The sequence below is a fragment of the Hymenobacter puniceus genome (genome assembly GCF_014333525.1).
In the GTDB taxonomy this organism is placed as follows: Bacteria; Bacteroidota; Bacteroidia; order Cytophagales; family Hymenobacteraceae; genus Hymenobacter.
On sequence record NZ_JACSCX010000004.1, the window covers coordinates 1 to 57,671 of the forward strand.

Annotated in this window: 41 protein-coding genes and 3 tRNA genes (1 of these 44 running past the window's edge); 25 read left to right on the forward strand and 19 right to left on the reverse strand. The window is 59.6% G+C overall.

Annotated elements, in window-relative coordinates:
• On the reverse strand, positions 1-1,082 hold a 1,082-nt coding region (locus H8B14_RS12350; RefSeq protein ID WP_261990001.1), incomplete at its 3' end, for a HAMP domain-containing protein.
• Between the two features lie 347 nt (positions 1,083-1,429).
• On the opposite strand from H8B14_RS12350, the gene topA reads away from it, so the two are divergent.
• From topA to H8B14_RS12375, 5 genes are all read left to right on the forward strand, one after another.
• On the forward strand, positions 1,430-3,916 hold the full coding sequence (gene topA / locus H8B14_RS12355; protein WP_187315964.1) for a type I DNA topoisomerase: 2,487 nt from the start codon (positions 1,430-1,432) through the stop codon (positions 3,914-3,916).
• A 240-nt stretch (positions 3,917-4,156) separates the two neighbouring features.
• Positions 4,157-4,942: a DUF4846 domain-containing protein gene (locus tag H8B14_RS12360; protein WP_187315965.1), complete on the forward strand. Its 786-nt coding sequence runs from the start codon at positions 4,157-4,159 to the stop codon at positions 4,940-4,942.
• An 82-nt stretch (positions 4,943-5,024) separates the two neighbouring features.
• The gene (locus H8B14_RS12365) at positions 5,025-5,717 is read left to right on the forward strand and encodes an SIR2 family NAD-dependent protein deacylase (protein WP_187315966.1); all 693 of its coding nucleotides are present in this window, start codon (positions 5,025-5,027) and stop codon (positions 5,715-5,717) included.
• A 115-nt stretch (positions 5,718-5,832) separates the two neighbouring features.
• Positions 5,833-6,399 carry a metal-dependent hydrolase gene (locus H8B14_RS12370; protein ID WP_187315967.1) on the forward strand — a complete coding sequence of 189 codons (567 nt, stop codon included), beginning with the start codon at positions 5,833-5,835 and terminating at the stop codon, positions 6,397-6,399.
• A gap of 66 nt (positions 6,400-6,465) precedes the next feature.
• The gene (locus tag H8B14_RS12375; RefSeq protein ID WP_187315968.1) at positions 6,466-10,194 is read left to right on the forward strand and encodes a BamA/TamA family outer membrane protein; all 3,729 of its coding nucleotides are present in this window, start codon (positions 6,466-6,468) and stop codon (positions 10,192-10,194) included.
• Here the strand turns inward: H8B14_RS12375 and H8B14_RS12380 are convergent.
• On the reverse strand, positions 10,100-10,963 hold the full coding sequence (locus H8B14_RS12380; protein WP_187315969.1) for a hypothetical protein: 864 nt from the start codon (positions 10,961-10,963) through the stop codon (positions 10,100-10,102). The two genes, H8B14_RS12375 and H8B14_RS12380, sit on opposite strands and share 95 nt — an antisense overlap.
• A gap of 141 nt (positions 10,964-11,104) precedes the next feature.
• Between H8B14_RS12380 and H8B14_RS12385 the strand changes: the two genes are divergently transcribed.
• A complete protein-coding gene (locus H8B14_RS12385; RefSeq protein ID WP_315984825.1) occupies positions 11,105-12,103 on the forward strand; it encodes a Ppx/GppA phosphatase family protein in 999 nt (332 codons plus the stop codon).
• Between the two features lie 172 nt (positions 12,104-12,275).
• Here the strand turns inward: H8B14_RS12385 and ppk1 are convergent, their stop codons facing one another.
• The 6 genes from ppk1 to H8B14_RS12415 form a co-directional block, all read right to left on the reverse strand.
• On the reverse strand, positions 12,276-14,579 hold the full coding sequence (gene ppk1 / locus H8B14_RS12390; RefSeq protein WP_261990002.1) for a polyphosphate kinase 1: 2,304 nt from the start codon (positions 14,577-14,579) through the stop codon (positions 12,276-12,278).
• Between the two features lie 163 nt (positions 14,580-14,742).
• Positions 14,743-16,725, reverse strand: a complete 1,983-nt coding sequence (gene gyrB / locus H8B14_RS12395; RefSeq protein ID WP_187315970.1) for a DNA topoisomerase (ATP-hydrolyzing) subunit B — start codon at positions 16,723-16,725, stop codon at positions 14,743-14,745.
• A gap of 192 nt (positions 16,726-16,917) precedes the next feature.
• Positions 16,918-18,252, reverse strand: coding sequence for a T9SS type A sorting domain-containing protein (locus H8B14_RS12400; protein WP_187315971.1), 1,335 nt, complete (start codon positions 18,250-18,252; stop codon positions 16,918-16,920).
• 142 nt (positions 18,253-18,394) lie between these two features.
• Positions 18,395-19,732, reverse strand: a complete 1,338-nt coding sequence (locus tag H8B14_RS12405) for a T9SS type A sorting domain-containing protein (protein WP_187315972.1) — start codon at positions 19,730-19,732, stop codon at positions 18,395-18,397.
• 138 nt (positions 19,733-19,870) lie between these two features.
• Positions 19,871-21,298, reverse strand: a complete 1,428-nt coding sequence (locus tag H8B14_RS12410; RefSeq protein WP_187315973.1) for a T9SS type A sorting domain-containing protein — start codon at positions 21,296-21,298, stop codon at positions 19,871-19,873.
• Between the two features lie 340 nt (positions 21,299-21,638).
• Positions 21,639-22,730, reverse strand: coding sequence for a prenyltransferase/squalene oxidase repeat-containing protein (locus tag H8B14_RS12415; protein ID WP_187315974.1), 1,092 nt, complete (start codon positions 22,728-22,730; stop codon positions 21,639-21,641).
• 484 nt (positions 22,731-23,214) lie between these two features.
• Here H8B14_RS12415 and H8B14_RS12420 point away from each other — a divergent pair, with 484 nt between their 5' ends.
• Entirely contained in the window at positions 23,215-24,165 is a 951-nt protein-coding gene (locus H8B14_RS12420) for a UbiA family prenyltransferase (protein ID WP_187315975.1), read from the forward strand.
• Between the two features lie 2 nt (positions 24,166-24,167).
• Here the strand turns inward: H8B14_RS12420 and H8B14_RS12425 are convergent, their stop codons facing one another.
• The 4 genes from H8B14_RS12425 to H8B14_RS12440 form a co-directional block, all read right to left on the reverse strand.
• The gene (locus H8B14_RS12425; protein ID WP_187315976.1) at positions 24,168-25,040 is read right to left on the reverse strand and encodes a glycosyltransferase; all 873 of its coding nucleotides are present in this window, start codon (positions 25,038-25,040) and stop codon (positions 24,168-24,170) included.
• 1,117 nt (positions 25,041-26,157) lie between these two features.
• Positions 26,158-26,231, reverse strand: a tRNA-Arg gene (locus tag H8B14_RS12430).
• Positions 26,232-26,281: 50 nt separating this feature from the next.
• Positions 26,282-26,355: transfer RNA gene (locus H8B14_RS12435), tRNA-Pro, on the reverse strand.
• Positions 26,356-26,444: 89 nt separating this feature from the next.
• A tRNA-Ser gene (locus H8B14_RS12440) sits at positions 26,445-26,532 on the reverse strand.
• 201 nt (positions 26,533-26,733) lie between these two features.
• Here H8B14_RS12440 and H8B14_RS12445 point away from each other — a divergent pair.
• The 4 genes from H8B14_RS12445 (at position 26,734) to H8B14_RS12460 (ending at position 31,628) form a co-directional block, all read left to right on the forward strand.
• Positions 26,734-27,702 carry a vWA domain-containing protein gene (locus tag H8B14_RS12445; protein ID WP_187315977.1) on the forward strand — a complete coding sequence of 323 codons (969 nt, stop codon included), beginning with the start codon at positions 26,734-26,736 and terminating at the stop codon, positions 27,700-27,702.
• Positions 27,699-28,691 (forward strand): tetratricopeptide repeat protein, encoded by a 993-nt coding sequence (locus H8B14_RS12450; RefSeq protein WP_187315978.1) that lies wholly within the window; start codon positions 27,699-27,701, stop codon positions 28,689-28,691. The genes H8B14_RS12445 and H8B14_RS12450 overlap by 4 nt, the downstream gene beginning before the upstream one ends.
• A 77-nt stretch (positions 28,692-28,768) precedes the next feature.
• Positions 28,769-29,950 carry an acetyl-CoA C-acyltransferase gene (locus H8B14_RS12455; RefSeq protein WP_187315979.1) on the forward strand — a complete coding sequence of 394 codons (1,182 nt, stop codon included), beginning with the start codon at positions 28,769-28,771 and terminating at the stop codon, positions 29,948-29,950.
• A gap of 214 nt (positions 29,951-30,164) precedes the next feature.
• Positions 30,165-31,628, forward strand: a complete 1,464-nt coding sequence (locus tag H8B14_RS12460; protein WP_187315980.1) for a toxin-antitoxin system YwqK family antitoxin — start codon at positions 30,165-30,167, stop codon at positions 31,626-31,628.
• Positions 31,629-31,720: 92 nt separating this feature from the next.
• Here H8B14_RS12460 and H8B14_RS12465 read toward each other — a convergent pair whose 3' ends face one another.
• The 7 genes from H8B14_RS12465 to H8B14_RS12495 form a co-directional block, all read right to left on the reverse strand.
• Positions 31,721-33,019, reverse strand: a complete 1,299-nt coding sequence (locus H8B14_RS12465) for a sensor histidine kinase (RefSeq protein ID WP_187315981.1) — start codon at positions 33,017-33,019, stop codon at positions 31,721-31,723.
• 187 nt (positions 33,020-33,206) lie between these two features.
• The gene (locus H8B14_RS12470; RefSeq protein ID WP_187315982.1) at positions 33,207-34,583 is read right to left on the reverse strand and encodes a sigma-54-dependent transcriptional regulator; all 1,377 of its coding nucleotides are present in this window, start codon (positions 34,581-34,583) and stop codon (positions 33,207-33,209) included.
• 51 nt (positions 34,584-34,634) lie between these two features.
• Positions 34,635-35,834 carry an ABC transporter permease gene (locus tag H8B14_RS12475; RefSeq protein WP_187315983.1) on the reverse strand — a complete coding sequence of 400 codons (1,200 nt, stop codon included), beginning with the start codon at positions 35,832-35,834 and terminating at the stop codon, positions 34,635-34,637.
• A 93-nt stretch (positions 35,835-35,927) separates the two neighbouring features.
• Entirely contained in the window at positions 35,928-37,208 is a 1,281-nt protein-coding gene (locus H8B14_RS12480; protein WP_187315984.1) for an ABC transporter permease, read from the reverse strand.
• Between the two features lie 182 nt (positions 37,209-37,390).
• Entirely contained in the window at positions 37,391-38,059 is a 669-nt protein-coding gene (locus H8B14_RS12485; protein ID WP_315984831.1) for an ABC transporter ATP-binding protein, read from the reverse strand.
• 290 nt (positions 38,060-38,349) lie between these two features.
• On the reverse strand, positions 38,350-39,759 hold the full coding sequence (locus tag H8B14_RS12490) for a TolC family protein (RefSeq protein ID WP_187315986.1): 1,410 nt from the start codon (positions 39,757-39,759) through the stop codon (positions 38,350-38,352).
• A 155-nt stretch (positions 39,760-39,914) separates the two neighbouring features.
• Positions 39,915-41,162, reverse strand: coding sequence for an efflux RND transporter periplasmic adaptor subunit (locus H8B14_RS12495; RefSeq protein WP_187315987.1), 1,248 nt, complete (start codon positions 41,160-41,162; stop codon positions 39,915-39,917).
• A gap of 1,086 nt (positions 41,163-42,248) precedes the next feature.
• Between H8B14_RS12495 and H8B14_RS12500 the strand changes: the two genes are divergently transcribed.
• The 14 genes from H8B14_RS12500 to H8B14_RS12565 form a co-directional block, all read left to right on the forward strand.
• Entirely contained in the window at positions 42,249-44,684 is a 2,436-nt protein-coding gene (locus H8B14_RS12500; protein ID WP_187315988.1) for an outer membrane beta-barrel protein, read from the forward strand.
• A gap of 331 nt (positions 44,685-45,015) precedes the next feature.
• Positions 45,016-45,462, forward strand: coding sequence for a carboxypeptidase regulatory-like domain-containing protein (locus H8B14_RS12505; protein WP_187315989.1), 447 nt, complete (start codon positions 45,016-45,018; stop codon positions 45,460-45,462).
• Between the two features lie 192 nt (positions 45,463-45,654).
• Entirely contained in the window at positions 45,655-46,302 is a 648-nt protein-coding gene (locus H8B14_RS12510; RefSeq protein WP_187315990.1) for a DUF2459 domain-containing protein, read from the forward strand.
• A gap of 61 nt (positions 46,303-46,363) precedes the next feature.
• Entirely contained in the window at positions 46,364-47,767 is a 1,404-nt protein-coding gene (gene hisS, locus H8B14_RS12515) for a histidine--tRNA ligase (protein WP_187315991.1), read from the forward strand.
• Positions 47,768-47,944: 177 nt separating this feature from the next.
• Positions 47,945-49,441: a histidine ammonia-lyase gene (hutH, locus tag H8B14_RS12520; RefSeq protein ID WP_187315992.1), complete on the forward strand. Its 1,497-nt coding sequence runs from the start codon at positions 47,945-47,947 to the stop codon at positions 49,439-49,441.
• 96 nt (positions 49,442-49,537) lie between these two features.
• Positions 49,538-51,496 (forward strand): T9SS type B sorting domain-containing protein, encoded by a 1,959-nt coding sequence (locus H8B14_RS12525; RefSeq protein WP_187315993.1) that lies wholly within the window; start codon positions 49,538-49,540, stop codon positions 51,494-51,496.
• Between the two features lie 166 nt (positions 51,497-51,662).
• On the forward strand, positions 51,663-52,574 hold the full coding sequence (locus H8B14_RS12530; RefSeq protein ID WP_187315994.1) for a bestrophin family protein: 912 nt from the start codon (positions 51,663-51,665) through the stop codon (positions 52,572-52,574).
• A gap of 219 nt (positions 52,575-52,793) precedes the next feature.
• Entirely contained in the window at positions 52,794-53,120 is a 327-nt protein-coding gene (locus tag H8B14_RS12535) for an ArsR/SmtB family transcription factor (RefSeq protein WP_261990003.1), read from the forward strand.
• Between the two features lie 66 nt (positions 53,121-53,186).
• A complete protein-coding gene (locus H8B14_RS12540) occupies positions 53,187-54,011 on the forward strand; it encodes a sulfite exporter TauE/SafE family protein (protein ID WP_187315995.1) in 825 nt (274 codons plus the stop codon).
• Positions 54,012-54,120: 109 nt separating this feature from the next.
• Positions 54,121-55,476 carry an MBL fold metallo-hydrolase gene (locus H8B14_RS12545; protein ID WP_187315996.1) on the forward strand — a complete coding sequence of 452 codons (1,356 nt, stop codon included), beginning with the start codon at positions 54,121-54,123 and terminating at the stop codon, positions 55,474-55,476.
• 44 nt (positions 55,477-55,520) lie between these two features.
• Positions 55,521-56,162 (forward strand): class I SAM-dependent methyltransferase, encoded by a 642-nt coding sequence (locus tag H8B14_RS12550; protein WP_187315997.1) that lies wholly within the window; start codon positions 55,521-55,523, stop codon positions 56,160-56,162.
• Positions 56,163-56,183: 21 nt separating this feature from the next.
• Complete coding sequence (locus H8B14_RS12555) at positions 56,184-56,744, forward strand: YeeE/YedE family protein (RefSeq protein ID WP_187315998.1); 561 nt, start codon at positions 56,184-56,186, stop codon at positions 56,742-56,744.
• A 75-nt stretch (positions 56,745-56,819) separates the two neighbouring features.
• Entirely contained in the window at positions 56,820-57,230 is a 411-nt protein-coding gene (locus H8B14_RS12560; RefSeq protein ID WP_187315999.1) for a DUF6691 family protein, read from the forward strand.
• 284 nt (positions 57,231-57,514) lie between these two features.
• Positions 57,515-57,671, forward strand: the start of a protein-coding gene (locus tag H8B14_RS12565) for a YbaB/EbfC family nucleoid-associated protein (RefSeq protein ID WP_044017950.1). 173 nt of this gene lie beyond the right edge of the window; the window shows 157 of its 330 coding nt (coding positions 1-157); it begins with the start codon at positions 57,515-57,517; its stop codon lies off the right edge, out of view.

The window sequence follows — 57,671 nt, forward strand, 5'->3', positions numbered from 1 at the left end:
GCTACGGCCGTGGCTACGTTGGCAATGTCTCGTACCTGCAGAGTCAGGTTCGAGGCCATGTTGTTTACGTTGTCGGTCAGGTCTTTCCACACGCCGCTCACGTTGGGCACAATGGCCTGGCCGCCGAGCTTGCCTTCGGTACCTACTTCCTGCGCCACGCGGGTAACTTCGCCGGCAAACAGGTTGAGCGAGTCCACCATCTGGTTCAGGTTCTGCTTCAACTGCAGCAGCTCGCCCTTTACATCGACGGTGATTTTCTGGGTGAGGTCACCTTTGGCTACGGCCGTGGCTACGTTGGCAATGTCCCGCACCTGAGAGGTCAGGTTCGAGGCCATATAGTTTACGTTGTCGGTCAAATCTTTCCAGATGCCGCCCACGTTTGGTACCGACGCCTGGCCGCCGAGCTTGCCCTCGGTGCCTACTTCCTGCGCCACGCGGGTTACCTCGCCGGCAAACAGGTTCAGGTTGTCGATGGTCTTGTTGATGGTTTCGGCCATCACCTTGAAGTCGCCGGAAACCGGAATCTGGAAGGTTTCATCAAGGTTGCCCTTGCTGATGTTCTTGAGCACTTTGCCCACTTCCAGTACCGGCACCGCAATGCTGTCCACCAGACCGTTGATGTTGTTGATCATGTCGCGCCAGAAACCGGCGGCATTCTCTGCGGATGCGCGGGCCTTCAGGTTGCCTTCCACCCCGGCAACCTTGGAAATGCGCGACACCTCGCCACCTACCCCGCCAATCATTTCCACCATGGAATTGTAGGCCTCAGCTATTTCAGCGAAGATGTCGTCGTTTTGCTTGGTCAGGCGTACCGACACGTCACCTTTCTTAAAGGCATCGAGAGCATAAAGCACCCGGTTGAGCTGCTCGTTGACGTAATCGGTGTTTTCCAGGGTGCCTGTTCCGCGCAAGTTGGAGCCTTTGGCACTACCGCTACGGCGCGTAACGTCGCCATTGGAAGGAAGCTTGCCATTAGCTGGATTGGCAACCGTAACGGCGGTGTCGGCCGAAGCCAGGGTATCTTCAGCCGGGGCGGAAACGGCGGAGCGGCGGGCGGGAGAGGATGTCTTACCTGATGCCATATAGCAAGGAGTATCGGGGGCTGCGGAGGGCGACTGTGCAAGGCGTACTGCACGCCCGGCTGCTTTAGCCCATACTGGCAAAGGTAGCGAATACGCCTGTTTCTGCGAGCAGGAATTCGCACCTAGTTATTATAAGACCAGAACTTACTTGCAATGAACCAGTTGAATCATTCTGATTGTTGCCTGCTCACGGCTATTGCCTTGCTAAACCGGCTCTACTATACAGGTTGGCAATGGCGGGCCGGAATATTCCGACATCTTTGCGGCAAAATTCAACTTCTTATCCGCTACCCCGTTTTCTATTGAAAAGCGCGCTAGCTTGCTCCCCTCCGTCTCCTCATTCCCCCATGGTTAAAAATCTAGTCATCGTCGAATCCCCTGCGAAAGCCAAAACCATTGAAGGCTATCTGGGCAAGGATTTCGTCGTCAAATCGTCTTTCGGGCACGTCCGTGACTTGCCGAAGGATAATAACGCCATTGACGTAGCCAACGGCTTCAAGCCGACCTATGTGGTGTCGGCTGACAAGCGGGAAATTATCAGCCAGCTGAAGAAGCTGGCGAAGGAGGCCGAAACCGTGTGGCTGGCGAGTGACGATGACCGGGAAGGCGAGGCCATTTCCTGGCACCTAGCGGAAACCCTGAACCTGACCGGCAGCCCCAAGACGCGCCGGATTGTATTTCGCGAAATCACCAAGAATGCTATTCTGAATGCCATTGAAAACCCGCGGGAAATCGACCTGAACCTGGTGAATGCCCAGCAGGCCCGCCGCGTGCTCGACCGGCTGGTGGGGTTCGAGCTGAGTCCGGTACTCTGGAAAAAGGTAAAGACGGGCCTTTCAGCCGGCCGCGTGCAAAGCGTGGCAGTACGCTTTGTGGTGGAGCGCGAACGGGAAATCAACCAGTTCAACGTGTCGTCGGCGTACCGGATTACGGCCCGTCTGGATGCTGGCAAAGGCGCTGTGCTGGAAGCCGACCTGCCGACGCGCTACAAAACCCGGGAGGAAGCGGAGGCTTTTCTGGCCCGGTGCGCCGGTGCCGAGTACCGCATCGAGAATCTGGAGAAAAAGCCCGGTAAACGCAGCCCGGCGCCACCCTTCACTACGTCTACGCTGCAGCAGGAAGCCTCGCGCAAGCTGGGCTTCTCGGTAGCGCAGACGATGAGCGTGGCGCAAAAGCTCTACGAAGCCGGCAAAATCTCCTACATGCGTACCGACTCGGTGAACCTCTCGCAGGATGCCCTGGCGGCCGCGCAGGCGGAAATCAGCCGCACCTACGGCGCGGAGTACGCTCAAACCCGCCTCTATAAGACCAAATCGGCTTCGGCGCAGGAGGCCCACGAAGCCATCCGTCCTACCGATTTTGCGCTGTTGAAAGCCGGCTCTGACTCGCAGGAACAGCGCCTCTACGACCTAATTCGCAAGCGGGCCATGGCCTCGCAGATGGCTGACGCCCAGATTGAGCGCACGGTAGCTACCATCGGCATCAGCACCCAGCCCGGTGTTACGCTCACGGCCAGCGGGGAGGTAATTACCTTTGAGGGCTTCCTGAAAGCATATAGTGAGTCGAAAGACGAAGAAGAGCAGGACGAAGCCACCACCGAATCGTCGTTTTCGCGCGGCTTGCCGCCCCTGACCGTGGGCCAGCTAATGCCGCTGCTGCAGCTACGCGGGGTGGAGCGCTACGCTTCTCCGGCGGCCCGCTACACCGAGGCTTCTTTGGTAAAAAAACTAGAGGAAATGGGCATCGGCCGGCCTTCGACGTATGCGCCAACTATCAGCACGATCCAGAAACGCGGCTACGTGGAAAAAGACTCGCGTGAGGGCAAGGAGCGCAAGTTTCATGTGCTGACGCTGGAAGGCAACGCAGTGAAAACGGAGGTGAAAACCGAAACCTATGGTGCCGATAAAGCCAAGCTGTTTCCTACAGATACGGCCATGGTGGTGAACGACTTCCTGGTGGAGCACTTTCCGGTGATTGTGGACTTTCAGTTCACGGCTAAAGTGGAGGGCGAGTTTGACCGGATTGCCGACGGCGAAGAACAGTGGACCGACATGCTGGCCGGCTTCTACAGCACTTTCCACGAGACCGTGGAGCGCGGCAAAGACATCGAGCGTAACACGCTGGGCAGCAACCGAGAAATCGGGCTGCACCCCGAAACCGGCCAGAAGCTGACCGCCCGCCTCGGCCGCTTTGGCCCCTACGTGCAGATCGAGCCTAAGGAAGGCGCGCCCGAAGATGAAAAAGCGGTGTACGCCAGCTTGCGCAAAGGCCAGTTCATCGAGAACATCACCCTGGAAGAAGCGCTGGATTTGTTTAAGCTACCCCGCGTGGTTGGTGAGTTCGAGGAGAAGTCGATGACGGCGGCGTTGGGTCGTTTCGGCCCTTACATCCGCCACGACAGCAAGTTTTATTCGCTGACCAAGGAGCAGGACCCACATACCATCACGGCCCCTGAGGCGGTGGAGCTGATTGAGAACAAGCGCAAAACCGACGCCGAACGCCTCATCAAGACCTTTGAAGGCCGCGAAGATGTTCAGGTGCTGAATGGCCGTTTCGGCCCCTACATTGTAGTAGGCAAAAAGAATGTGAAGATTCCGAAAGGTGAAGAACCAACCGACCTCACGCTGGAACGCTGCCTGGAGCTGGGCGAACTGACGCCGGATAAGCCCGCAAAAGGTGGCCGCTTCGCCAAGAAAGCTCCCGTAGCTGACAAGGCTGATACCGTTGATAAGCCAGCCAAAAAACCAGCTACGAAGAAGCCCGCCGCCAAAAAGCCAGCTGCAAAGAAAGCCACTGGTACCACGGCAAAAAAACCGGCCGCTAAGGCCAAATAGCTCAATTCGCTATTCTTTACTGGAATCCCCGGCTGGAAATGGCCGGGGATTTTTTTGTACTGTTACCCTTGAAATACCGCACGCTCCATATCGTTATGCGGCTATACTACTTCGCGCTAGTTATTCGCTGATATGCTGCAAATCCCGATTTCCGTTCTGCTTCTTGGCTGTGTTGCTTTTGCAGGCGCTTTTTCCGCAGGTGAGGACCATCTTCCCGCTTCCCGTGCGGTTGCAACTTCATTGGCTGCTGGCCCCTATGCGTGGCTGCCGGCGGGCACCTACGATACGCGCCGGAGCCTGGCGGCCCAGTTTGCGCCGCCGCGCGGCTGCGTGCGGATGCCGGTGGCGCCGGGCTCGTTCGGGCAATGGTTGCGTGGGCTGCCGCTGCTGCCGGCCGGTGCGCCCGTGAAGCTTTACAACGGCCAGCTGAAAGACCCTCAAAATGTGCACGCCGCGGTAGTGAATATCGACGTGGGCACGCGCGACCTGCAGCAGTGCGCCGATGCCGTTATCCGGCTGCGGGGCGAATATCAGTTCGCGCAAAACCCGGCACAGGTGCATTTCCACCTTACCAGCGGCCATGATATCCGGTTTGCCGACTGGTACAGTGGCAAAGGCTTCCGGGTAAGCGGCGACGATGTGCTGCCAGCCAACCGCCCGGTGGAGGCACCCAGCCATGCTACCTTCCGCCGCTACCTCGACCAGATTTTCACCTATGCCGGTACCCTTTCCCTGGACCGGGAGCTGACGCCCGTGCCGCTGGCGGCGGTGCAGCCCGGCGACGTACTCATTCGGGGCGGCTCACCGGGCCACGCCGTGCTGGTGCTGGACGTGGCCGAGCAGTTGAGCAGCGGGCGGCGCTACGTGCTGCTGGCTCAAAGCTACATGCCAGCCCAGCAGATTCATGTGCTGCGCAACCCCTGGGGCGACCCGGCCCTGGGTGCCTGGTTTGCTATTGACCCAAGTCAACCTAAATTCAGCACACCAGAATGGACGTTCCGGCGGGAAGAATTAAAGCGGTTCTGACAGTTGTGCGGCCAAATCTTATTTTACAAATCCTGGTAGAACGCCCCAGCTTCCTAAGCCGCCAACTTGCTACATTTCGCATATGAGAAAGAAGATTGTTGCCCTTACCGGCGCGGGCATCAGCGCAGAAAGCGGCCTGGCCACCTTCCGAGGCTCCGACGGGCTGTGGGAAGGCCACCGCATCGAGGAGGTGGCAACGCCGGAAGGCTGGGCTGCCAATCCGGCGCTGGTACTGGAGTTCTACAACCAACGGCGCGCCGCAGCCCGCGCTGCCCAGCCCAATGCGGGCCACTTGGCGCTGGCGGCGCTGGAGAAGGAATTTGAGGTAGTAGTGGTGACGCAGAACGTTGACGACCTGCACGAGCGGGCCGGCTCCAGCCGCGTCATTCACCTGCACGGCAAGCTGCTCGAGGCACGCAGCTCCTACTTCGAGCAACTGGTGTACCCGATGGCTACCGACCGGATTGAGTTGGGTGACCTATGCGAGCAGGGCCATCAGCTGCGGCCCAATATTGTGTGGTTTGGCGAAGCTGTGCCTCTCATGGAGCAGGCTATGGAAGAAACCGCCACCGCCGATATTTTCCTGGTAATAGGCACTTCGCTGCAGGTATACCCGGCGGCCGGCCTCGTCAGCTATGCCCCACCCGGCTGCCCCATTTACATCATCGACCCTAGCCGGCCACCGGTTTCAGCGCGGCGCAATCTGCATTTCATTACCGAGCCGGCCAGCATCGGCGTACCCCAACTGGCCGCCGAACTGCTGGGTCGGCAGTAGCGCGAACTTTGTAGTTCGTGCCCCGGCGCTATTCCGACGGATGCAACGGCGCGAGGGCGCTAACTGCAAAGTTTGCGCTACTATCTGTCCTTTGCCACCTGACTACCTCTCCCTTTTGGCTTCCATCTTCGGACACTGCGCTTTGGGCGCTACATTAGGCAAGCTGCTGCTGCCCAGCCGCCGCCATTGGCGCTACTGGCTGCTGGCGGCCGCCTGCGCCTTCCTGCCCGATGCCGACGTTATTGGCTTCAAGTTTCACGTGCCGTACGCCAGTTTGTGGGGACATCGAGGCCTGACGCACTCCATTCTGGCCGCTGTGGTGGTTGCCTCGGTGCTGGCTGGGCTGGTACGGATGCTCCGCCCACCCGGCGCGCCCGCAATCGGACGGCTGTGGCTGCTGCTATTTCTGGCTACTGCCTCGCACGGCGTCCTCGATGCCCTGACAACGGGCGGCGAAGGTGTGGCTTTTCTCAGTCCGTTCGAGCAGCAACGCTACTTTTTCCCGTGGCGCCCTTTGCAGGTTTCGCCAATTGGGGTGAAGAAATTTGTGGGTGAATGGGCTGCTCGGGTGCTTAAGAGTGAGTTTACATGGGTAGGCCTGCCCTGCCTGCTGGCGCTGGCTGCAAGCCAACTGCTGGCACAATTTCGCAAACCAGCAGCTGAGTGGAAGTTCAGATGGTAGGCTACGTTAAATTTAGGTTAAATCGTATTGTTCAGTTTTCCGTATAGGCGTATCTACCTCCCTCCTATGCATCTACTCTACCGTCGTCTTCTGCTGGCCTCTTTGGGGCTGGCTATGGCGCAGCCCCTGGTGGGCCAGACCGTTTCTTCGCCTGCGCATACAGTATATCTGCTTGGCAACACCGCTACTGCCGACCTGCCAACTGCCCGCCTTCAGGCATTGCGCCGCACGCTGGAGCAGCAGTCTGGCTCATTCACCGTGGTGCACCTCGGCGACATTGTGGGCCATGATGGCTTGGGCACCAAAACCGACTCCAGTCGCGCCGGCGAAACTGCCCGCGCCGATGCGCTGATTGCGCTGGTGCAGGGTTTGCCGAATGGCAAAATATACTTCGTGCCCGGCGACCGGGACTGGGCCAACTCCGGCCCCGACGGCCTGAAGCGCGTGCGCCGCCTTGAAGACTACATTGAAAAGCGCCTGCCCGGCCAGAATGCTTTTGCACCCACCGGCGGCTGCCCCGGCCCCGAGGTGATTGATGTGGCGCCCAACGTGCGCGTGGTGGCCATCAACTCGCCTTGGTTTACGCACCCCTTCGACCGGCCCGAAGCCCCCGACACCGACTGTAAAACCCTTACCCAGCAGGAATTCCGAGAGCAGCTGCAGGATTTACTGGACGACACCAAGGGTAAAAATGTACTGCTCGTGGGCCACCAGCCCGTCATCAGCAATGGCGTGTACGGTGGCAAGCAGCCGCTTAGCCGCCACCTGCTGCCCCCGGTGCTGGGCTCGGTGTACGCAGCCTACCGCCAGAACGTAGGCACCCCGCGCGACCTGGCCAATCCGCAGTATCAAGGGTTCCGCAAGGAGTTGCTGGGCACGCTTAAAGACCACCCCGGCGCCGTATACGCCGCCGCTCACGACTATAGCCTGCAGCTCACGCGTTTCGAAGACAACTACCACCTGATATCGGGCTCGTTTGCTAAAAAAGAGCACGTCGGGGCCGATGGCGGCGCGCAGTTCAACCGCTCCGAGGAAGGATTTTCCAAGCTCGAATATTTCGCCGACGGCACCGTAAAGGGATTTTTCTACGCTTTCGGGCCTGCTGATGCGGCAGTAAATGAAACCTACAACGCCGTGCTGTTTCAGTCGGCGTGCCAGGAGCCGCGCCTGCCCAACGTGCCGGTCAACAGCTTTATTCCGGAGTGCCCATCGGCCCCGAAAGGCGTGGCCGATGTGAAGCCGGATGCGCCGTTTCAGCCTATCCAGACGCTGGCCGCCGGCAAGCAATACGCTGGTACGGGCTCTTCCAAGTTTTTCCTGGGCGAAGGCTACCGCACGTCCTGGACTCAGCCGGTGCAGGTGCGTACACTGGATCTGGCCACCGAAAAAGGCGGTTTGCGCGTGTTTGGGCGCGGCGGCGGGCGCCAGACTACCTCCCTCAAGCTGATTGCGGCCGACTCGTCGGAGTACGTGTTCCGGTCCGTGGACAAGGATGTGACCAAGATTCTGCCGCCGGAGCTGCGCACCTCGGTGGCGGCCGATGTGCTGCGGGGCATCACGCCTACGGCCCACCCCTACTCGGCGCTGGTTATCACGTCGTTGCTCGATAAAACCGACATTCTGCACGCTCGGCCGCGCCTGTTCGTGCTACCCGACAACAACCAGCTAGGGGCCTACCGCCAGGAATACGCCGGCCTGCTGGGCACTCTGGAAGACCGCCCCGGCGACCCTAAACCCAACCTGCCCGGTTTCGGTGGTGCCAATGATGTGCGCCGCTCGTTCAGCTTCTTCCGCCAGCTCTACAAAGACCACGACAACCGCATCGACGCCGAAGCGTTTGCCCAAGCCCGCGCCTTCGATATGCTGGTGGCCGACTTTGGCAAGCACGAAGACAACTGGAAATGGGCTGGCTACACACAAGGCAAAAAAACAGTTTACAAGCCGATTCCGCGCGACCGGGACCAGTCGTTCACGCTTTGGAACGGGCTATTGACGTATCTGGCGAACCGCGAATGGGCCGTAGGCAGCATCGAGGATTTCCAGGGTGAGTTCCACGACCTCAAAAGCCTGAACTGGCCCGCTAGGGACTTAGACCGGTTTCTTTTGCAAGGCCTCACGCGGCAGCAATGGCAGCAGGTGGGCCAGTATATGCAGGCCCGCATCACGCCGGCCGCCATCGACGAAGCCACGGCCCAGCTGCCACCGGAACTGATGCCGCTTTCCGGCAACGACCTGAACCGAAAGCTCAAGCAGCGCATCCAGGAATTGCCCAAGGTGCTCGACGATTACTACCTGATGCTGGCCAAGCGCGTGGACGTGGTGGGCTCAAACAAGGCCGAAGTGTTCCAGGTGGACCGCCAGGCCGACGGCAACATGCGTGTACGGATGTTCGACAAAGGCAAAGACGGCGAGGCCCCGGCCGGCGAGCCACTTTTCGACCGTACTTTCTCGCCGAAAGAAACCCAGGAAGTAAGCTTGTACGGCCTCGATGGCAAAGATGTATTTACGGTGACGGGCACTGCCAAAAACAGCGTGCTGCTGCGCATCATCGGTGGCGACGGCAAAGACCGGATTGCCGACGACTCACGAGTGAGCGGCCTGCGTGCTCTCACTAAGGTGTACGACGTACCCGACACTGACCTGAAGCTGGGGCCGGAGTCCGACAACCGCACCTCCACCGCGCCCGACGTGAATCTGTACGAGCGGGAGTCGTTTCAGTACAACGGCTACAAGCCGAGCGCCACGCTCATCTACAACAGCTCCGACGGGCTCGGGGCCGGCGTGGGCATCGATTTCTTGCGGCAGGGCTTCCGTAAGCCGGGTTACAAGAACCTTTATAGCTTCGACATTCAGGGCACCGCCAACGGTAACTTTCAAACGAGTCTGGCTTCGCGGCACCGCCACGCTATTGGCCTTTGGGATATCGGGGCCCGCGCTGAATACGGCAACTTTTTCCAGTTCTACAACTTCTTTGGGCTGGGCAATAACACTACCAAGGACGACGGCCTCTACGACAACAACTTTTACAAGGCCCGCTACAAAGGCTACACGGCCAGCCTGTTTACAGAGCGCGTCTTCTTCCAGCGCAGCCTGATCCGGCTGGGCGGCGGCTACGAGCAGTACAACACCAACTTTGCCAGCTCCAGCTACCTGGGCCGCCTGGAGCAGGACCCCACCTCCAGCGACCTGCGCCCCAATACCGGCTTCCAGCGCTTAGTAGGTCTGAACGGGTTGTTTGACCTGGATCTGCGTGACCGGCCCCGCTTCGCGCGCCGCGGCGTGCGTCTGCGCGCCCAGCACGACACCTATTTCCAGCTCAACCGCGACAAAAGTAACTTCGGCCTCTCGCAGGGCTTTGCCGAATACTACGGCACGGCACGCCTGGGCATTCCGGTGACGCTGGTAGTGAAAGGCGGCGGCGCCAAAACCTATGGCCCCAACGACGAAATTCCGTTCTACAAGTTTGCCTATCTCGGGCAGCGCGAAAACCTGCGCGGCTACGTACGCAACCGTTTCACCGGCGACGCCAGCCTTTACCTGAATACCGAGCTGCGGCTGGCGCTGGGCCAGGTGAAAAACAACTTCCTGCCCTTTTCCTACGGCGTGTTTGGGTTCTTCGACCGGGGCCGCGTATACTACCAGGGCAGCTCACCCGGCGGCTGGCACGATGGCTACGGTGCCGGCTTCTACCTGGCCCCCGTCACCGACCAGCTAGCCCTGTCGGTTTCCTATCAGATTTCGCCCGAAGAAAGCGGCCTAATCCAGTTCGGCCTCGGCTTCCGGATCGACCAGTAAACCACGGCTCCAGGTGCCACTCGCTCGCCTTGCTACTAGTTTGTAGCGGGGCGGTTTTGTTGGCCGTGGCTAGTAGCTGCCGGAGAGCGGCTATGTGCGAAAACAGGACCAGCGGCACAATAAAGGTGGGCAGCCACACAAAAGGCCAGTGCAGCACCGCCACGTTGGGCTGCGAAAAACCCAGCTGCTGCCAAGGAGTAGGTACGCTTCCGGCGGCCAATACCACCACATTCAGCAGCGACACTAAACTGCCGCTGTGCCACACCAGCAGCAGGCGACGGCTCATTAGCCGGGTTCGAAACCAGTAGGCGGCTAGCGGCGCCGTAAGGCCGGCGGCCAAGTCGAGGTTGCGGTCGGCAAAGGTGATGAGGTCGGGCACCAAGTGGTGCAAAGCCAGCCCATAGAGACACAGCTCCACCGGTATGCGGACAATGCTAAGCCGGGTGAGGTCCACTAAGTCGAAACGGGCCAGCAGGTTCCGGCCCGACTGGCTAAGCACCAGACCAGCCAGCGCCAGGAGCGGCGGCCCCACACCCAGCACCAGCAGCCGGGGCGGCAGAGAATACAGGTTGGTATAAAAGCCCATGAGCACCAGAACGCTTTGCAGCAGCAACCACCACGCCAGCAGTATCGCCGGCGGCAGCAGCCACAAATTGGCACGGTAGCACAGATGCAGCAGCAAACCGATGGCCAGCAATACAGTACTTAAAAACACCCCTACCAGCCAGAAAGGAGCCGGGGCATCCAGGTATGTCAGGTCGGAAAGCATGAGAGCGGGCGTTGATTTATTTATAAGTTACTATATATAAACGAAATAGTGTAGTTTAACTTGATTTCCGACCAGCAGGCAACGGGCCGTTTTGCCCAAACGGCTATCTTTGCGCCCTCTCCTAAGCCAACCCTGCTGCCCGTGCAATATCCTCTGCTGAAGCTTGCCGCCATTGATATCGGTTCCAACGCTGTTCGTTGTCAGATTTCAGCAGTCCTCCATTACGGCGACCGATACCGGCTCAAGCGGGTAGAATATGTCCGCTACCCATTGCGGCTGGGCGAAGATGTATTTGCCACCGGCACCATATCCGAGAAGAAACAGGAGAAATTCATCAAGTTTCTGCACGCATTGCGGCTGCTGATGGAAGTGCACGATGTAGCCCCCAACCATTATCTGGTATGTGCCACTTCTGCTATGCGCACAGCTACTAATGGCACTGCAGTAGCAGCCCGCATTCAGCAGGAACTCGGCATGACGGTGCAGGTGATTGACGGCCAGGCCGAAGCTGCTTACATCAACCGCGTAATTGAGCATTTGCTGGAAGACAAAAAGCACTACCTGCACATTGATGTAGGTGGCGGCAGCACCGAATTCAACATCTACCACGACCGCCGCAAAGTAGCGTCGCAGTCGTTTGAGATTGGCTCCATCCGGCGCATGCAGCAGGAAGAAAGCGGCCTGGCTTCTACGGTAGCCCAAAACGACCTGTGGCAGCGCATGGAAGACTGGGTAAAGGAAAACGCGCGCCGCTACCATGTTACGCGCGCGATTGGCACGGGCGGCAATATCAACAAGCTCTACAGCATGGCGCAGCCGCAGCAGCTCGACAAGTCCGTGACGCGCCGCCGTATTGCAGCCGTACTCAACAACCTCACCAGCATGAGCATGGACGAGCGGGTGAACGTAGCCATGCTTAACCCCGACCGCGCCGATGTTATCGTTCCGGCCGGCCACATCTATCTGTCGGCAATGGAGTGGGCCAATATCAATCAGATGATTGTGCCCGACATTGGTTTGAAAGACGGTATGCTCCAGACCTTATTCGAGGAGCATTTCGACGAAATCCGGGCCCGCGACGACTACTCCAACAGTACGCCCATCCCAAGCATGCAAAGCCGTCCTACGGAAGTGGAATAGGTAGCTACCAGTATAGAGAGGTTGCGTACCGTAACTCAACCACCCAAAATAGTTGCTAGTACTACACGAAAAGCCCTCCGGCGTCAGGCAATGAGCCTAGTGCCGGAGGGCTTTGCATTCAGTTGCGCTGCATGCGCCTCACGGGAGGCTACTGCTGCAGGCCAGCTGGCAGTTAGGCATTCGTCCGCTCAGCTTCCTCTTTGTCCTCGGCTTCCGCTACAACTACATACTCCACGGTTTCTGTTTCCAGCTCATCGGCTGGTGTCTCCTCCTCGGGGCCACACGCTTCCACTGCTTCTTCGGCGGCAGCCAGGGCAGTAGCGGCGGCATCTTTGGCGGCCGTCAGCAGCACCAGCATGCCGTCGGGGGTGGCATTGGCCAGGCGCTCTTCGTCGCGGCGGTAGAAGTCCTTGTGTACGTTCACAATCACCTCGTAGGGCTGCGGCTGGCGCCGGATGTAGGCGCCGTCCTCGCGCATCACATAGCTATTCTGGTTATCGAGCAGGTTCAGCATCAGAATGCCGATGGCCTCGCGCTTGAGCTGCGGATTCACAATCAGGAATAGCGCCTCAATACGCCGGTCGAAGGAGCGCACCATCACGTCAGCGGAGCCGGCATAGAGGCGCGGCTGGCCGGCCTGATGGAAATAGAACAGGCGCGAGTGTTCCAGCAAGTCGCCTACCACGCTGCGCACTTCAATATTTTCGCTTAGGTTGGGGCGGCCCGGCCGCAGGCAGCAGATGCCGCGCACAATCAGCCGGATGGGCACGCCTGCTTTCGAGGCCTTGTATAGCTCGTCAATTACCTCCTTGTCCTCTAGGGAGTTAATCTTGATGACAATGCCGCTGGGCAGGCCTTTCTTGGCGTTGCGGGCTTCCTCCCGGATCAGGTGCACCAGTTGCTGGCGCATGTCTTTGGGCGCCGTAATCAGGTATTCATAGTCGTCGGGCTGCGAGTGGCCGGTGATGACGTTGAAGAACTCCGATACGTCGTGGCCATACACGTCGTTGGTGGTGAGCAGGCTCACGTCGGTGTAGAGCTTGCTGGTTTGCTCGTTGTAGTTGCCGGACCCAATGTGCACGTAGCGCGTCACCTTCTCGCCTTCCTTGCGGATGACCATCAGCATCTTGGTGTGCGTCTTGTACTTGCTTACGCCATAAATCACGAAGCAGCCGGCCTTTTCCAGCCGTGCCCCTTCCCGGATGTTGCGCTCCTCATCAAAGCGGGCCTTGATTTCAAACAGCACCGACACGTGCTTGCCATTTTCGGCTGCCTTCAGCAGCGCGGCCGTTACCCGGGAGTCGTCGGCGAGGCGGTAGATGGTTTGCTTGATACCCAGCACCTGCGGGTCTTCGGCGGCCTGCTCCAGCAGCCGCACCATCGGCTCGATGCTGTTGTAGGGATGGTGGAGCAGCACGTCGTGGTGCTTGAGGTATTCGAACAGGTTTTCGTCGGCTCCGTCGGGCAAGCTGAGCGGCGCAATCGGGGCCGGCTGGCGTGAAGTTTTGCCCCGAAAGTTGGGGTGCTTTAAAATCTGCAGCAGTCCTTTCAGGTCAATTAATGAATTGATAACAAATACATTTCCATTATCAATCTTCCAGCGTTCCTTTAATACCGCCATCAGCAGCGCCGACGCATTAGGCTCCACTTCCAGCCGTACCACGCGGCCCCGCTTACGCGTCTTCAGGCCCTGCTGCAGTTCCTTAATAAAGTCGGTATCAATGTCCTCGGATTCTTCCAGCGTAAAGTCGCCGTTGCGCGTAATGCGGAACAGGTCGGCAGACTCGATTTCCACATTGCGGAACAGCTTGGGCAGATTGGCCCGTACGATTTCCTCAATCGGCACGAACAGCACCTTCTCCTTGCGCGTGAGCTCAAAGAAGCGTGTTAGGTTCTGCGGTATCTGCACGAAGGTGAGCCGCTCCTGCCCTTTCTCGGTTTCCAGGTCGCCGGTACCGGTGCGCGTCACCACGCCCAGAATCAGCATCTGGTTCATCATCAGTGGAAAGCCGTGGTACGAGTCGTACACCATCGGCGTAAGCAGAGGGAAGATGGTATTTTTGAAATAACCGTCGGCCTTTTTCAGCTCCAGCTCGGTCAGCTCATCCATCTTCATGATGTTGAAGCCGTTCTTCTCAAACTGCGGCTTCAGCTCGTTTAGGTACGTCATCGACTGGTCGTTGACGAAGCGGTGCGCGAAGTCGAGCAGCTTGCGCCGGAACGGCAGCTCCCGCAGCCCCGAGTAGTCCACCCGCTCCTTGCCGTAGTCGAGGTAGTTGTAGAGGGAGCCCACCCGAATCATAAAGAACTCATCCAGATTCGACGACGTGATGCTCAGAAACCGCAGCCGGTCAAACAGCGGCCGGTTGGCGTCTTTGGCCTGGTCGAGCACACGGTAATTGAAGCGCAGCCAACTCAGGTCGCGGCTGATGTATTTGCTTTTGCGGATAAGGTCGGCGGACTTGAAGAGTTTCATATCGGAAGAAAGGCATCCAGAGGGCAGTACGGCAAGATACACGCTCGTAGCGGACCTTCTATTGCGCTTTTAAGTAAATGTAGCTGCTTGTACGTGGTTTGCCGGTGGGTTGGCAGCAATAAAAAAGCCCGCTTATTCAGCGGGCTTTTTTATTTTCAGGTGGTTACACGTCCAGCTTGGCGTACTTGGCGTTTTTCTCGATGAAGTCGCGGCGGGGGGCCACTTCGTCGCCCATCAGCATGGAGAAAAGGTGGTCAGCTTCCACGCCGGAGTCCACATCTACGCGCTTCAGGGAGCGGGTGGCGGGCTGCATGGTGGTGGTCCAGAGCTGCTCGGCATTCATTTCGCCGAGGCCTTTGTAGCGCTGTACACCCACCGTTTCCGGCTTGCCGCGGCCCAGCTCTTCCTGGGCAGTGGCACGTTCCTCTTCCGTCCAGCAGTAGCGCTCCTCTTTACCCCGCTTCACCAGATACAGCGGTGGCAGCGCAATATAGATGTAGCCTTTCTCGATCAGTTCCGGCATGTAGCGGAAAAAGAACGTCAGAATCAGCGTCCGGATGTGCGAGCCATCAATATCAGCATCAGTCATGATGATAATTTTGTGGTAGCGCAGCTTATCGAGGTTCAGCGAGCGGCTGCTGCTGCCGTCATCTTCGTCGGTCTTCTTTTCAAAGCTCACGCCGAGGGCCGTAATCATATTCCGGATTTCCTCGTTTTCGTAGATGCGGTGCTCCTGGGCCTTCTCTACGTTCAGAATCTTACCCCGCAGCGGCAGAATGGCCTGGAAAGCGCGGTTGCGGCCCTGCTTGGCGGTGCCGCCAGCGGAGTCGCCTTCTACCAGATACAACTCGCAGATAGCGGGGTCTGATTCCGAGCAGTCGGCCAGTTTACCGGGCAGCGAGTTGGAGCCCAGCACCGACTTGCGCTGCACCATCTCGCGGGCCTTCTTAGCGGCTACGCGGGCTTTGGCGGCCAGAATCACTTTTTCCACGATAACGCGGGCTTCCTTGGGGTTCTCTTCCAGGTACTGGTTGAGAATCTCGCCTACAACTTGGTTCACAGCGCCACTCACTTCGGAGTTGCCGAGCTTGCCTTTGGTCTGGCCCTCAAACTTAGGCTCGGCCACCTTCACCGAAATAACGGCAGTGAGGCCTTCGCGGAAGTCGTCGCCCTGGATTTCAATCTTGGCCTTGGCTACCTCCCCCGATTTCTCGGCGTAGGCTTTCAGCACCCGCGTGATGGCCGAGCGGAAGCCTGCTACGTGCGTGCCGCCCTCGTGGGTGTTGATGTTGTTGACGTAGGAGAAGATGTGCTCCTGGTACGAGTCGTTGTACTGGAACGCCACTTCCACCGGAATACCGCGCTCCGTAGCCACGTACACGGGCTTGGTCATAAGCACGGCGCGGCTGCTGTCGAGGTACTGTACGTATTCGGCCACGCCGCCCTCCGAGTAGAACTCGGTGCGCAGGGGCTGGCCTTCGGCGTCGGCGGCCTGCTCGCGCAGGTCAACGAGAATGATGCGGATACCACGGTTGAGGTAAGCCAGCTCCCGCAAACGCGTGGAAATCCGCTCGTAGGAATACTCCAGCGTCTCATCGAAGATGGTGCCGTCGGGCTGGAACCACACGTAGGTGCCGCGGCCATCAGCCGGCCCGATTTCACGCACGTCATACTGGGGCACTCCAATGGTGTATTCCTGCTCGTACATGCGCCCCTCGCGCTGCACCTTCACGTGAGTATGGGTGCTGAGTGCATTCACGCAGCTCACGCCCACGCCGTGCAAACCGCCGGAGGTCTTGTAGCTGTTCTTGTCAAACTTGCCACCGGCGTGCAGCACAGTCAGGGCAATTTCGAGGGCAGATTTACCAAATTTCTGATTGATGCCGACAGGAATTCCCCGGCCATTGTCTTGTACTGAAATGGCATTGCCAGGGTGAATGCTCACCTCGATTCGGTCGCACTGGCCGGCTAGTGCCTCATCAATGGAGTTATCGACTACTTCCCATACGAGGTGGTGAAGGCCTTTAGCGCCAGTATCACCGATGTACATGGAAGGACGCTTGCGTACCGCTTCGAGCCCTTCGAGTACCTGAATGCTATCCGCGGAGTAGTCCGAGGCACCGATTATCTCTTGTGTTTCGCTCATGTTTCGGGCGTAAGTTCAGCTATGATGCTATCCTACAAAAGTACCGAAAATATCCCGTTTTTGCTAGCGCCAGCCCCGAATAAGCCCGCCTAACAGTGGCAAGAAAGGCCGCCGGAGCATAGGCAAAAAAAGGCCTGCTCCGGGCAGGGAACAGGCCTTCGAATAATCCGATATTCCTGACGCTTCGGCCGCTTAGCGCACCACCAGCTTCTGGCGCACGAGCCCTTCGGGGGTGCGCAGCTCCAGCACATACACGCCCACCGGCTGCTGGCTTAGGTCCAGCGAAAGCGGGGCCAGCGCGGGCGAGGTCCAGGTTTCGGTGCGCACGGTGCGGCCCAGCCCATCGAGCACGCGCGCCGGGGTGGCGGCTTTCAGGCCACTGGCCCGCACCACAAAGCGGCCATCGGGTGCGGGGTTGGGGAAGGCACTGATCCCCAGACGAGCCGCCAGGGCAGCATTGGTGGCCAGCGTGATGCCGGTGTACTTGTTCATGCCATTGCCGCCTGCCACCTCGCCGTCGGCATCTACCAGCAGGCCTCCCGACCAGCCCACGCTCGGGCTGACGAAATCCACCAACGCGTGGTTGATGGTTGATTCGAGGGTTATCCAGGTCTGGCCGTCGTCGGTGGAATACGACGAACCGGGGCCATAGGCGCCAAACCCCGTTGCCACGTAGGTGCGGGTACCGGGTACGTTGTCGAGCCCAACGCGGCGCACCGCGCCGGTGGGGTTGAGGGCTGCCCAGGTGGCGCCACCGTCGGTAGTGCGCACGTAGCTGCCATCTTCGTCTAGGGCCAGGCCGTTGAGCGCGTCGCGGAAGGCCACGTTGGCCGGGTACTCCAGGCCGGTGGCAGACACAGCCCAGGTCAGGCCCCGGTCGGTAGAGCGTAGCATTCGGCCCTCGTCAGTGGCCACCCAGATGCTGTTGCCGGCCTGTGTCACCACCGGCACGCCGGTCACCAGGTCTTCCAGCCCCTGAGACTGAGGTGCGTTGGCAGCCGGAATGGCCGTCCAGGTTTCGCCGGCGTTGCTGGTGGTGTAGATTTCAAAGCGTCCGTTGTTGGGGTTGCCCAGCACCACGCCGTTCACCGCATCAAAGAAACGTACCACGGTCGGGAAGCTATTGGCCCCGGCAAACTGGTTGGCCGTGGTTTGGGTGACCCAGCTAGCCCCGCCGTCGGTGGTGCGCAGGATGCGGCCGGGCCCTACAAAATCGGCAGCCACTGTTACCCAGGCAGTGGTGGCGTTCCGGGCGTAGATGCTGGTCACGAGGTCGTTGGGCGTCAGGCCCGGAATGGCCAGCGTGGTCCAGGTGGCGCCGCCGTTGGTGGTGCGGCTGAACAGCTGGGTGAAGAAATCCTCACTGCCCACCACGGTGGTCCAGGCCACGTTGGCATCTACGGCGGAGATGAGCAGGTTGAATTGGTCGGGCGTGGGGTTGTTCACGGGCTGGTTGACCCATTGGGCCTGAACTCGGGCCGAACCAAACGCCAGCAGAAAGCCCAGCATGCATAATTGTTTGCGCATAATAGATGGAAAAGGATGGAAGTTGACTGCTAAAGTACAGAGCACTGCAAATGGTTGGCTGACGGCGGGCACGAATCCATAAAAAAGCTTCCGTTCTTCTCAAACGGAGGCTTTTCCGCCAGTCGGCGTATGGAGCAGCAGCCTATTTCACCACCAGCTTCTGGTGGGCAGTGCCGGCGGCCGAGCTGATTTCGAGCGTATAGACCCCGGCCCGATACTGGCTCAGGTCGAGCGTGACAGGAGCCGTGCCATTGCCCGTCCAGGGACGGCGCACTACCTCCCGGCCCAGCGCGTCGGATACGCGCAGCATCGTGCCGGTGCGGGCTTCCTGGGCGCGTACTTCAAAGTGGCCATCGGCGCTTGGGTTGGGAAACACGCTGTAGCCTAATTGCGCAGCAGTGGCTTGCTTGCTGCCCAGCACGGAGCTGGTGAAGCGCCGCATTCCCAGGCCAGCCCCGGTAGTGGGGTTGATGGCTCCCGTCCAGCCTGCTGTGGGGCTGATAAAATCAACAAATAGATTGTTGCTGGTGCTTTCCAGCGTCACCCAGGTCTGGCCGTTGTCGCGCGAGTAAGCAGTGCCCCGGATACCATCCCCCAAGTCGAGGCCAGTGCTTATATATTGATTACTCCCCGGTACGTTGTCGAGGCCAAAACCAGGGATGATGCCCGTGTAGCTGACGCGGGCCCAAGTAGCGCCCCCGTCTGTAGTGCGTTCCAACTGCCGCACTCCGGTGTCTTCATCCAGATAAGTGGCAAGTCCATTTTGGGCATCTCTGAAGGCTAGATTGCGGATGGCAGCCATGCTGGTTGAAGCAGCAGTCCAGGTGAGGCCTTTATCTGTACTACGCAGCACCCGGCCTTGCAGAGTACCACACCAAATTGTGTTGCCGGCCACTGCGTAGGCATCATCGGCAGCATCTTCGCGGGCGTTGGAAACGGGCGGTGTCGTTGCTGCCGTCCAGGTAGTCCCCCCATTGGAGGTTACATACACTTCAAATGGCCCGCCATCAACGGGCGGGTCGCCGATAGCCACTCCGTCGTTGGCATTGAAGAAGTGTACAACCGTGGGGTAGCTGTTGGTAGCCCCGAACTGCGCAGCAGTGGTTTGCCGTACCCACGTCAGGCCCCCATCGGTTGTTTTCATTATCCGGCCGTCTGCTCTGGAGCCTACCACTGCCACCCACGCGGTGGTATTGCTGATAGCAGACAGTGACGACACAAATTCCGAAGCGGTATTCACTCCTGTAACGGTGGACGTAGTCCACGAAAGCCCCCCGTTGGTGCTAAGGCCTACCTGGTTGCTGTCATCCCCTCCGACGTAGTCGTAGCCAATGGTCCAGACTACAGTCGGGCTTACCGCTTCAATCAAGGCAGGTGCCGCCGTAGGATTGGCAAATCCTATAGGCTGAGTGGCCCATTGTGCCTGCGCGGTGGCTCCAACGGCCAGAAATGCGGATACTAATAGTAATTGTTTGTGCATGATGAAAAGATGGATGAAGGAATTTGATGATAGGAGTGCAAGTAACCAAGAATGGTTGGTTGGCAATCGGCAACCAGCTAAAAAAAAGTCCCCACTCGTTTGAATGGGGACTTTTTAGTAAAAACTCAGGGCTCGATGTTATTCAATTACCAGCTTCTGCTGAGCTACACCAGCATCGGTGCGCAGCTCCAGCGTATATATGCCCGCTTTTTCGGTGCTCAAATCCACCGTCGTAGACTTGGCGGCCACGGCAGTAGCATTCAACGTCTGGTTGGCTACCTGACGACCTACTACATCAAATACGCGTACCGAAGCACCCGATTTCAGGCCCGAAGCCAGCTGCACCGTAAACACTCCGGACGAGCTAGGATTTGGATAGACAGCCAAGGCCTGCTGCAGTTCGGCGTTGCGGTTGGTTAAGATATTGCTGCCCGTATACTTACCGATGCCTCCACCGCCGGCTGCAGCCGTGAAACCACCAGCCCAGCCCACTGTGCCCGAGGCAAAGCTCACTGACAAGTACTGCGCCCGGTTATCGATTGTCGACCAAGTAGCACCATTGTCGCGGCTGACGGAAGTTCCGATATCTGCGGCAGTCGGAGACGCCACCCGAGCATCAAGGCCGACGGCCACGTACGTGTTGCTACCCGGAATTGCCTTCACATCGGAGTCGCGGAAAGGCGTTGTGTATGTCTGGGTTGCCCACGAGGTACCGCCATTAGACGATACGCTCAGATTCTCGGCATTCCATATGAGGCCATTGGTAGCATTGGCGAATGTTACGCCTGATACCCGGTTAGGAATATTGCTGTTAGAGGAAGTCCAGGTCAGGCCCCGGTCAGTTGACTTAAACACGCGGGCCGGCGAGGTGATAGTTTCCGGATCGTAGAGCGTAGTAAACCAGATGGTGTTGCCAACTACGCTGTACTGATTGGTTACGCCATACTCGCTACCATTGCTGGTTAGGCCAGAAGTGCGGGGCACACGCGTCCAGGTGGTACCGCCGTTGGTGGTCGTGTATACCTCGAAGAATTTGGTAGAGGCGGTTGCTGTACCATTGGGGTCACCCATGCACACGCCGTTGTTGGCATCCCAGAAGTACACCCAGTTGGCAAAGCCATCAGGCGCAGTGAACTGACGCGCACCAGAGGCCGAAGGATCAGTTTGAGCAACCCAAGTAGTGCCACCGTTAGTGGTTTTTGCAATAACACCACCGCCAGCTGGGCCATACATGGCCGTCCAGGCAGTAGTGGCATTCAAAGCAAACAGGTTGCCAGCGCTGTAGCCAGCAAAGTTAGGAACGGCAATTAAGCCTCCCTGCCAGGCGGTGCCACCGTTGGTCGTGCGCAGATACGTGTTGGCGTCGATGCTGGTACCGGCGGCATTCACCGTACCCGATAACCCCCAGGCAGTATTAGCATCAATAGCCTGAATACCTACCACCCGATATTCAGCGGGCAAGTTAGAATTCTGGGCCGTGAAAGAGGTTATGGCCGGTGTGCCCTGGCTATAGCCCTGCAGGCCAAGCCCTAACAGAAAAGAAATGCCGAGTAATGTTTTTTTCATGGTGCGAGGATGTTGGTTTGGAATAAGTGGAAAAACAGAAGTTTTCGCCGCTCAATGTAACAGTTTTCCTGTAACTCAGCCAATTTCACCTCCCCTCGTTACCATTTAGCGCCGTCTTGTTAGGGGCCGTCTCACTCCTCAAGCTACCTGCGCCTTCCTACCCGAAATGGCACTCTCTATTATCTGTCAGCAGCAACCTATGTACTTCACAGGTATTATAAAGTAAGTTAAGTTGCTCTGGCAAGAAGGGAATGCCTAGCTGGCTGCGTCCCTACTGCCGGCGCACAGTGGCCTTCCTCGCCCCTGTTTTTAGCGCACGACGCATATTAGCACTCAGCCCCTATACCTGAGCAGCACCGCTGAGCGCCTGCTGGTAGCGCACCAGGGCTTCCACGCAAAAGCCAGTAGTCATTTCTTCTGAGCCCCAGCCTAGCATGCGCTTGGGGCCGCCATAATAGATAAGCCAGCGGGGCCATGCCCCGTCAGCACACTGGGCCTGCATAATGTAATTTACAGCCGCTGATAATTCGGGTGGGTAACTACGTAAATTGAGCAGACTGCACACCGCCCAGGCTGTATCAACGAGGGTTTCACCCAAGCGCCCATCTGGTTGAGACTGAGCCAGAATCCGGTCGATGATAGGCTGTCGTAGTGGTTCAAGTTGCGTGATGCCGACGTGGTAGCAGCGGGTGAACGAGTAATACACAAAGAAGTGGTCTAGGTACCACAGGTCACAGGTGCCCTCCCGCTTTTCAGCAATGATGCGCAGCAAATAGGCAATAACTGGTTGTGTTTCCGGAATATCTCCCAGGTAGTATAAGGCATTGGCATTGACAACGCCATCCACATCGTTGCGGCCGGCCTCTACACCACGCCAGAAAAGCAGGCTTTTTACAGGATGAAGCAGCTCCCGTGCTGCAACGCGCCAGAAAGTACGGTTAGGCACCCAGCGTAGGCGAAGCAGAAACCAGGAGTAGAATAATCCCTGGCCATTTCGGTTTGCTAAAATCAGGGGCACATTGGTGGGCACCGGACAGGCAATACCCCGCGCCTTTAAGACGGCTGACACACAAGCGGTGTCATCGATGTCAAGTGGGCACAGCTTGCGCAAATGGTGCAGATTAGTGAAGTGGTTCCAGAGCCCGCCATGGTTCATCTGATTGCGCAGAAACTCCGTAGCCCGATCGAGCATCTGACTCACTTCGGGTCTTTCGGCTACAGGCAGCAGGCAATGTGCAACTAATGCAGTAGGAAATACAGCGCTGTCGGCATATTTCCAGCCTTGCATAGGAGCGTCAAGCGCACAATAGGCAACAAACTGGCCATCAACTAATTGGCGTTGCTGTAAGAAAGCAATAGCCCGATTGACAACCGACTTAACGTCGTTTTGCTGATCAGGCCGGGTAGCTAAGCTAGCTGCTGGACATTCCATGAATTTTCAGAAAAATAGCATCAATCTACTGATTACCAATTCAATATCTTACAAACCACCACTTGTGCACGATTGTCGTAGTCCTTACTCAGCTGTGTCTGAAAACTCCAACACGGTCCTGCTGAGCTGGCCGGAGCCTCCGGCTTCCTTTGATTACTTGCACAACTAAGCAGTACAGATGCTTCGATAAGCTCAGCAGAACGGTCTGCAAGTTGCAAACTACTTTTCAGACACTGCCAAACCTGGTCTTAATACGCAGAAATAAAGGGCAAAGAATTGAATAAGCTGGGATATAACTGGAAAGTATGCTCTTCCTTTGTGTAAGGTAAAGCCCGGATAAAGTGGCTACTATACTGGAATGCTGAATTTCTACCATCCGCAGTGAATGTCACGAATACAGACAAATAATACCCCTGCCTTGCGGGGGCCTTTACTGGAAATAGCGCGGGTACAAGACTGGTGGAATTGTAAATTTTCTCCGGTGATGGCCACTTTCTACGCTTCGGCCTGCCTCATTGGGGCGCCCGTGTGGCCCTTGGTGCCCAAACTGCTGCTACTGTTGCTAAGCCTGACAGTGGGGGCCACTTATGTAAGTATTATCAATGATTGGACTGATCAGGCAGATGACCTTATCGGCGGAAAGTACAACCGGGTAGCCAATAAGGCTCCCTGGCTGACGGCTCTGGTGCTGCTACTATGCCTGGCCATCGGGCTTGCAGTGGGCACCTATTTTTGGCGAAGCAGCCCGCTAAGCGGCTTTCTGTACCTGTGTTCCTGGGTAGCATTTTCGGCGTACTCCCTCCCGCCTTTGCGCCTAAAAAAACGCGGTCTGGCAGGTGTAGTAGCTGATGCTTCTGGCTCCCATATGTTTCCCCAGTTGCTCACTGTTTCACTGGTGTCCGCCTGGACCGGCCATCTTTTGCCCGGTATGTGGTACGTTGCCATCGGCACTTGGGCCTTTGCTTGTGGTCTACGCAATATTCTGCTTCATCAACTCAGCGACGTTGAAGCTGATGCCCAAGCAGGTGTCGACACGTGGGTGTTACGCCAAGGACCACAGCGTGTGCAACGGTTTGGGCAGTTGGTCCTTTTTCCTATTGAACTGGTAGCATTCGGTTTATTGCTACTGTTAAGCAAACAGCTCTGGCCCGTGGCATTCCTGATAGTGTACGCCGCCTTGGAAGCCTTTAAATGGCGCATGTGGAATAACCCGCCTCATATTCTTCAACCTAATTCGCGTATTTTATTAGGCGAGTATTACGAGGTATTTTATCCGGTAGCTTTTTTGTTTGCCCTTTACGCACAGCATGCTAGCAACGGATTGGTGCTTGTCTTACATGTACTGCTGTTTGGAGCAATTTACTGGCAACTTCTTTCTCTGCTAGGCTGGGCTGGCTATTTGGTGGTGCGTAAAGCCATAATGCGTCGGAACTAATGTCAACCTTCTTGCGCTATAGCTACTAGTTTGTGTGCCAGCACTTCTGCAGCATCAGCGGGAACCATAGCACGGGCACGCCGGGCCGCTTCTGCACTAATCTGTGGCCAGCTAGCCTGAGCAGCCCAGGCGCGCTCCAACGCTTCGTCTAGCGCCTGGATGGTTGGCGCCGTCGCCAGAAAACCCGTTTCGTTATCAACCAACAGCTCTCCTATACCACCAGCATCGGCAGCAATTGCCAGTCGCCCCGAAAGCATTGCCTCCACCAGTGCCAGTGGCAGGCCCTCGTGGCGGGATGGGAGAATCAGAGCCTGATGCTTCCTCCAGACATGCGTTACATCGGCTACGTGGCCTCCAAAGCTGACATGGCTACCTAGCTTCAGAAAATCAACCATTTCACGCAGAGCAGGCTCGTCAGGCCCGCTTCCATATAAAGTAACATGCAAGGCCCGCTTCCGCCATTTGGATTGGGAAAGCACTTGTAATAGCAAGTCCTGCCCTTTGTCGGCCACGTGCAGGCGGGCTACACAGGCCACATGCACCAGCCTATCGGCTGAAGGAGTTGGCCAAGGCAACTCCCCTTGGAAAGGAACATTAAACGGGTTCCATATAACTTCCGCGCCCGGCAACAGCATACCCAGTTGCAGTTGCGTGATTGTCAGGTTATGACGCGACACAAACAAGCAGCGCTGAGCGGCCCGAAAAGCCTGTTGTACCCGCAGCCGCTCTAAGTAAGGCGGCAGGAAAAAATCGATAGCCTTCTGCGATAACAAGACATAAGGTAAACCTCGAAGGCGGCAAACATCAGCAAAGATAAATCCATCGAAGTTGGACCCCTGTGAGATGATTGTAAGATGCGGTTGCAGAGCGTCCAAGCCCTTTCGCAGAATCTGCTGACCAGTTCTGCGTTGAGTATACTGTCGACGATAGGGAAGCATCCGGTTGACTATACGCCGACGCAACGTAGGTACCGGATCAAGCTCTGTTATCACACATCCGGCAGCAGATAAAGCCCTCAAGCGTGGTTGCCTGCTATCTACATTGGTCTTGAAGGCCTGTATGGTGTGACCAGCGTGCGCTAGAAAGAGTGCAGTACCAGCCCACAATTCTTCACTCCCCCCCCAATCTCCAGTGCAAGAACTGACAAAGGCAATGCGTAAAAGCGGAGTTGTATCAGACGTTGAAATTATTGACCTGGTCACAAACCGGAAAAACTAAAGGTGTAGCGCATACTAGGGCGTACATTAGAAAGAAGCCGACAGTATTTTTGGCACATTAAAAAGTTTCAAATATACTCTTCAAATATAGCAGTAGCTATTCATTCCTTCGACTCATGAATAGATAAATATTAATAGTGGAATTCCTGAAGCATTTCATCCTCTCACTAGCGAACAGTCAACCTCATCCGCTACAAGGGCAGTTGAAAAACAACCTTACCAATGCATCAGACACATTGAGCCACTTAGAGTCATTTGACCACCACCCCACACGTAGCAGTAGGTGGCGCCGAAGCTACATTACCGCTGAACGTGGGCCTACCCAATGGCCCGGCATGAGTGGTATAAATAGGTCACCTGTGCCAAACACTGGTTCTGGCACGGTAACACCCGACAGTTGGAGTATGCTATGTAGGTGTTAAGTTTTCAATTAACCGCTACACAAACTATCTATCAGCATCTGACCAGGCAACTTATCTGTGCATCACGCTTTCTTGAGCCACCACTAACTACTTCCGGGATGCTGTTATCATGTTGCTGCGCAGCTTAGTCATTGCTCAATTCATGCATCGAGGAAACCAACGACTACGGCATGCTCTACTTTATGAGCAGTAAAACGATACGACGTACCTATTTAATACTACTTTAAGAACAGCCAACACATGAATATCTGCTTCCACTAAACAGTTATTCAAGTTCAAATGCAGAATACACGCTGTTGTGTGCATCAATAAAAAACCACTCAGCTAGCAAGCTAAGTGGCTGATTGTAAATGTGGCCCCGATGTGATTCGAACACATGACCGGCTGCTTAGAAGGCAGCTGCTCTATCCAGCTGAGCTACGGGGTCAAAAACAAATAGCCGCCCGCCCCAGAGGTGGGCTGACGGCTATTCGACGGTCGGGGTGGCAGGATTCGAACCTGCGGCCTCCTGCTCCCAAAGCAGGCGCGATACCGGGCTACGCTACACCCCGAAAAAAGAATGAGGAATTGAGAGGTTGAGATACTCATCTCGAAAGCAATTGACATTGCCGCTTCTCAATTCCTCATCTTAAAAGAACTGTGGAGAGGGGGGGATTCGAACCCCCGGTAACCTTTAGAGCTACGGCAGTTTAGCAAACTACTGGTTTAAGCCACTCACCCACCTCTCCAGTGGTGGTCTCTTCCGGCTGAAGAGTGTGCAAATATACTAGGAGAACCGATAAACACCCCTTCATCAAAAAAAATATCTTCAACTTGGTCGAACCAACCCTTACCCATCAGGCTGCGCCAACGGCTATCTTTGCCTGACGCCATTACCTTAGCTGCGTTGCTTTTCGCATGATATTCATTTCGTTGCCTGCTCTTTCATCATGCTAAACTGGGCTTACTCTGTGTCGTGGAAAGAGGCTGCGGCGCTCAGTATTTTTTTTGCGCTTTACCTCGGATTCATCTTTCGTACACGCCGGTTGGCGGCGCCACTCAACCAGAAGGGCTGGCGGCTGAGCTGGAAATTAGCTCTTCGTTTCCTGTACGTGGGCTTACTGGGAGTGGCTCTGCTGGGGCCAGCCTATGGGCTCACCCGGCAGCCAGTGCGCACTACTGGCAAAGATGTATGGCTGCTTGTAGACTTGTCGCGCTCCATGGACGCCCCGGATATAGCGCCTACCCGGCTACAGAAAGCTAAAGCAGAGCTGGCTCAACTAGCAAGCCGCTTCCAGGCTGACCGGATTGGATTGATTGTGTTTGCCGCGGAAGCTTACATACAATGCCCGCTGACGTACGACCAAGGTGCGCTGCAACTGTTTCTGAGTACGCTGCAAACCAACCTAGTGCCTGGCGGTACCACCGACCTCACCCCTCCGCTGGAGCTAGTACTGGCTCGCCTCAACAACTTACCAGCTACGACTCCCCGTGCCACCGCGCTGGTTCTGGTGAGCGACGGCGAGGATTTTGGGGAGAACCTGGAGCCAACGCTCCGGCTGCTGGCCCGCTCCGGCGTGCGCCTGTTTGCTCTTGGGGTGGGCACACTGGATGGCTCCCGGCTGCCGCGCGCGAAAGGCGGCTTCGTGCGCGACGCCCGGGGCCGCGACGCTGTAAGCCGCCTCACTCCTGCCCCGCTACAGCGACTGGCCGAACAAACCGGCGGACGATATTTCGAGCTGTCTGACCGGCGCGACGAGTTTCCGTTGCTGGTGAATGCGCTGAACCGGCTGGAGGGCCAGACGGAGCAAGTACGCACCGTGTCAGTAGCCGACAACCGATACCGCTATCCGCTGGCCCTGGCGCTGGCCCTGATGGCTCTGGACATTCTACTCACTGTTCGCGTAATCAAGCTATGAAGTACGCGGGGCTTCTTCTGGTAACGATTCTGGGAGGTTGGGGCAGTTTAAGCAGCATTCATGACCGCAACGAGGCTGTAGCGCTAGCTCAGCGGGCCTACCGCCGCGCCGATTTTGCGCAGGCTGCTCAACTATATAATAAAGCCGTGCAGCAGCTTGGCGCCACAGACGAAGCTATTCTACTGAACCTTGGCCATGCCAGTACGCGCGCCGGCCAAACTTCTTTGGCCCGGGCTGCTTACGGGCAGCTACTAACCAGCCGCTCCACTGAGGTGCGCAGCGCTGCCCAGCAGCAATTAGCCTTGCTGGCCACCCGCAAAGGTGACTTTGCCCAGGCGCTCGGCCTGCTTCGGCAGGCGCTGCAAACCAATCCAGCCAATGCAGTGGCCCGCTACAACTATGAGGTGGTGAGCGACTACCTGACGCGGCGCCAGCAGGATCCCACTATTCCGCCGCCAGCGCCGGCCGACGCTTCTTCCGGCACCAATAGCCGGCCCGAGCGTGCTGCCGGCCAAAGCTCTGCCCCGCAGCCGCGCGCCGGCCAGGACCAATCGGGCCAGCTTGACGACCCCGAACGGCCCCAGGACCGGCAGAATCCGGCGCAGCCCCAACGCAACCCCAACGGCCAGCGCGACCCAAGCCAGTCCAGCACGCAGCCCGGCAATAGTGCCAGTGGCAATTTCCGGCCAGGCCAAGGCATGCAGCGCAGCGTTGCACAAGGCAGCCAACCCGGCAACACCCGCGGCCTCAGCAGTTCTGCTGAAAACCCAGCCACCGCTGGGGGCACCACCGGCCAGCCCGGCACCGAAACCGCCACCGCCAGCGAGGCACAGCTGCAAACCCAGCGCGCCCGCCTGCAGCAAATGAACCTCAGCAGCGGCCAGGCCCGGCAGATTTTGGAAGCCCTCAGCGCAGCCGAGCAGCAGTACCTGCAGCAATTGCCGCGCCCGGCCACTACCAAGCCCGACCCCAGCAAACCAGCGTGGTAGACTGGTACCGGGCGGCACATCTGCCAATCACTCGTACCTTTACCGGCACATTCCAATCCAACCCCCACCCCCGTTTTATGCAAATCAAAGAAGTAGTAATTGTATCGGCCGTACGCACGCCCATCGGCTCATTTGGTGGCAGCCTGGCTTCGCTGTCGGCTATTGAGCTGGGCGCCATTGCGCTGAAAGGCGCGCTGGACAAAGCGGGTGTTGACGCATCGGAAGTGCAGCAGGTGATTATGGGCAACGTTATTTCGGCCAACCTGGGCCAGGCGCCGGCGCGCCAGGCGTCCAAGAAAGCCGGCTTGCCTGATACTGTGGAGTGCACTACGGTAAATAAAGTGTGTGCGTCAGGCTCGAAGGCCATTATGTTTGCCGCACAAGCCATCATGCTGGGCCAGGCTGATGTGGTGCTAGCCGGTGGCATGGAAAGCATGTCGAACGTGCCCTATTACCTCGACAAAGCGCGTTTTGGGGCTAAATACGGCCACGGCCAGATGATTGACGGCCTGATGAAGGACGGCCTCTGGGACCCGTACCACGACTTCGCCATGGGCGTAGCCGCCGACCGTACTGCCACTCACTACGGTATCAGCCGCGAAGATCAGGACGCCTTTGCCCAGCAGAGCTACGAGCGTAGCGCCGCCGCAGCCCAGGCCGGCAAGAAGAAAGACGAAATCGTGCCCGTAACCATTACGGTGCGCGGCAAGGAAACCGTTATCAGCGACGACGAGGAGTATACCAAGGCTGATTTCAGCAAGTTTGCGGCGTTGAAACCGGCTTTCGGCAAAGAAGGCTCTGTAACGGCGGCCAACGCTTCCACCCTTAACGACGGCGCGGCTGCCGTGCTGCTCATGAGCCGCGAAAAGGCGGAGCAACTCGGTGTGAAGCCGCTGGCTATCGTACGCGGCTTTGCCGATGCCGAGCAGGCCCCTGAGTGGTTCACCACTACACCTTCGCTGGCTATTCCGAAGGCGCTGAAACACGCCGGCCTCGAAGCTTCCGAAGTGGATTTCTACGAAATCAACGAGGCTTTCTCAGTGGTTTCGCTGGCCAACAACAAGCTGCTGAACCTGGAAGGCAAAAACGTGAACGTATATGGCGGTGCTGTGAGCCTGGGCCACCCGCTAGGCGCTTCCGGTGCCCGCATCGTGACGACGCTGCTGAACGTGTTGCAGAATGAAGGCGGCAAAATCGGTGTGACCGGCATCTGCAACGGTGGCGGTGGTGCCAGCAGCATCGTGCTGGAGAAACTCTAATCACGGATTTAACCGGATTATTCGGATTTCACGGATTTTGTAGTCGATTTCCGAAGTAACATAAGGCCCTGCCGCGCTGAAGCGGCAGGGCCTTATGTTTGGCTGGATATTTTTGGAAATCTCAACCACTCTGCGTGCCTTGGTGCCGCCTTAGTGCATCGGCGCAGAAAACCTGCGGCTGCACTATCTCACCCGGACTTTCGTTCTTGCCGCTATGAAAAGAATTGCCATTGCCCTGCTCCTGCTCACGGCCGCTACCACGGCCCAGGCCCAGAAGATGCGGCGCTTCACCACCTATTTCGACTCCACCAACACACGTAAGCGCGAAATTTACTCGGCCGTGGTGGCCGGCGACACGTTGATGGAAGGGCCCTACAAAAGGTTTTACCGCTCCGGCAAGCTGGAAGCTCAGACCCGCTATGCCGGAGGCAAGCGCGACTCAACCTACGTGGAGTTTCACCCCAGCGGGCAGCGCCGGCTGGAAGTCACGTACCAGCAGGGCGTGCGCCAGGGGCCTTTCAAAACTTACTACGACAACGGCAAACCCGCCCAGGAAGGCACCTACGACAACGACCAGCCTACCGGCACGCTGCGCTACTACCACCCCAACGGCGAAGTGAAGTTGGAAACTACGCTGGCCGCCGGCCAGCCCGCCGGCGCCGTGCGCGAGTTGTATCCGTCGGGCAAGCCCAAGGTGGAAATCACCTACCAGAACGGGCAGGCCAATGGTCCGGCCAAAACCTACTACCCCAACGGCCAGCTCCAGAGCGAAGCCACCTACAGCCGCGGCCTGCTGGCCGGCCCCTACAAAACCTATTACGACAACGGCCAGGTGGAAACCGAAGTGCTGGCCGATAAGTCGGGCAAGGGCAGCTACCGCAGCTACTACCGCTCCGGCAAACTCCAGACGGAAGGCAGCTACGTAGCCAGCACCTTCGCGGGCCGCGCCGTGAAAAACCCACTCGGCGACGACCTCACCAAGCAGGCCCGCAGTCTGGCCGGCGGCACCTCCAACCTCGAAGGCCCCGCCAAAGCCTACTACGAAAGCGGCGCCATCAAAAGCAAAATGACCTACCGCCAAGGCGTGCTGACGGGCACGCAGGAGGATTTTTACGAATCGGGGAAGCCGGAGCAGAAGATCGAGCACGCCAACCAGGGCCGTGACCGGAAAGTGACGGCCTATTTCGAGGATGGCACCGTGAAAGCCGAGCAGCAGTTCAAGAACGGGCAGCCGGCCGGGCAGTGGCGCACCTTCCATCCCGGCGGCAAGCAGCCCGCCACCCAGGAAACGTATGCGAATGGGCGCCTGGCCGGTGAAAAGCTGAGCTACTCGCCCACCGGCACGGTGCTCAGCAAGCTGCTCCACGAAAACGGCAAACCCACCGGCCTCGGCCAGGAATTTTATGCATCGGGCAAGCTGAAGGCGGAAACCACCTACGTGAAGGGGCTCAAGACCGGACCTTTCCGCCAGCTCCGCGAAGATGGCACCCCGGAAACCACCGGCTTCTACCGCAATGGCAAAGAATCGGGCGTGTGGACCACTTTCGGTCCTGATGGCAAAACCGTGCAGCAGAAAACCACTTACCGCAACGGCCAAGTGGTACCCGAAGGCACAGCCACTCCGGCCGTACGGCCCATGCCCAGCCGCAAGCCCGCCGCTCCTGTCAAGCGGAAATAGCGGTCAGTAGGGCGAATTTTGCAGTTCGCGTACCTACGCTAATAAGATGAATCACGCTGAACGACGCGAGGACGCGCACTACAAAGTTCGCCCTACAGCCAGATGGTAAACGCCGTGCGGCCGTTGGGCTTCGTTTCAAGACTGAAGCGGCAGTTGTGTTGCAGCAGAATGTCGCGGGTGAGGGTGAGGCCAATGCCCTGGCCGTCGCGCTTGGTGCTGAAGAAGGGCGTGAACAGACGGCGCTGCACCTCGGGCGCCAGGCCGGGACCGTCATTTTCGATGATGAGCTGCGCGGGCTCCTGACGGGTATGCACCCAGATGTTACCGTCTTCCCCGATGGCCTCCTGGGCATTTTTGCAGATGTTGAGCAGGGCCTGTTCCAGCTGCACCGGGTCTACCTCAGCCACTAGCGGCGCGAGTGCCAGCTCCCAGTGCCACCGGATACGGCGGCGCTCGGCCTGCACCTGCAGCAGCCGCGCCGTGGTCCGCAGTAGCTCGTGCATATTGGTGGGCTTGGGCTGCGGGGGCGGCAGGCGCACGAGGGTGGCGAAGTTGGCCATGAAGTTGGCAAGGTGGGTGTTGCGGCCGATGGATACGTCAAGGGCTTCCTGGAAATCGGGCTGGTCCTGGGGCTGCAGCTGGGGGGCGTAGTGGTGGAAGCTCTGCAAGATGGAGTTGATGGCCCCGATAGAGTTGTTGATTTCGTGGGCCATCATTCGGATCAGCTTCTCGTAGGCCTGCTTTTCCTGCCGGATCAACTCCTGAGTCAGCTCCTCCAGCACAATAAACCGCCGCGTGAAGCCCCGATCAATAAACCGCGAACTGTGCGCCCGGTACGTCTGCAGGCCCGAGAGCTGCACCACCTGGGGCTGCGTTTCGCTCAGGGCCGCCAGGGCCGGGCCCCAGTCGCCGGGCAGGTGGGCGGGCAGCTGGCCCAGCAACTGCGCGGCGGGCTGCGCGAGCATCCGCTCGGCGGCGGGGTTTACGCCCTCAATCTGCCCCTCGAAAGACAGCAGCAGCACCCCGGCCGGCGAGGCCCGGATCAGGCTTTCCAGCAAATGGTTTTTCTCGTGCTGCGTGATGCGCTCCTGCCGCAGCGCGTCAAGCATGTGGTTGTATACGTCAATGAGCTGGTCCATGTCGCGCTGGCCCACAGGCAGGAATTTCAGGGAGAAGTCCTGGGCCCGGATGGCTTCGGTGCCGGCCGCAATCAGCTGCAATGGCCGCACAAAGCCTCGGTACAGCCGCCACGACAGCCCCAGACTCACCAGTAGCAGCCCTTCCAACCCTACAAACAGCGCTGCATTCGTGGTCCGCACCTGCGCCGCCAGCACGATGAGCACGCCGTGGAGAATGACAACGAAGAGGATGAATTGCAGGCGCAGGGACATAAGGCATTAGTGTGCGTGGAGAACAAAGAACGTCATGCTTCATCTGGCGTCTGCGCAGCGCAGCGGAGTCGAAGCATCTCTACTGCTTCGTTGCAATTACCTTGATTAGCAAGAGGTAGAGATACTTCGACTCCGCTGCCCTGCGCTCAGCATGACGTTTTGGGGTTGCTACTGGGCCGCCTCGCTCCTACTCCGCGTCGAACGGAATGGCGTATTTCTCCAGCCGGCGGTAGAGCGCGCCGCGGCTTAAGCCTAGGGCTTTGGCCACGCGGCTGATGTTGCCGCCGTAGTGCTCCAGGGTACGGCGGATCATCTGGGCTTCCAGTTCGTCGAGGGTGATGGTGCCGGGCTCGGGCAGCTCGCTGGCGGCAGCTACGCGCGCGGCGGGCTGAAACTGGGCCTGGAAATCCTCGGGGCCCAGCTCGTCCTTGCCCGACACCAGCACGGCCCGCTCTACCAGGTTTTTCAGCTCCCGGATGTTGCCCGGCAGCGGCTGCTCCTGCAGCCAGTGGCGGGCGCGAGTGCCTACCTTCAGGGCCGGGCGGTGGTAGGTGGCGCGCAGCCCGTCCACGAAGTGCTGCACCAGCAGCGGAATATCCTCGGGCCGCTCGCGCAGGGCCGGCAGGCGCACCGTAATCAGATTGATGCGGTAGAACAGATCTTCGCGGAAACGGCCCTGCTGCACCAGCTCGGCCAGGTTGCGGTTGGTGGCGCAAATCACGCGGATATCGAGGCGGCGGGGCTTGCTGTCGCCGAGCACCTCGTAGGTGCGGTCCTGGAGCACGCGCAGCAGCTTCACCTGGCTGCTCAAGTCCAGCTCCCCGATTTCGTCCAGGAAGATGGTGCCGCCGTTGGCCAGCTCGAAGCGGCCCTGGCGGTCGGTTTTGGCATCCGTGAAGGCCCCGCGCCGGTGCCCGAACATCTCACTCTCAAACAACGAAGCCGAAATGCCGCCCAGGTTCACCTTCACGAAGGGCTGCCGACTGCGCCGGCTGTTCTGGTGCACGGCCTCGGCAATCAGCTCCTTGCCCGTCCCCGATTCGCCCTCGATGAGCACCGAGGCATCGGTGGCTGCCACCTGACCCACGCTGCGCAGTACGTGCAGCAGGCGCGCATCCTGGCCCACAATGGCGCGGAAATCATACTGCGCATCAAGCTGGCGGCGGCTAAGGGCAGCGGGGTCGGCCGCGTCGGGGGCGGCCAGGGCCAGCACCGTGCCGATGGTTTGCAGCAGGGCCTCGTTGTTCCAGGGCTTGGTGATGAACTCGGCGGCTCCGGCCTTCATGCCTTCCACGGCCAGCGCAATGCTGCCCCAGCCCGTGATGAGGATGACCGGCAAGGCCGGCCGCAGCCTTTTCACTTGATTTAGCAGTTGCAGGCCGTCCTGGCCGGAGGTATCCAGGGAGTAGTTCATGTCCATGAGCACCAGCTCGGGCGGGGCACTTTCCACCACCCGCAGAGCCTCCTGGGGCGTGGCTACGGCCTCTGAGGCATAGCTGCGCTGCTTGAGCAGCAGCCGCAAAGAGGTGCGCACGGCTATGTCATCGTCGATAATCAGAATCATAAGGCAAGGACGAAGGACGGAAATCGTCAGATAACTCTGTGCTGGCAGGCTTTATTCTTCCCGCAATGCCACCGCCGGATGAATGCCGGCTGCCAGCCGGCTGGGGTAGAACGCGCACAGCGCCGTGATGACGTATACGGCCACACCCGCCACCGCAGTACCAGCCAGGTAAAACTTTGGCTCCAACTCAAACGCCCCCAGCAAGGGAAACTGCACCGCCAGCAAACACCCCAGCACCACGCCCAGCGTACTGACGACCAGCATTTCACCCAGAAACTGCCGGCTGATGGCCGCGCCGGTGGCCCCCATAGCCCGGCGCAGGCCTATTTCGGCCCGGCGCTGGCTGATGTTGTACCACAGCACCCCGAACAACCCCAAGGCCACATTTACAATCAGAAACAGGCTTACCAGCGCCAGCCCCGCTGTCGGCACAATGGTGTAGCGGCGCTTGTGCAGGCGGTCCTCGTCCACCACGCGCACCATGGTGGTCCACTGGCGCGTGACGCCGGCCACGGTGCGGGCTATTTTTTCCTGCAACTCCCCGCCCGCGCCCGGGGCCACGCGCACTACCACGTTGGCCGTTTCCCAGCGCGTCGAGTCAAAAGGCAGCAGGCGTTTCCAGAGGGAGGGTACAGGTGGGCCGAAGTCGTTTTCCATGCGCACGTTTTCCACCACACCCATCACCTGAAACTCGTCTTCGGGCTTGATGTCGGGGCCAGGCTCGGCCCAGTAGAAGATTTTGCCCAAGGCCGGCTCGTTGCCAAACAGGGCTTCGCGCAAATCCTGGCTGATGACCACCGGCCGGTGGTGGCTGCCATCGTCGGCCTTGGCAAACCAGCGGCCTTCGCGCAGCTTCAGCCCCATTACCCGGGCGTACTGGTCGTCGGCGTCGTATATATTCGACTGCTCCGACTTGCGGCCTTTGTAGCTAAACGCGGACGTATTGGTGCGAAAGACAAAGGGCATATTGTCGCTGGCGAGGGCCACCTGCCGGACACCGGGCAGGGCCTGTACCTGACGCAGCACCTCGTCTAGCTCAGTGCGGGGCATGGTTGCGTTCTGGCCGGCCCTGATTTCGAGCCGCCACACCTGCTGGTAGTTGAAGCCGTGGGGGGCCAGAAAGTTGGTACCGAAGGTGATGAGCATGGTGCCCACGGCAAACAGCACGACGAACGAGAAGAAGATTTCCGACACCAGCAGCAGGTTGTTGCGCTTGCGGTTCCAGATAAGTTTAAACAGATGACGAAGCATGAGGCCAAGTGGTGATGTAGTGAACTGGTGGAGTGACTTAGCGGACGTATGGTGAGCGACATTCGCCACGTCACCAGACCACTGTATCACGCTTTATTTCTGCTCGCCGCTGCCGCGCAGGGCCACTACGGGGTTGAGGCGCGACATTTTCCAGGCGGGGTACACGCCGCTCATCAGCCCAAACAGCAGAGCCAGCCCCAGCCCCCAGCCAAACACCCGCCAGCTGAGGCTGAACTGGGCGTAGGCTACCACGTGAGCCTGGTTGAGCAAAGCCAGCGCCCCGGCGGCCAGACCCAAACCCAGCAATCCGCCCACCACAGCCAGCACCACGTTTTCCACCAGAAACTGCCCCACCAGGTTGCGGCCCGTAGCCCCAAAGGCCTTCCGGACGCCAATCTCGCTGGAGCGCTCCAGAATGCGCGTCACGTTCAGGTTCACCAGGTTCAGGGCCGGCAACAGCATAAACAGCAGCCCCAGCACGGTACAAATCAGGTAGAAAGCCCCCACGTTGTCGTCGTCGAGGGTCTGGGAGTTGCCGGAACCTACGGACCGGGTGATGTGGAGGGCGCGGGTGAAGGTGGCCAGCATGGGGTCGGCGTAGGAATAGATGGCCTTCACTTCCTTGGGATTCGGAATTTCCACGCGCTGCACCATCTGGCGGTATTCTTCGCGCATGGCCGGGGCCGCCGCCGCCGTGGGCGCCAGCAGCACCACCAGAAACTCGCCCCCGATGCTGCTGTCGCGCACCAGTGAGGGGCTTAGGGTGTAGGGCACCCACACATCGGCGTAGGAGGCAATGTGCACCGCCGACACGTTGCGCACCACCCCGGCCACGCGGTAGCGTTTCAGATCTATTTCCATGGTGCGCCCCACCACGTCGGCGGTGCCGAAATAGCTGTGGGCGGTGGCTTCGTTGATGACGCAGACGTGCTGGGCCTGCGCCACCTCGGCCCCGGTGAATGCACGCCCGCCCACAAACGCAAAGTCCATGATCTGCCAGAAGTTTCCGTCGGTGTAGCGGATATCCAGCGGGAGCAAGCCGTTTTTGGTGAAAGCCGTGGCATCGTACACATTCGACGTCAGGGCTACTTTCTCCGGCGTCTTCATCCGGCGGATGTAGGTATCCACGAAATGCACGCTGGCGGGCCGGTTCATCCAGCCGTGGCCGTCCGCCAGCTCCTGCCGGATGGTATTCACGAACAGCATCCGGTCGATGCGCTTTTCCGGCATGTTGGGCCCCACCACGTGGTCTACCAGGGCCATCACTACCAGCAGAATCATCAGCGTAAAGCTCACGCCGAACAGATTGATGAAGGTGAAGAACTTGCGCCGTAGCAGGACTTTCCAGGCAAGTTTGAGGTAAGAAAGTAGCATCGGTTCTTAATTAGAAGTTGAGGGGCCGTTATGCTGAGCATGTGGCGCATAAAGCCAGGGTGCGCAGCCGTAGTCGAAGCATTTCTACCTCTGACTAACCAAATAGCATTGCAACGAAGCGGTAGAGATGCTCCGACAAGCTCAGCATGACGGTCAGGCAGCGGCGTGCAGCTAGCAACGTTCTAGGAAACCTGGCTGCCGTCGAAGAAGCGGATGAGGCGCTGGGTTTTCAGGGCCTGCTGCTCGTCGTGAGTGACCATGACGATGGTGGTGCCTTCGTGGCGGTTGAGGTGCAGCAGCAGGTCTAGTATCTCCTCTCCCATCACCGAGTCGAGGTTGCCGGTGGGCTCGTCGGCCAGGATGAGCTCGGGGCGGCCAGCCAGGGCCCGCGCAATGGCCACGCGCTGGCGCTGCCCGCCCGAAAGCTGGCCGGGAAAGTGCTTGGTACGCGCCCCCAGCCCCACCCGCTCCAGGGACGCCAACGCCCGCTCCCGCCGCTCCCGGCCGCTCACGCCACTGCGGTAGAGCAGCGGCAGCTCCACGTTATCGAGCACCGAGAGGTCGTTGATGAGGTGGTAGCTCTGGAACACAAACCCAATTTTCTGGTTGCGCAGCGCGGCCAGCTCCCGGTCGGAGTAGCTTTGCACGGGGCGGCCATCCAGCTCAATCTCGCCGCTGGTAGGCTCATCCAGCAGCCCCATAATGCTGAGCAGCGTGGATTTGCCGCAGCCGCTGGGCCCCATCACCGACACGAATTCGCCCTGACCGATGGTCAGGTTTACCTGGTGCAAAGCCACCGTTTCGATGGTTTTGGTCTGGTATACTTTCTCGATGTTACGCAGCTGCAGCACGGGCGGGCGGGTCGAGGACTGGGCCGCCGAAGCGGTGGGGCGAGCGGTAGACGAGGCGAGGATATTTTCCATGGAAGTAGTGAGAGGAGGTTGTCCGGTTGCGGGCAGTAAGCATACCGGATTGTGGTAGCCCTGCCAAGCTGAATGCCAATTATTCAAGATTCATTAAGTCAGATACTTACGATCTATCCTACTATCACACCCGCCGCAAAATGTGTCCGCTTCCGGACATGGTGTTCGGTTGCAGGCTTTTTGCAGGTTCGGGGCGGGCGCAAAGCAACGGCTTCGCGCTACTGCGCGGCCAGGGGCTGCTGCTGCTCGAAATCGTAGAGAGTAAGGGCGCGCAGGCGGTAGTGGGCCACCCAGGCAGCCCGCAGCGCCAGAATGTAGGCGCGGCGGGCCTGGTCTTTTTCGGCGGAGGCAATGGTGAGGTCGGTGAGGCTGATGCGGCCGACTTTGTAGGTGGCCTGGGCAATATCGTAGCGTTGGCGGGCCAGCGAATCGGCGCGGGTGGCCAATTCCAGCTGCTGACTGAGGGTGGTGAGCTGCGCGGCCTGCACCTCTACGCTGAGCGCAAAGCTGGCTTCGTCCTGGGCCACCTCGGCTTGCACCTGGCGGCGGGTCAGCTCGGCGGTTTTGACGATGGATTTCTGCCGCCCCCAGTCCAGAAGCGGCAGCGCAAACGTGAGCTGCACCTGCTGCTGGTTTTGCAGAGCCAGGTAAGTGTCCCAGAGGTTGCCGGCCTGGTTTACATAGCCCAGGTTGGCTGCCAGCGTAGCCTGAAAACCAGTGGTACCCCGCGCCAGAGCCACCTCCCGCTCGGCCTGCAACAGGCGACGCCGCAAGGCCAGCACCAAGCTGCGGTTCTGCTGCGCCTCAGCTAGCGCCCGGCCAGCCGGCACCACCAACCGCGGTGCGGCGGCGGGCACCGCTAAGCGCAGCTGCTCCGCCCGCAGGCCGGTGTAGCTTTGCAGGTCCACGGCCGCATTTCGGGCATCGAGCTGGCTTTGAGACACGGCCTGGCGGGCGTTCAGCAGGTTCAGCTCCAGCCGCAGCACGTCGCTCTGGGAGAGGCGGCCGAGCCTATACCGCTCCTGCCCGATGCGCAGCAGCTCCTCGTTGGCTTGCACGTTCTGGCCGGCTACTTCGGCGTTTACCTGCTGCTGCAGCACGTCAAAATATAGCTCCGTGATGCGCTGGGCAATGGTTTCGCGCTCCTCCACGTACTGGCGCCGGCTTTCCTCGTAGCGCAGGGGCTCAATCTGCCGGTCCCATTTCAGGCCGTTGAACCTGCCGAGGGGCTGGGTGAGGCCAACAGACACGGGCTGGTTGTTGTAGCGCTTCAGGCGGCCGTTGAAGTCGTCGAAGCGCTGCACCTCGGAGGCCACAAACACCTGCCCGCCGGTACGGCCGATATTCTGGCTGACAGTGAGGGCCAGGTTGGAGTTGTTGATGCGCACAGCCCGGAAGTTGGTGGTACCGTCGGGCTGCACCACAGGCGTAATCACGCGGCTGAAGCCCGGCACGGTACCCTGCAGACCCAGCTGGGGCCGGTAGTTGGCCTGATAGGCCCGCCACTGCCAGTAGCTTTGGTCGCGGCTGGTAGCAGCCTGTTTGGCCACCGCCGACTGGCTGAGCGCCAACTCAATCACCTGTGGCAACGACACAGCCGGCGGCTGGCGCTGAGTTAACGCGGGCATCGGGAGTAACACCATCAGCCCAATGCAGAGACGCGACACTTCGCGTTTCAGTGCGTGCTGATGTTGTTTTGGCGGGGTCGTTCTGACGGGAGACGCGAAGTGTCGCGTCTCTACAGCCCAGGCGGCCAGGGTGGAGAAAAGCTGGTGCATAGCCGTTAGTCGTGAAGGGTGAGTTCGGGCGTATCGGCATAGTCCTTCGTGTCGGACACCACCACTTCCTCGCCGGGCTGCAGGCCACTGGTTATCTGCACATAGTCGAAGTTGCTGTCCCCGAATTGCACGGTGCGGCGAGTGGCTTTGCCTTCCTTCACCACAAACACTGCCTGCTCCTTACCGCCTTGGTAAAACGGTCCGTTTTTGAGGCGCACTACGTTGTGGTGGGCTTTTGTCACCACAAACACGTCGGCGCGCAGGTTGGCGCGTAAGGCCGGGTGATGGTCCTGCTGCAAGGCGGCATAAAACGTTACCACGCCCTTTTCCACGGCCGGGCTGATGGTGCTGATAGTGCCGCGCAAATCGGTGCCGTTGATGCGAACCACGACCGGGTCCTGCAAATGCAGGGCATCGGCGTAGGAGTCGGAAATAGTGGCCCGCACCCGGAAGCGGCTCAGGTCGGCTACGCGGGCCAGCGGGTCGCCGGCCTGCACCGTTGTGCCCAGGTCTTCGTTCACCCAGGTCAGCACGCCGGGCTGCTGGCTGCTGATGTTGGCCTGCGCCAGCTTGCCGGCCAGCTCCGTAATACTGCGGTCCTGAATCTGCAGCGTAAAGCCCAACTCGCGCACGTCGGCGGCATTGGCGGCGCGCTGGTTGCGGATCTGCTCCCGGAGGCGCTGCTGCTCCAATTGGGCCACCCGCAGGTTCAGCTCGGCCTGGCGGACGCTTTCGGAGGTACCGCCCCCAATCTTCAGCAGATACTGCTCGTCGCGCAGGGCCGACTGCAGGCTGCGCACTTTCACTTGCTGCACCTGCTCCTGGGAGCGAAGGTCGTTGAGGGCTTTTTCGAGGCTGAGCTGGAGCTGGCTATTCTTGTTGCGGTGCTGCTGCTGCTCGTCCTGGAGCTTGGCCAGGGCCGTGGTGGTCAGCTCCCGATCCAGCTCCAGAATCGTTTGGCCCAGCTGAACCCGGCTGCCCACCGCCACTGCCACCCGCCGGATGGTACTCTGGATGGGGCTGGTCAGCACCGCTTCGTGGGCTGGAATAATGACGCCGGCCGCCGTGAGGGAAGCCTCCACGTCGCCGGTTTCGGCGCGCGCAGTGAGGATGCTGTTGCGGCTGAGGCTGGGTTGGAGCACCGTGCGGAAGGCCAGCAGGCTCGTCACTAGCAGCAGTAGCAACCCCGCACCCAGCAGCCAGCGGCGACGCTGGCGACGTTTTTGGGTGGCTTGGGAAATGGCTCTGTCCATTTTCGTACAGGTAGAGAAAGGGTTCTGCCTGACGTAGCCAACGGCCGTGCCATAATCATTATTAATTGTTTATCAATTATTTACAGTAAAACACCAGGAATTTGCTTAGCCATATAGTGTCCGAATCCGGACAAGTGTTCGTTGTTGTTACGCAGTTCCGACGGAGTCTTTATTGTTGGGTATCAACCCACGCTTAATGTGTTAGCTATAGGCAAGTGCTCTGTAGTGTGTTGATAAATCAGGCCTGGTGCCGATAGGCAACTAACTGCTTCGCTGATAATCTCCGGCTCTTTTTCAGTTGTCCCGGCTGCTTAATGCAGGCAACAATGCAGGAGCAGCAAATACCCCAAGTTATAGAGCAGCGGCGTAGCGGGGAAAGATGGGTAGTCAATCGGTGCATTAGCTGGAATAAGTCGCGTAGCGGCGACGGGTTACTGAGAAATCTGACGCCGCTACGCAGCTGTTATTCCCCATTAGTATCTACAAACCTGACGCCGCTACGCAATTACTACGGAACTTGAGGTAAATAAATTATCAGTCCCAGGCTACCCTTTGCCTCTATCCCGCATCTATCCTATTACCTCTGACAAAACCGGCCTGCAGCTTCAATAAGGCCGCTTTTCTGCCTGCCGGCTAGCTGCGCTGCCTGCTCCCACCCTGCTTATTTACAACCCAACAACCGCGTAACACAAAAATAATCTATCCAGTACCTTGCGTCGCATAGTACCTTTTGCTACCTTTGGATCATTAAGTAGCAAATCTCCCTGCCGCCCCGGCTTCTCCTGATTCGAAGCCCCCAGCGGCAGCCGCCAGACACCCCCGCGCTAACCGGGCCGGGAGTTGGCAGCCCGCCAGAAACCTGTGTTTCCCGCTGCTGCCGCCGTGTTTTGGCTTTCTGGTGCCTCGGGCAATTGCCTGATTGTCACCCCTCCTTTTCGTGCCTTTGTCACGGGCAAACAGCCACCCAGCGGAACCGCGGCCGCCTGGAACGGCACCCCTTTGCCTGGTTTGTCTTCCAACTCACCACTCCCCATGACTTCCTCTACGCCTTTCAGCCGGACCCTCGCGGGCCTTGGATTCCTCGCTATGCTTGCTCCGCTGACCGCAGCAGCCCAACAGCCCGCCGGCTCCGTGTCCGGCACGCTCCTCGATCAGACCAGCGGGCAGCCGCTGCCATTTGCCAACGTAGTAGTGCTGCGGGCCCAGGACTCTACGTTTGTGAGTGGCGCCCAAACCGGCGAAAACGGCGCATTCGAGCTTACCTCTTTGGGGCTGGGCTCCTATTTAGTGAAAGCCTCGGCCATTGGCTACCAGGGCTTTCGGCGGACGGTGGCGCTGAACGGTGCCACCCCCAGCGTGCGGCTGGGCGCTCTGAAACTGGTTCCGACCGCCACGCAGCTCAAGGGCGTGACCGTAACCGGCGAGCGGGCCACGGTGCAGAATGAGCCCGGCAAGCGCATCATCAACGTAGAGAAAGACTTGGCCAGCGTGGGTGGCATGGCTACTGATGTGCTGCGCAACGTGCCCTCCGTGGCCGTGGACGCCAACGGCACTGTGAGTTTGCGCGGCTCCTCGAACCTGACCATCCTGATTGATGGCAAGCCCGCCGGCGGCTCCAACGGCAGCCCGGGGTTGCGCCTCGACCAGATTCCATCGTCGCGAATTGCCCGGATTGAGGTCATCACCAATCCTTCGGCCAAATACGATGCGCAGGGCACAGGCGTCATCAATGTTATTATGAAGAAAAACGGCAAGGATGGTATCAACGGCCAAGCCAGCCTACTGGGCGGCACCGGCGACAAGTACAACGCCAGCCTGAACCTGAGCCGCCACCGGGGCCCGCTGACCGTGAATGCCAGCTACGACCGCCAGGACGAAAACTACCGCAACCGCACCATCAACGAGCAAACGGCCCGCGTCGGCTCCGACCTCATCCAGACCAGCCAAACCGGCCTCGACCGTGAAAACGACAACTCGCACAGCTTGCGCCTCGGCCTCGACTACGAGATAAGCAAAGAGCAGAGTTTGAGCGTGAACGTGTCGCCGACGCTGCAGCGGGAAGTGGACAGCAACACAATGCTGCTCAGCACCCAGCGCCCCGGCTTGCCGGCCACCTCGCAGCAGGGCACCCAGCTGATGAAAGTGGATGTGCGTGTGCTGGAAAACACGGCCAGCTACCGCCGCACCTGGGCTGCCCACGAGGGCCGTGAGCTGACGGCCGTGGCCGGGGCCGTGCTGGTTGACGCCGATGTGCCCGTGACGCAAACCCTAAGCGAAGGCGGCCTGCGCGGCTGGCGCCAGCAAATGGATGTAAACCTGGGAATGCAGTTTGCGCAGCTCGACTACGTGCACCCACTCCCGAGTGGCAAGGGCAAGCTGGAAACCGGCCTGAAAGTGCAGCGCCAGACCAGCCGCGGCATTGCCGACCTGCTCACCCAATCCACGGACAACCCCACCGAATACGTGCGCGACGCGGCCCGTTCGCTGTCGTATAACTTCGAGGAGCTGGTGCCCGCCGCCTACATCACCGGCCAGCGCCGCTGGGGCAAAGGCTGGAACGCGGAAGGTGGCCTGCGCACCGAGTACACCAATACCAGCGGGGCCGTAGTAGGCGGCGCCGGTGGCTTCCAGCTCGATTATCTGGGTGTATTTCCGACGGCCAGCCTGAGCAAAAGCCTGGGCCGCACCGACTCCGCCAGCGGCGGCGAGCAGCCGCAGCGCCTGCAGTTCAGCTACGCCCGCCGCCTCGACCGGCCTAACTTCATGCAGCAGCTGGCCGTGCCGCTCTATCAGGACCCGCGCTTCTACCGCCTCGGCAATCCGGCCCTGCGCGCCCAGTTCAGCCACAACCTGGAGCTGAACCACCAGCTGAGCTTGCCCGGCGGCGCCGAAATTACCAGCACCCTTTTCGGCCGCTACACCACCCAGGCCATCCAGCGCCTGCGCCTTGTGGATACGGCCGCTACCCGCCTCAACCCCGCTGCCGGCCTGGTGCTGGCCGAAACCTACCGCAACTCAGGTACCACCACCAATGTAGGCCTGGAAATGACCTGGAGCCAGCCCCTGACGAAGTGGTGGCGCGTGCAGGCCACGGGCTCGGCGTATCGCACGCAGTTGCAAACCAACGCCTCCAACATCGGGGCACGTCAGGCGCTGGTGGGCACCGGCCGCCTCACCCAGAATTTCACGCCGCTGCCTACGCTTGATATGCAGCTCACGGGCTCCTGGGAATCGGCGAAGCTGACCGCTCAGGGCCGCAGCCGGGCTGTAGGAGCCATTGATGTAGCACTGCGCCAGCGGTTGTGGCAGAACCGTGCCGCCCTCACCTTCCGCGTCTCCGACGTGCTCAACACCAAGGTCTACCGCACCATCATCGACTCGCCGGAACTGACCTCGAACTATTACTCCAAGCCGGAATCCCGCGTGGCCTGGCTGGGCTTCACCTGGTACGTGGGCGCCAGCAAAGCCAAAGCGGGCCGCATCGAAGGAGGCCCGAAAGGTGGTGGCGGCTTCGGTGGCTAGTCTGAACCTACCGCGTAATGGGGCAAGCCGCTCCACTCCGGCAGGCACCTGAAATTTTTCTCTGCTTTTCAGGCATCCTTTTGCTCCTGCCCCTCATCTATACCGCAGAAGATCAGCTGCTTCTTTTACGCTTCACCGCTCCCGGCCGGGCGCTGTTTTTACTGCCTGCCGTAGTTGTCCCGCCGATTTAGGTGGCGGGGTTTCGCCCCGGTCTACGTCAATTGCGTGCCGGGCATTCCACCTACATTTTTCATTGCTTCCGGTTTTCGCGGGCCCATCTGGGCCGGCCGACGGGCAGCGCCTTGCCAACTTTCCAACCTTTCTGAGTATCATGAAAACGTCCTTGTTGAACCGCTCCCTTCTTGGTTTTATTTCCGCCCTGGCTGTATTACAGGTTTCCACGCAGCTGCTGGGCCACGGCACCGTCAGCGGTAGCCTCCGCGACGGCGACACCCAGGAGCCCATTCCGTACACCAATGTGGTGGTGCTGCGCGCCGACAACCACCAGCTAGCCGCCGCCGGCACCACCGATGCCAATGGCGACTTTAAGTTCAAATATCTGCCGCTGGGGCGCTACATTGTGCAGTCGACGGCGCTGGGCTACCAGCCACTGCAGCCTACCGTGGCTTTCCGGCCGCTACACAACCGCCAGCAGCTGGGCACCCTCACGCTGCAGTCGTTGCCGGGGCAGCCGGTAGTGGTAGGCAGCCGGCAGGCTGTAGCGCAGCGCAGTAGCAGCCAGCCCACCAATGTGCTGGCGCAGCGGCTGGGCTCGTAGTCAGCAGGAAACAGCTATAACAGTAAACCGTGCAATAAAATGCGGTAATTAGCTATAGCTATAGTGCATTTTGACACGTGGCACCACGGCCTACGGAGCAGTGGTGCCACTGCATGAGACGCTGGCCAAGATGGGTGACCAGCGTGTGCATAAAGGTGCAGTAAATCCCGAACGACATCCGAACTTGCAGGCATGTCGGCTGCTTTCACTGCCTTTATACTGTTGCTGATGACCGGGGCACTGCTGCCCGTGAACCGCCGGTTCCGACAGACGCCCAATGGCGTGGCCGTGTTTGTGGTATCGAATGGCACGCACACCGATGTGGTGCTGCCATTGCGCGACGCCCGCACTGATGTAAACTGGCTCCGTCACCTGCCTGATTCGGGAATGCAGGCACGCTTCAGCGGCTACGAGTACGCCGCGTTCGGCTGGGGCAGTGAAGCATTTTTCCTGGCCTCTTACAGCCACCAGCAGCCCGGCCCCAGCGTGGTACTGCGGGCCGTGGTGCCCGGGCCGACGCTCATGCACGTGCGGTTTCTCCGCCAGGCTCCGGTGGCTGGGCCTCAGGTGGTGCCGCTGCGCATTTCGGTGGCGCAATATCAGGCGCTGGCAGCTCAAGTGGCCGCCTCGTTTCAGTCCGACAGCCTGCAGCACTACCAGCTGCGCAACGCCGCCGGCTACACGCCAAACGACTTCTTTTTCCGGGCTGCCGGCCGCTACCACGCCCTGCGCACCTGCAACGACTGGACCGTGCGTACCCTGCGCCGGACCGGGCTGCGGGCGCCGCTAAAGTCGCCGCTGGCGGCGCCGGTGCTGGTGCAGGCACGGCGGGCACGGTAACAGGCGCAGTAAGCGGCCGCGCGTTTGCTTACCTTCGCGCCATCAATCCGCCTAGTTTCTGATGAGCGTTCAAAAACCCAGCATCCCGCGCGGTACCCGCGACTTTGGCCCGGCCGTGGTGGCCCGCCGCAACTATATTTTCGGCGTTATTCGCCGCGTGTTCGAGAAGTTCGGCTACGCCCCGCTGGAAACCCCGACCCTGGAAAACCTGTCGGTGCTGACCGGTAAGTACGGTGATGAAGGCGACCAGCTGCTGTTCAAAGTCCTGAACTCCGGCGACTTCGCTAAAGACGTTACTGCTGAAGACCTCGCCGCCGACAACCGCAGCAAGCGGCTGCTGCCTAAAGTGGCCGAAAAAGGCTTGCGCTACGACCTCACGGTGCCGTTTGCGCGCTACGTGGTGATGAACCGCGGCACGCTCACGTTCCCGTTCAAGCGCTACCAGATCCAGCCGGTGTGGCGCGCCGACCGGCCCCAGCGCGGCCGCTACCGGGAGTTCTATCAGTGCGACGCCGACGTGGTAGGCACCGATTCGCTGCTCTGCGAGGCCGAAATTGTGCTGATGATGTCGGAGGTGCTGACCACGCTGGGTTTGACGGACCACACCATCAAAATCAACCACCGCCGCGTGCTGGGCGCGTTTTATCAGGCGCTGGGCGGCGAAGGCACCGAAACTGACCTGTTCGTGGCCATCGACAAGCTCGACAAAATCGGGCGCGAAGGAGTGGCGAAGGAGCTGGCCGAGCGTAATTTCTCGGCGGCGGCCATTGAGCGGCTGTTTGATTTACTGGGTGTGGAAGGCCATTTTGAGGAGAAACTGGAGCGCCTGCTGGCCGGCTTCGTGACGGCTGGCGTAGACCCCGACAATGCCACCGCCGACGGCTACAAAGGCCTGCAGGATTTGCAGCGCGTGCTGGACTACCTGCGCGGCTTCGGCTTCGAGAAGTGGGACAACCTGGAGTTTGACGTGACGCTGGCCCGCGGCCTGAGCTACTATACAGGCTGCATTTTTGAAATCAAGATCAACAATGTGAACATGGGCAGCGTGAGCGGCGGCGGCCGCTACGACAACCTCACCGGCGCCTTCGGGCTGCCGGGCGTGTCGGGCGTGGGCTTCTCGTTTGGCGTCGACCGCCTCTACGACTGCCTGGAGGAGCTAGCGCTGTTTCCGGAGGCCGTAGCCACCACCACCCGCTGCCTGCTCACTAACTTCGACGTGGAAAGTGAGACGGCCGTACTGCCTGTGCTGCGCGCCCTGCGCGAGGCCGGCGTGGCCAGTGAGTTGTTTCCGGAGGCCGGTAAGCTGGGCAAGCAGTTCAAATACGCCGATGCCAAAGGCATTCCGTACGTGCTGATTCAGGGGCCCGAGGAGCGTGCGGCCGGCTTGTTTAAACTAAAAACGCTGGCCAGCGGCGAGGAGCGCACCGTTACGCTAGCTGAAGTGCTGACGGAGCTGACGAAGTGAGGCCACGTTAGTGCTCCGGTCCGATGGCGGTAGCCGTCTGACTAGGATACGAACCAACAGAATGAACATCGGCCATCTGGAGCAGTGCTTCGGATGGCCGATGTTTTTTAAGCCCGGCGAGTTTCTGCATTTTTGACAATTCTCCACCCCAGCCCACCCGCTGTTTCCCGCACCCGCATGTCTTTGGATTACGTCCTCACGCCCTCAACTCACCTCGACCTCGCTACTCTCAGCCAGCTGCTGCACACCAAAGCGCACGTAGCACTCAGCGACGAGGCGCGGCAACGGATTGCAGATTGCTACCAGTATCTGCACGACCGGCTGGAACGCTCCGACGTGCCGGTGTACGGCATCAATACCGGTTTTGGGGCTCTTTGCAACCAAACCATTCCGGCCGGGCAGCGCCAGCAGCTGCAAACCAACCTGATGATGTCGCACGCCTGCGGCACCGGCGAGGAAGTGCCGGCCGAGCTGGTGCGCCTGATGTTGCTGCTGAAAGTACAAAGCCTGAGCTACGGCCACAGCGGCGTGCAGGTGGCCACCGCCCAGCGCCTGCTCGATTTCTACAACCGGGGCATGCTGCCGGTGGTGTATCAGCAGGGCTCATTGGGCGCCAGCGGCGACTTAGCACCACTGGCGCACTTGTGTTTGCCACTGCTGGGGCTGGGCGAAGTCAACTACGAAGGCTACCGCCTGGCCGCGGCCGATGCCATGAGCCTGTTCAGCTGGGCGCCGCTCACGCTGGAAGCCAAGGAAGGCCTGGCCCTGCTCAACGGCACCCAGTTCATGCTGGCTTATGCCGTACACGGGCTGCTGCGGGTACAGCGCCTGCTGGCCGCCGCCGACGTTATCGGGGCGTTGTCGTTGGAGGCATTTGATGGGCGGGCCGAGCCGTTTGATGCGCGCCTGCACCAGCTGCGTCCCCACGCCGGGCAGGTGGCGGTGGCCGGCCGTATTCGGGAGCTGCTGGCGGGTTCGGAGCTGCAAAGCCAGCCTAAAACCGCCGTGCAGGACCCTTACTCGTTCCGGTGCATGCCCCAGGTGCACGGCGCCTCCCGCGACGCCGTGGCGTACGTGCAGCGCACCGTGGAAACCGAGTGCAATGCCGTTACCGACAACCCCAACATCTTTCCGGCTGACGACGCCATCCTGAGCGGCGGCAACTTCCACGGCCAGCCGCTGGCGCTGGCGCTGGACATGCTGGCCATTGCTACTGCCGAAATCGGGAGTATTTCGCAGCAGCGCACCACCCAGCTGATTGGCGGGCAGCGCGGGTTGCCGCCGTTTCTGGTGGCCGAGCCTGGCCTGAACTCGGGCCTGATGATTCCGCAGTACACGGCCGCCGGCATCGTGAGCCAGAACAAGCAGCTGTGCACTCCGGCCTCCGTAGACAGCGTGGTGAGCAGCAATGGCCAGGAAGACCACGTAAGCATGGGCGCCAACGCCGCCACCAAGGCGCTACGCGTGGTGCAAAACGCAGAGCAGCTGCTGGGCATTGAGCTCCTGAATGCCACGCAAGCCTTGTCTTTCCGCCGGCCAGCGCGCACTTCCGAGACACTGGAGCAGGTGGTGGCGGCTTTCCGCGAGAAAGTACCGTTCGTGAGCCGTGACCGGGTGCTCTACCCCGACCTGCACGCCGCCGCTGCGTTCGTGCGCAGCTACCAGTGGCAGTAGGTCTCTGAGTGCCAGCCGCGCCAGCGTATGCCGATTGTGGGTATCTTGGCGTTACTGTCCGGTCAGGTTCCGACCTGTTTCATCTGCTGCTATTCTATGCGTTCCGTGAAGTTTCTTTGCCTATGCCTGCTGCTGCTGGGAGCAGTGCTGGCCGTTACTGTGCCAGCGCTGGCGCAGCCCTGCGTGTCGTCGCCGAACCCGCCTGCCTGCACGTTTGTAGCGGTGGATGTGCAAACCAACCGGATAGTGGAAAAGCTGTGCGTGGGCCGTACAGTACGCTTCGATCTATGCGCCGGCCGGCCGCCGCTAACCTACTTCTACCAGGTGCTGCCGGGACTCAATTCCTACCCCAATCCGTGCGGCGGGCCCAGCTTCCGGCCTTCGCCTTTCACCTACACACCCACTGCAGCTGGCCCTATTACCGCCACTGAAAACGGCCAGGCGCCTCCCGGCGGCGTGTCTACCATCTACTTCCGGGTGTTTGAAGTGTATGACAATCCGCCGCCGGCCTTTACGGCAGCCGCCTGCTCGCCGGGTTTTGTGCAAGTAACGCTGCCCACCACACCCTACAACAGTTACACGGTCCAGATCGGGAGCAGCACGTTTCCGGCCCAACCCGGGCAGGTCAGCACGTTTCCGGTGCCGGCAGGTGCCACCAGCATCACGGTGGCGGGGGTGTACGCAGACAGCGACCTGTGCACCCGCTCGGCTACGCAGCCGCTGCCGCAGCTGGCAGCGCCGGGGCCACTGGTAATCCAGCGGCTAAGTTTGCAGGGCAGCTCGGTGGTGCTGGAAAGCGCGCCGCTGGTGCCCGGCTACACCTATAGTGTGGAGCAAGCCGACTTTGCCACTCCCGCCACGTTTCAGCCAGTGCCGGGAGCTGTGGCGAATGGGCTAAGCGGCTACACGATACCAGCGGGCCGCCCGGGCCTCTACCGCCTGCGCCGCACCGACATCTGCCAGCAGGCTCGGGCAGTTTCAGAACCCGTAAGCACGCTCACGCTCACAGTGCAGGCGGCCGAGCGCCGCAACGAGCTAACCTGGCAGCTGGGCCCCAACCCTACCACCTACGAACTAACGCGCAACGGCACGCCACTACCTGCCCCGCTGCCCGCCGCCCGTACCTACTCCGATACGGCTGTGGCTTGTGGCATCCGGTACACCTACCGCCTCACGGCGCGTTACCCAGGCGGCGTCACGTCGGTTTCGGAGGCAGCAACGGTGCAGGCTACGGCCACACAGGTTCCGGCCACACCCCGGTTGTTCGCCTCTTTCGATGAGCGTAACCGGGTGGTGCTGACGGCCAGCGTCGCGCGTTTTCCCAGTACCGGCCAGCTCACCTATCTGCGCGACAACACCGTGCTGGGCACCAGCGCCGCCCGCACCCGCCGCGACTCTCTGGCCACCTACAGCCCCGATTCGGCGCCGTGCTACCAGGTGCGGTTCGAGGATGACTGCGCCAACCGCTCGGCGGCCAGTGCGCCCTTCTGCCCGGCCGTGCTGGCTGCCGAGCTGGCCGGCACCCGCGGCTCGGCGGTGCGGCTGCGCTGGTCGGGGTTGCGCGGGGCGCCGGCTGCCGCCTCTTCCGATTCGTTGCGCTACCGGCTGCTGGTGCTCAACCCCGATAACTCCGTGCGCAACAGCTATGCCGTAGGTGCCCGCGGCAGCTACCTGGACCAGCTTCCGCCCACCAACCTGCAAGCAGTGCGCTACCGCCTTGAAGTAACAGGCGCCGGCCTGCCTACTGCTAGCTACTCCAACATTGCCAGTGCAGTGCGTCCCCTGGAAGCATACGTCCCAACGGCCTTCACTCCCAATGGCGATGGGCTCAATGATGTACTGGAAGTGAAAGGCCGCTTTCTGAGCAGCTATACCTTCACGGTAGTAGACCGAAATGGGCAGGAAGTTTTTCGCGGCACAGACCGTACCCAGGCCTGGGACGGCCGAATCCGGGGCCAGCAGCCTGTGCTGGGAGCGTATGTCTGGCGCTTTGAGGCGTTGGATGCCGCCGGCAAGACCGTGGTGCAGCACGGCACGGTTACGATAGTAAAATAGGGCCGTCGGCGACCGAAACGGAGTTTTTATGAGTATGAAAGTCGCAGAGCATGACCCTTGTGCAGGTAGCCAGAAGAGAAATCAGCAGACGATTTTACCGCAGAAAATGTAGCACAACAACGTGTTTCTGCGTAGGCAAGGATTCTGTTGTACCTGTTTTCTGCCTATGCTCCTCGACGTCAAGCTTCCCGTTTACTACATTTTTAAGCGCATCCTGCCCGATATTCTGCGGGTGTTTCTCATTTCTATCATTTTCCAGCTACTGAAGTGGTTTTTCAGTAAGTACCTACCGGAAATTCCGCTGCAACTGGCCACTATTCTGGGAAGCTCGATTTCGCTCCTGCTGGCTTTCAACGTCAGCCAGTCGTATGAGCGGTGGTGGGAAGGCCGCAAAGTATGGGGGTCAGTGGTGAATGACTCCCGGACGCTGGTGCTACAAGTGCGCAGCTTCCTGCAACCCGATGCCTTGCCACAGCAGGAGGCCACCAATCAGCTTACTGCCCTGGCCTACCGCCAGATTGCCTGGTGTTATAGCCTGGGCGAGTCGCTGCGGGGTCAGGACCCACTCGTTTCGCTGGGTAAGTTCTTGTCGGAACCAGAGCTGGCTTATGCCAAAGCCCAAAACAACCGGCCGTTGGCGCTGCTGGCCCTGCACAGCGCCCAGATAAAGGACCTATATCAGCAGCAAGCCATCAACACATTCCAGCAGGTGCAGCTCGACTCCACGTTGGTACGCCTGTGCGAAACAATGGGCCAGGCTGAACGCATTAAGAGCACGGTATTTCCAGCCAACTACCGGCTTCTGGTGCACTTCCTGATTTACTTGTTTCTGGGCACCCTGTCGCTGAGTCTGGTAGAATCGATGGGCTTCTGGGAAGTTCCGATTTTGCTCCTCATTGCTTCTACATTTTTCCTGATTGAGCGCACTGCCCGCTACCTGCAGGACCCCTTCAACAACGCTCCTACCGATACGCCGGTTACAGCCATTGCGCGCAACGTGGAAATCAACCTCAAGCAGCTGCTGCAGGAATCCAACGTGCCCGCACCGCTTACTTCCGATACTTTTTATCTGATGTAGTGCTGCTGTCTGCCAAACGTGCTATGAGCATCGGGCAGCAAGGCAGATAAAGCCTACTCCAAGCCACTATGCTTGGCTGGCTGACAGAACTCCGGGCGCGGCTCCTCGCCTGTGGCATGCTCATGCTACAGGCGAGGAGCCGCGCCCACAAGCGGTGAGGAACCTTTGCTGGGCGCTGCTTGTACTTATGAACGAATGATCATACATTTGCATCACCTTATGAGCCCAGCTTCCCCCTCTGCTATTGCCGCCGACCTGAATATGTCCGTCGAGAAGATGGAGAAGGTGGCGTTTATTTTAAAAACCACGGCTCACCCTACCCGCATTGCCATTGTGCAGCTATTGGCCCAGCACGACAGCCTATCAGTAAACGATATCTGTGAGCGGCTGAATGTCGAGCAGAGCCTGGCGTCGCACCATTTGTCTGGTATGAAGCTCAAGGGCATCTTGAGTAGCACGCGCGAAGGCAAGAATGTTTTTTACAGCCTGAAAATGCGCGAAGTCATCGACGTTATCCAGTGCCTAGCCGCCTGCACTTTTCTGTGAGTCAGGCTTTTTTTTGAGCCAATACATGAACAATCAATCATATTTTCATACGACTCACCTTTTCTGATGTTTTCTCTCCTAGGCTATTTCGCGGCTGTTTTTATTGGGCTTTCCCTGGGCATAATGGGCGGCGGTGGCTCCATCCTGACGGTGCCGGTGCTGGTGTATCTGATGGGCGTGAGTCCCGTGCTGAGCACCGCCTACTCGCTGTTTGTGGTAGGCAGCACTTCGGTGGTAGGCGCGGCGGGCTACTTCCGCAAGGGCCTAGTGTCGGTGCCTACGGCGCTGCTGTTTCTGGGGCCCTCGGTGGCGGCCGTCTTTTTCACGCGCCGAGTACTGATGCCCGCTATTCCGCCCGAACTGTTCCGGTTGAGCGGGCTCGTCTTCACCAAAGATCTGCTGGTGTTGGTGGCATTTGCGGCGCTGATGGTGGTAGCGGCCGCCTCCATGATCCGGAGCCGGCCGGAACCGGTGGCTGTGGGGCCGGTAGCTGTGGGGCCAGATACGAAAACTGCTCAGTTCCTTAACTACCCGCTTATTCTGGTTATCGGGTTGCTGGTGGGGCTGCTCACAGGTTTCGTGGGGGCTGGCGGCGGCTTCCTGATAATTCCGGCCCTCGTGCTGGGCGCGCGCCTGCCCATGAAGCTGGCTGTGGGCACCTCACTGGCCATTATTGCCCTGAACTCACTTATCGGTTTCACCGGCGACCTGAGTGCCGGCACCCACATCGAATGGCCTTTTCTGCTCGGGTTTCTGGCTTTTGCGCTACTGGGCATTGTGCTGGGCACTTATCTGTCGCGCTTTATTCCCGGTGCGAAGCTCAAGCCGGCATTTGGGTGGTTTACGCTAGCCATGGGCAGCTTTATTCTGCTTCGCGAACTGGTACTCTGACCCGCTTTTAGCCTGGCTAACGCGGCAAACACGTGCAGGCCAAGGCGGGCCGGAGTCATCTACACTTCCGCTTTTCACTTGTTCATCTTCCCTCTTATTCTTCCGTCTCATGAAAATCGAACAGTTTGAAGACAAAGGCTTGGCCCACTTTTCCTACGCTATTCTAAGCGAGTGTGCCCGCGAAATTGTGCTCATCGACCCCGCCCGCAACCCGCAGCCCTACTACGACTATGCGGCAGCGAATGAGGCCAAAATCGTGCGCATCATCGAAACTCACCCCCACGCCGACTTCGTTTCCTCGCACCTGGAAATTGCCCAAACCACGGGTGCGACCATCTGCGTGAGTGGGCTGCTGGGAGCCGAGTACGCCCACGAGGCCTTCGATGAAGGCCAGGAATTCACTGTTGGCAAGCTCACGTTTCGGGCCCTGAACACCCCCGGCCATTCACCCGACTCCATCAGCGTTGTGCTGACGCGCGAAGGCCGGGATGTGGCCGTATTCACCGGCGACACGCTGTTTATCGGGGATGTCGGCCGGCCTGACCTGCGCGAAAACGCCGGCAACCTGACGGCTAGGCGCGAAGAGCTGGCCCGCCAGATGTACCATAGCACCCGCGAAAAGCTGATGCCGCTGGGCGCTGAGGTGCTGGTGTATCCGGCGCACGGCGCGGGCAGCCTTTGTGGCAAGGCGCTGAGCGGTGCCAGCAGCAGCACTATCGGGGCGGAGAAAGCCAGCAACTACGCGCTGCAGCCCATGAGCGAGGCCGAGTTTGTGCGCGAGCTGCTGGCCGATCAGCCATTCATTCCGAAATACTTCAGCTACGACGTGGCCCTCAACAAAGCCGGCGCCCCAGCCTACGCTGCCGGCGTGCGGCAGGTGCCCCGCCTAGCCACCGATACTGCGCTGGAAAGCGGTGTGCTGGTAGTGGATGCGCGCCCTGAGGTTGATTTCAAGCGGGCACACCTGGCTGGGGCGCTCAATATCCAGCAGGGCGGCAAATTTGAAACCTGGCTGGGCTCCATCGTGGGGCCGGCGGAGCGCTTTTACCTGGTGGCCACCAACGAGGCACAGCGCGAGGAGCTGCTTGAAAAGGCAGCCAAAATCGGCTACGAACCCCTGATTGCGGGGGCCTTGGTGGGCTCTCCAGCCGCTACTGCCACTCTGCCTCAGCTGGATGTGGCCCAGTTCCGGGCCCGGCCCGAAAGCTACACCATTGTGGATATTCGCAACCCGGCAGAAGCTAAAGCCGAGCCGCTGTTTGCGGGCGCGCTCAACATTCCGCTACCCGAACTGCGCGAGCGGGTCGGCGAAATTCCCACCGATAAGCCGGTGGTAGTGCATTGCGCAGGTGGCTACCGCTCGGCCGCGGGCAGCAGCATTGTGGCCCCGGCTCTGCCCGGCACACCGGTTTATGATCTGGGCGAAGCCGTCAAGTCGTTTCAACCAAAGCAGCCCGCCCATTAGGCTGGCTTTCTGCAACGAGGCCTCCAACCCCGCAACGCACTACCATGGACACTCCTGATTCAACCCCGAAACAGCACTGGGAAACAGTGTACGGCACCCGCCAGCCGCACGAAGTCAGCTGGACGGAAGCCGTGCCGGCCACCTCGCTGGAATTCATTCACGGCTTCCGCCTTTCCCGCCAGTCGGCTATTATCGACGTGGGCGGCGGCGATAGTCGGCTGGTGGACTTTCTGCTCACTGAGGGCTACGAGAACCTAACCGTACTCGATATTTCCGGAGCGGCACTGGCCCGCGCCCGCCAGCGCCTGGGCTCCCGTGCCGACCGGGTGCAGTGGATTGAAGCCGATGTGCGCGCGTTTCAGCCGCCGCAGTCCTACAGCCTGTGGCATGACCGGGCGGCGTTTCATTTTCTCACCACCGCCCCCGACATAGCCCGCTACCTCACGCTGGCCCGCCTGGCCATAGAACCAGGCGGCTACCTCACCATGGGCACTTTTTCTTTGGATGGCCCCAAAGCCTGCAGTGGCCTGCCCATTCGGCAATACAGCGAGCAGGCCCTCGGGGAGCAGCTTCGGCAGGGCTTCACCAAGCTACGCTGCCGCACCGAAGACCACATTACCCCATTCCAGACCACTCAGAATTTCCTGTTTTGCTCTTTCCGCCGCCAGCCAGCTGTTCTGGCCTGATGGTATCTTATTTCCACTCCAATGCTTGATTTCCTCCAACACTCCTGGCCCTGGTACGTGGCCGGCCCCCTTATCGGGCTTACGGTCCCGGCCCTGCTGCTCATTGGCAACAAAGCCCTCGGTATCAGCAGCTCCCTGCGCCATGTGTGCGCCGCCTGCGTGCCGGCGGGCATTCCCTTTCTCACCTACGACTGGCGCAAGGAAGTCTGGAACCTGTGGTTTGTGCTGGGTATCGGGCTGGGCGGCTTCCTCGGCTACCACGTGCTCGGCCACCCGGCCACGGTAGCCATTTCGCCCGAAACCGTGCACGACCTGCGCACCCAGCTACACCTGACCGACTTTTCGGGGCTGCTGCCCAACGAGCTTTTCGCGCTGGAAAACCTCACGAACTGGAAGGGCTGGGTGTTTATGGTGCTGGGTGGCTTTCTGGTAGGTTTTGGGACGCGCTACGCGGGTGGCTGCACCTCCGGCCACGCTATTTCGGGGCTTTCCAACCTGCAGTGGGTGTCGTTGGTGGCTGTTGTCGGGTTCTTCGTGGGCGGCCTGCTGATGACCTGGGTGGTCTATCCGCTGCTGTTCTAACCTCCGGCCGGCGGGCACGCACCGGGCTGTACCAGAGCAACCCGACATTCCAACAACTCATTGAGGCATATACACATGAAAAACCTTAAATACCTGGTTCTGGGCGTACTGTTCGGTATCATCCTGACCAAAAGTGAAGTAATCAGCTGGTTTCGGATTCAGGAAATGTTCCGGTTCCAGGCCTTTCACATGTACGGCGTCATCGGCTCGGCCATTGTGGTTGGGCTGGTTTCCATCCAGTTCATAAAGCGCAGGCATCTCAAAACCATCAACGGCGAGGAAATCCAGCTGGCCGACAAGAAATACAACCACGGCGTGTGGATTGGGGGCATCATTTTCGGACTGGGCTGGGCCATCACCGGGGCCTGCCCCGGCCCGCTGTTCGCTCAGCTGGGAAGTGGTGCCGGTGCCGCCGCCGTGATGATTCTGGCGGCCCTGGCCGGCACCTGGACCTACAGCGCCCTGCGCGAGCATTTGCCGCATTAGCCCTAACGCAGTAGGCAACAGGCCGTTGTTTAATCAATTTGCACCCTACCGCATCATCTAAAGTGGCTGGCAACGCAGCATCTTGCAGCCAGGGCCGCCGATTGTTGCCTTTTGGGCGTATGTGTACCGTAAATTGCGCCCGGCTTAGCGCCTTGCGTTGTGGCATTGCTGCATCGTGAGGGCCGCAGACTACTTCGGCAGTGCCTTGTTTGCGGCAATGCAACGCTGGCAGCTACCACCTTCCAACTCCCTTCCGGTTCGCCGGAAATAACGACCTGAATTCTATGTTTGATATGATGGGCATGATGGGCAAAATGAAAGAGCTGCAGGAGAAAATGCAGCAGGCCCAGCAGGAAATGCAGTTTGTGACGGCTACCGGCGAGGCGGGCGGCGGCCTGGTGCGCGCCACGGCCAACGGCCAGCGCCGGGTCATTAAGCTGG

Excerpts from the sequence above, each read along its gene's own strand:
- topA (WP_187315964.1), top strand. The coding sequence starts at position 1,430 with ATGGTTAAAAATCTAGTCATCGTCGAATCCCCTGCGAAAGCCAAAACC.
- H8B14_RS12365 (WP_187315966.1), top strand. The coding sequence starts at position 5,025 with ATGAGAAAGAAGATTGTTGCCCTTACCGGCGCGGGCATCAGCGCAGAA.
- H8B14_RS12375 (WP_187315968.1), top strand. The coding sequence starts at position 6,466 with ATGCATCTACTCTACCGTCGTCTTCTGCTGGCCTCTTTGGGGCTGGCT.
- H8B14_RS12380 (WP_187315969.1), bottom strand. The coding sequence starts at position 10,963 with ATGCTTTCCGACCTGACATACCTGGATGCCCCGGCTCCTTTCTGGCTG.
- ppk1 (WP_261990002.1), bottom strand. The coding sequence starts at position 14,579 with ATGAAACTCTTCAAGTCCGCCGACCTTATCCGCAAAAGCAAATACATC.
- gyrB (WP_187315970.1), bottom strand. The coding sequence starts at position 16,725 with ATGAGCGAAACACAAGAGATAATCGGTGCCTCGGACTACTCCGCGGAT.
- H8B14_RS12400 (WP_187315971.1), bottom strand. The coding sequence starts at position 18,252 with ATGCGCAAACAATTATGCATGCTGGGCTTTCTGCTGGCGTTTGGTTCG.
- H8B14_RS12405 (WP_187315972.1), bottom strand. The coding sequence starts at position 19,732 with ATGCACAAACAATTACTATTAGTATCCGCATTTCTGGCCGTTGGAGCC.
- H8B14_RS12410 (WP_187315973.1), bottom strand. The coding sequence starts at position 21,298 with ATGAAAAAAACATTACTCGGCATTTCTTTTCTGTTAGGGCTTGGCCTG.
- H8B14_RS12415 (WP_187315974.1), bottom strand. The coding sequence starts at position 22,730 with ATGGAATGTCCAGCAGCTAGCTTAGCTACCCGGCCTGATCAGCAAAAC.
- H8B14_RS12420 (WP_187315975.1), top strand. The coding sequence starts at position 23,215 with ATGGCCACTTTCTACGCTTCGGCCTGCCTCATTGGGGCGCCCGTGTGG.
- H8B14_RS12445 (WP_187315977.1), top strand. The coding sequence starts at position 26,734 with ATGCTAAACTGGGCTTACTCTGTGTCGTGGAAAGAGGCTGCGGCGCTC.
- H8B14_RS12450 (WP_187315978.1), top strand. The coding sequence starts at position 27,699 with ATGAAGTACGCGGGGCTTCTTCTGGTAACGATTCTGGGAGGTTGGGGC.
- H8B14_RS12455 (WP_187315979.1), top strand. The coding sequence starts at position 28,769 with ATGCAAATCAAAGAAGTAGTAATTGTATCGGCCGTACGCACGCCCATC.
- H8B14_RS12460 (WP_187315980.1), top strand. The coding sequence starts at position 30,165 with ATGAAAAGAATTGCCATTGCCCTGCTCCTGCTCACGGCCGCTACCACG.
- H8B14_RS12465 (WP_187315981.1), bottom strand. The coding sequence starts at position 33,019 with ATGTCCCTGCGCCTGCAATTCATCCTCTTCGTTGTCATTCTCCACGGC.
- H8B14_RS12470 (WP_187315982.1), bottom strand. The coding sequence starts at position 34,583 with ATGATTCTGATTATCGACGATGACATAGCCGTGCGCACCTCTTTGCGG.
- H8B14_RS12475 (WP_187315983.1), bottom strand. The coding sequence starts at position 35,834 with ATGCTTCGTCATCTGTTTAAACTTATCTGGAACCGCAAGCGCAACAAC.
- H8B14_RS12480 (WP_187315984.1), bottom strand. The coding sequence starts at position 37,208 with ATGCTACTTTCTTACCTCAAACTTGCCTGGAAAGTCCTGCTACGGCGC.
- H8B14_RS12490 (WP_187315986.1), bottom strand. The coding sequence starts at position 39,759 with ATGCCCGCGTTAACTCAGCGCCAGCCGCCGGCTGTGTCGTTGCCACAG.
- H8B14_RS12495 (WP_187315987.1), bottom strand. The coding sequence starts at position 41,162 with ATGGACAGAGCCATTTCCCAAGCCACCCAAAAACGTCGCCAGCGTCGC.
- H8B14_RS12500 (WP_187315988.1), top strand. The coding sequence starts at position 42,249 with ATGCTTGCTCCGCTGACCGCAGCAGCCCAACAGCCCGCCGGCTCCGTG.
- H8B14_RS12505 (WP_187315989.1), top strand. The coding sequence starts at position 45,016 with ATGAAAACGTCCTTGTTGAACCGCTCCCTTCTTGGTTTTATTTCCGCC.
- H8B14_RS12510 (WP_187315990.1), top strand. The coding sequence starts at position 45,655 with ATGTCGGCTGCTTTCACTGCCTTTATACTGTTGCTGATGACCGGGGCA.
- hisS (WP_187315991.1), top strand. The coding sequence starts at position 46,364 with ATGAGCGTTCAAAAACCCAGCATCCCGCGCGGTACCCGCGACTTTGGC.
- hutH (WP_187315992.1), top strand. The coding sequence starts at position 47,945 with ATGTCTTTGGATTACGTCCTCACGCCCTCAACTCACCTCGACCTCGCT.
- H8B14_RS12525 (WP_187315993.1), top strand. The coding sequence starts at position 49,538 with ATGCGTTCCGTGAAGTTTCTTTGCCTATGCCTGCTGCTGCTGGGAGCA.
- H8B14_RS12530 (WP_187315994.1), top strand. The coding sequence starts at position 51,663 with ATGCTCCTCGACGTCAAGCTTCCCGTTTACTACATTTTTAAGCGCATC.
- H8B14_RS12535 (WP_261990003.1), top strand. The coding sequence starts at position 52,794 with ATGAGCCCAGCTTCCCCCTCTGCTATTGCCGCCGACCTGAATATGTCC.
- H8B14_RS12540 (WP_187315995.1), top strand. The coding sequence starts at position 53,187 with ATGTTTTCTCTCCTAGGCTATTTCGCGGCTGTTTTTATTGGGCTTTCC.
- H8B14_RS12545 (WP_187315996.1), top strand. The coding sequence starts at position 54,121 with ATGAAAATCGAACAGTTTGAAGACAAAGGCTTGGCCCACTTTTCCTAC.
- H8B14_RS12550 (WP_187315997.1), top strand. The coding sequence starts at position 55,521 with ATGGACACTCCTGATTCAACCCCGAAACAGCACTGGGAAACAGTGTAC.
- H8B14_RS12555 (WP_187315998.1), top strand. The coding sequence starts at position 56,184 with ATGCTTGATTTCCTCCAACACTCCTGGCCCTGGTACGTGGCCGGCCCC.
- H8B14_RS12560 (WP_187315999.1), top strand. The coding sequence starts at position 56,820 with ATGAAAAACCTTAAATACCTGGTTCTGGGCGTACTGTTCGGTATCATC.